General features: G+C 60.1%; 45 protein-coding genes and 1 tRNA gene (1 of these 46 running past the window's edge). 20 read left to right on the top strand and 26 right to left on the bottom strand.

Annotation, left to right across the window (positions count from 1 at the left end; all coding sequences use genetic code 11):
• Positions 1-132: 132 nt before the first annotated feature.
• From CD175_RS18950 to CD175_RS18935, 4 genes are all read right to left on the bottom strand, one after another.
• On the bottom strand, positions 133-1,107 hold the full coding sequence (locus CD175_RS18950) for a FecR domain-containing protein (protein WP_104450041.1): 975 nt from the start codon (positions 1,105-1,107) through the stop codon (positions 133-135).
• Positions 1,104-1,622, bottom strand: a complete 519-nt coding sequence (locus CD175_RS18945) for an RNA polymerase sigma factor (RefSeq protein WP_104450040.1) — start codon at positions 1,620-1,622, stop codon at positions 1,104-1,106. The genes CD175_RS18950 and CD175_RS18945 overlap by 4 nt, the downstream gene beginning before the upstream one ends.
• A 223-nt stretch (positions 1,623-1,845) precedes the next feature.
• The gene (locus tag CD175_RS18940; protein ID WP_007980367.1) at positions 1,846-2,553 is read right to left on the bottom strand and encodes a 3'-5' exonuclease; all 708 of its coding nucleotides are present in this window, start codon (positions 2,551-2,553) and stop codon (positions 1,846-1,848) included.
• A complete protein-coding gene (locus tag CD175_RS18935; RefSeq protein ID WP_104450039.1) occupies positions 2,550-4,490 on the bottom strand; it encodes a putative nucleotidyltransferase substrate binding domain-containing protein in 1,941 nt (646 codons plus the stop codon). Before CD175_RS18935 ends, CD175_RS18940 begins: the two co-directional genes overlap by 4 nt.
• Positions 4,491-4,743: 253 nt before the next feature.
• Here CD175_RS18935 and CD175_RS18930 point away from each other — a divergent pair, with 253 nt between their 5' ends.
• The gene (locus tag CD175_RS18930) at positions 4,744-5,202 is read left to right on the top strand and encodes a response regulator (protein ID WP_104450038.1); all 459 of its coding nucleotides are present in this window, start codon (positions 4,744-4,746) and stop codon (positions 5,200-5,202) included.
• A 376-nt stretch (positions 5,203-5,578) separates the two neighbouring features.
• Positions 5,579-6,478, top strand: coding sequence for an EamA family transporter (locus CD175_RS18925; protein ID WP_240629010.1), 900 nt, complete (start codon positions 5,579-5,581; stop codon positions 6,476-6,478).
• 74 nt (positions 6,479-6,552) lie between these two features.
• Here CD175_RS18925 and CD175_RS18920 read toward each other — a convergent pair whose 3' ends face one another.
• Entirely contained in the window at positions 6,553-8,730 is a 2,178-nt protein-coding gene (locus CD175_RS18920; RefSeq protein ID WP_104450036.1) for a malate synthase G, read from the bottom strand.
• Positions 8,731-9,276: 546 nt separating this feature from the next.
• On the opposite strand from CD175_RS18920, the gene CD175_RS18915 reads away from it, so the two are divergent.
• Positions 9,277-9,795: a glycine cleavage system transcriptional repressor gene (locus CD175_RS18915; RefSeq protein WP_095964119.1), complete on the top strand. Its 519-nt coding sequence runs from the start codon at positions 9,277-9,279 to the stop codon at positions 9,793-9,795.
• A 215-nt stretch (positions 9,796-10,010) separates the two neighbouring features.
• On the opposite strand, the gene rarD is transcribed toward CD175_RS18915, so the two are convergent.
• The 5 genes from rarD to CD175_RS18890 form a co-directional block, all read right to left on the bottom strand.
• A complete protein-coding gene (rarD, locus tag CD175_RS18910) occupies positions 10,011-10,898 on the bottom strand; it encodes an EamA family transporter RarD (protein WP_095964118.1) in 888 nt (295 codons plus the stop codon).
• Between the two features lie 217 nt (positions 10,899-11,115).
• Complete coding sequence (locus CD175_RS18905) at positions 11,116-12,090, bottom strand: serine/threonine protein kinase (RefSeq protein ID WP_102670838.1); 975 nt, start codon at positions 12,088-12,090, stop codon at positions 11,116-11,118.
• Positions 12,091-12,285: 195 nt separating this feature from the next.
• Positions 12,286-14,187 (bottom strand): PhoX family protein, encoded by a 1,902-nt coding sequence (locus CD175_RS18900; RefSeq protein ID WP_104450035.1) that lies wholly within the window; start codon positions 14,185-14,187, stop codon positions 12,286-12,288.
• 65 nt (positions 14,188-14,252) lie between these two features.
• Entirely contained in the window at positions 14,253-15,017 is a 765-nt protein-coding gene (locus CD175_RS18895; protein WP_104450034.1) for a TOBE domain-containing protein, read from the bottom strand.
• Positions 15,018-15,080: 63 nt separating this feature from the next.
• On the bottom strand, positions 15,081-15,821 hold the full coding sequence (locus tag CD175_RS18890; RefSeq protein ID WP_104450033.1) for a ComFC family protein: 741 nt from the start codon (positions 15,819-15,821) through the stop codon (positions 15,081-15,083).
• Between the two features lie 93 nt (positions 15,822-15,914).
• On the opposite strand from CD175_RS18890, the gene bioB reads away from it, so the two are divergent.
• From bioB to CD175_RS18855, 7 genes are all read left to right on the top strand, one after another.
• Positions 15,915-16,970, top strand: a complete 1,056-nt coding sequence (gene bioB / locus CD175_RS18885) for a biotin synthase BioB (RefSeq protein ID WP_104450032.1) — start codon at positions 15,915-15,917, stop codon at positions 16,968-16,970.
• A 166-nt stretch (positions 16,971-17,136) separates the two neighbouring features.
• Complete coding sequence (gene bioF / locus CD175_RS18880) at positions 17,137-18,315, top strand: 8-amino-7-oxononanoate synthase (RefSeq protein ID WP_104450031.1); 1,179 nt, start codon at positions 17,137-17,139, stop codon at positions 18,313-18,315.
• Positions 18,308-19,039, top strand: a complete 732-nt coding sequence (locus CD175_RS18875; protein WP_104450030.1) for an alpha/beta fold hydrolase — start codon at positions 18,308-18,310, stop codon at positions 19,037-19,039. The genes bioF and CD175_RS18875 overlap by 8 nt, the downstream gene beginning before the upstream one ends.
• Positions 19,032-19,844: a malonyl-ACP O-methyltransferase BioC gene (gene bioC, locus CD175_RS18870; protein ID WP_104450029.1), complete on the top strand. Its 813-nt coding sequence runs from the start codon at positions 19,032-19,034 to the stop codon at positions 19,842-19,844. Before CD175_RS18875 ends, bioC begins: the two co-directional genes overlap by 8 nt.
• Positions 19,841-20,521 (top strand): dethiobiotin synthase, encoded by a 681-nt coding sequence (gene bioD, locus CD175_RS18865; protein WP_104450028.1) that lies wholly within the window; start codon positions 19,841-19,843, stop codon positions 20,519-20,521. Before bioC ends, bioD begins: the two co-directional genes overlap by 4 nt.
• Positions 20,522-20,643: 122 nt before the next feature.
• Positions 20,644-20,940: a pyrroloquinoline quinone biosynthesis protein PqqE gene (locus tag CD175_RS18860; RefSeq protein WP_104450027.1), complete on the top strand. Its 297-nt coding sequence runs from the start codon at positions 20,644-20,646 to the stop codon at positions 20,938-20,940.
• A 278-nt stretch (positions 20,941-21,218) separates the two neighbouring features.
• Positions 21,219-23,024: a phenylacyl-CoA dehydrogenase gene (locus CD175_RS18855; RefSeq protein ID WP_015097094.1), complete on the top strand. Its 1,806-nt coding sequence runs from the start codon at positions 21,219-21,221 to the stop codon at positions 23,022-23,024.
• 79 nt (positions 23,025-23,103) lie between these two features.
• On the opposite strand, the gene CD175_RS18850 is transcribed toward CD175_RS18855, so the two are convergent.
• On the bottom strand, positions 23,104-24,891 hold the full coding sequence (locus CD175_RS18850; RefSeq protein ID WP_104450026.1) for a hypothetical protein: 1,788 nt from the start codon (positions 24,889-24,891) through the stop codon (positions 23,104-23,106).
• A gap of 1,160 nt (positions 24,892-26,051) precedes the next feature.
• Here CD175_RS18850 and CD175_RS18840 point away from each other — a divergent pair.
• The 4 genes from CD175_RS18840 to CD175_RS18825 all read left to right on the top strand — a co-directional run bounded on the left by CD175_RS18840 (position 26,052) and on the right by CD175_RS18825 (position 33,420).
• Positions 26,052-28,139, top strand: coding sequence for a cytochrome-c peroxidase (locus CD175_RS18840; RefSeq protein WP_240629009.1), 2,088 nt, complete (start codon positions 26,052-26,054; stop codon positions 28,137-28,139).
• 151 nt (positions 28,140-28,290) lie between these two features.
• Positions 28,291-29,583 carry a GGDEF domain-containing protein gene (locus CD175_RS18835; RefSeq protein WP_104450023.1) on the top strand — a complete coding sequence of 431 codons (1,293 nt, stop codon included), beginning with the start codon at positions 28,291-28,293 and terminating at the stop codon, positions 29,581-29,583.
• A gap of 85 nt (positions 29,584-29,668) precedes the next feature.
• Complete coding sequence (locus tag CD175_RS18830; RefSeq protein ID WP_104450022.1) at positions 29,669-31,465, top strand: acyl-CoA dehydrogenase C-terminal domain-containing protein; 1,797 nt, start codon at positions 29,669-29,671, stop codon at positions 31,463-31,465.
• Positions 31,466-31,641: 176 nt separating this feature from the next.
• Entirely contained in the window at positions 31,642-33,420 is a 1,779-nt protein-coding gene (locus tag CD175_RS18825) for an acyl-CoA dehydrogenase C-terminal domain-containing protein (RefSeq protein WP_104450021.1), read from the top strand.
• A 227-nt stretch (positions 33,421-33,647) separates the two neighbouring features.
• On the opposite strand, the gene CD175_RS18820 is transcribed toward CD175_RS18825, so the two are convergent.
• On the bottom strand, positions 33,648-34,577 hold the full coding sequence (locus CD175_RS18820; protein WP_104450020.1) for a LysR family transcriptional regulator: 930 nt from the start codon (positions 34,575-34,577) through the stop codon (positions 33,648-33,650).
• Positions 34,578-34,746: 169 nt separating this feature from the next.
• On the opposite strand from CD175_RS18820, the gene CD175_RS18815 reads away from it, so the two are divergent.
• Together CD175_RS18815 and CD175_RS18810 are read left to right on the top strand one after the other, a co-directional pair.
• Positions 34,747-36,030 carry an aspartate aminotransferase family protein gene (locus CD175_RS18815; protein WP_104450019.1) on the top strand — a complete coding sequence of 428 codons (1,284 nt, stop codon included), beginning with the start codon at positions 34,747-34,749 and terminating at the stop codon, positions 36,028-36,030.
• A gap of 205 nt (positions 36,031-36,235) precedes the next feature.
• Positions 36,236-36,394 (top strand): YqaE/Pmp3 family membrane protein, encoded by a 159-nt coding sequence (locus CD175_RS18810; protein ID WP_003228885.1) that lies wholly within the window; start codon positions 36,236-36,238, stop codon positions 36,392-36,394.
• Positions 36,395-36,496: 102 nt separating this feature from the next.
• Here CD175_RS18810 and CD175_RS18805 read toward each other — a convergent pair whose 3' ends face one another.
• The 10 genes from CD175_RS18805 to CD175_RS18760 form a co-directional block, all read right to left on the bottom strand.
• Positions 36,497-38,323, bottom strand: coding sequence for a S9 family peptidase (locus CD175_RS18805; RefSeq protein WP_104450018.1), 1,827 nt, complete (start codon positions 38,321-38,323; stop codon positions 36,497-36,499).
• Positions 38,289-39,461: a pyrroloquinoline quinone biosynthesis protein PqqE gene (gene pqqE / locus CD175_RS18800; RefSeq protein ID WP_104450017.1), complete on the bottom strand. Its 1,173-nt coding sequence runs from the start codon at positions 39,459-39,461 to the stop codon at positions 38,289-38,291. The genes CD175_RS18805 and pqqE overlap by 35 nt, the downstream gene beginning before the upstream one ends.
• On the bottom strand, positions 39,433-39,708 hold the full coding sequence (gene pqqD, locus CD175_RS18795; RefSeq protein WP_104450016.1) for a pyrroloquinoline quinone biosynthesis peptide chaperone PqqD: 276 nt from the start codon (positions 39,706-39,708) through the stop codon (positions 39,433-39,435). Before pqqD ends, pqqE begins: the two co-directional genes overlap by 29 nt.
• Positions 39,705-40,457, bottom strand: a complete 753-nt coding sequence (gene pqqC / locus CD175_RS18790) for a pyrroloquinoline-quinone synthase PqqC (RefSeq protein ID WP_104450015.1) — start codon at positions 40,455-40,457, stop codon at positions 39,705-39,707. Before pqqC ends, pqqD begins: the two co-directional genes overlap by 4 nt.
• Before the next feature lie 137 nt (positions 40,458-40,594).
• Complete coding sequence (pqqB, locus tag CD175_RS18785; protein WP_104450014.1) at positions 40,595-41,506, bottom strand: pyrroloquinoline quinone biosynthesis protein PqqB; 912 nt, start codon at positions 41,504-41,506, stop codon at positions 40,595-40,597.
• A gap of 81 nt (positions 41,507-41,587) precedes the next feature.
• Positions 41,588-41,662: a pyrroloquinoline quinone precursor peptide PqqA gene (pqqA, locus tag CD175_RS18780; RefSeq protein ID WP_003444522.1), complete on the bottom strand. Its 75-nt coding sequence runs from the start codon at positions 41,660-41,662 to the stop codon at positions 41,588-41,590.
• A gap of 157 nt (positions 41,663-41,819) precedes the next feature.
• The gene (gene pqqF / locus CD175_RS18775; RefSeq protein WP_104450013.1) at positions 41,820-44,249 is read right to left on the bottom strand and encodes a pyrroloquinoline quinone biosynthesis protein PqqF; all 2,430 of its coding nucleotides are present in this window, start codon (positions 44,247-44,249) and stop codon (positions 41,820-41,822) included.
• 38 nt (positions 44,250-44,287) lie between these two features.
• Positions 44,288-45,082, bottom strand: coding sequence for a carbon-nitrogen hydrolase family protein (locus tag CD175_RS18770; RefSeq protein ID WP_104450012.1), 795 nt, complete (start codon positions 45,080-45,082; stop codon positions 44,288-44,290).
• 12 nt (positions 45,083-45,094) lie between these two features.
• On the bottom strand, positions 45,095-46,777 hold the full coding sequence (locus tag CD175_RS18765; RefSeq protein ID WP_007980300.1) for a flavin monoamine oxidase family protein: 1,683 nt from the start codon (positions 46,775-46,777) through the stop codon (positions 45,095-45,097).
• 222 nt (positions 46,778-46,999) lie between these two features.
• Positions 47,000-47,461 carry an Lrp/AsnC family transcriptional regulator gene (locus CD175_RS18760; protein WP_007980298.1) on the bottom strand — a complete coding sequence of 154 codons (462 nt, stop codon included), beginning with the start codon at positions 47,459-47,461 and terminating at the stop codon, positions 47,000-47,002.
• A gap of 185 nt (positions 47,462-47,646) precedes the next feature.
• Here CD175_RS18760 and CD175_RS18755 point away from each other — a divergent pair, with 185 nt between their 5' ends.
• Both CD175_RS18755 and CD175_RS18750 read left to right on the top strand, forming a co-directional pair.
• The gene (locus tag CD175_RS18755; RefSeq protein WP_104450443.1) at positions 47,647-50,001 is read left to right on the top strand and encodes a glucose/quinate/shikimate family membrane-bound PQQ-dependent dehydrogenase; all 2,355 of its coding nucleotides are present in this window, start codon (positions 47,647-47,649) and stop codon (positions 49,999-50,001) included.
• Between the two features lie 184 nt (positions 50,002-50,185).
• On the top strand, positions 50,186-50,803 hold the full coding sequence (locus tag CD175_RS18750) for a zinc metalloprotease (protein ID WP_104450442.1): 618 nt from the start codon (positions 50,186-50,188) through the stop codon (positions 50,801-50,803).
• Between the two features lie 101 nt (positions 50,804-50,904).
• On the opposite strand, the gene CD175_RS18745 is transcribed toward CD175_RS18750, so the two are convergent.
• The gene (locus CD175_RS18745) at positions 50,905-51,213 is read right to left on the bottom strand and encodes a DUF3077 domain-containing protein (RefSeq protein WP_104450011.1); all 309 of its coding nucleotides are present in this window, start codon (positions 51,211-51,213) and stop codon (positions 50,905-50,907) included.
• Positions 51,214-51,793: 580 nt separating this feature from the next.
• On the opposite strand from CD175_RS18745, the gene CD175_RS18735 reads away from it, so the two are divergent.
• Complete coding sequence (locus tag CD175_RS18735) at positions 51,794-52,159, top strand: type II toxin-antitoxin system RelE/ParE family toxin (RefSeq protein WP_104450009.1); 366 nt, start codon at positions 51,794-51,796, stop codon at positions 52,157-52,159.
• Positions 52,152-52,457 carry an XRE family transcriptional regulator gene (locus tag CD175_RS18730; protein ID WP_008051594.1) on the top strand — a complete coding sequence of 102 codons (306 nt, stop codon included), beginning with the start codon at positions 52,152-52,154 and terminating at the stop codon, positions 52,455-52,457. Before CD175_RS18735 ends, CD175_RS18730 begins: the two co-directional genes overlap by 8 nt.
• Before the next feature lie 73 nt (positions 52,458-52,530).
• Here the strand turns inward: CD175_RS18730 and CD175_RS18725 are convergent.
• The 3 genes from CD175_RS18725 to rpoD all read right to left on the bottom strand — a co-directional run.
• A tRNA-Ile gene (locus CD175_RS18725) sits at positions 52,531-52,607 on the bottom strand.
• 15 nt (positions 52,608-52,622) lie between these two features.
• On the bottom strand, positions 52,623-56,369 hold the full coding sequence (locus CD175_RS18720) for an EAL domain-containing protein (RefSeq protein ID WP_104450008.1): 3,747 nt from the start codon (positions 56,367-56,369) through the stop codon (positions 52,623-52,625).
• 123 nt (positions 56,370-56,492) lie between these two features.
• Positions 56,493-57,671: the 3' portion of an RNA polymerase sigma factor RpoD gene (gene rpoD / locus CD175_RS18715; protein ID WP_104450007.1), read on the bottom strand. It continues 669 nt past the right edge of the window; the window shows 1,179 of its 1,848 coding nt (coding positions 670-1,848); its start codon lies beyond the right edge, outside the window — the gene reads right to left on this strand; its stop codon occupies positions 56,493-56,495.

Raw genomic sequence — 57,671 nt, 5'->3', positions numbered from 1 at the left:
AGATTCAATATTTGGCTTTTGTAGGAGCTGGCTTGCCAGCGATGCACTCAAAAGCACCGCGTTTATCCAGTGAGCGCGCGTTATCGTTAACGACCATCGCTGGCAAGCCAGCTCCTACAATGGATGCCTTGCTCAGGGCTTGGCGTCGGCCTTCGCTTTCACCTTCACCCACCATTGCGTGTGCTGTTCGATCTGCACGGGCAGGGTCGGCAGCAGGGCATTGAGCGCCAGGTCGGTGTCACGCAGCGGGAAGCTGCCAGTGATGCGCAGGTCGGCGACTTCCGGCGCAACGCCGACGTAACCGGTTCGATAGCGACCGATTTCATGCACCAGATCTTCCAGCCGCGTGTTGTCCACCACCAGCATGCCGCGGGTCCAGGCATCCGCGCCGAAGTTGACGGCCAGAACCGGACCCAGGCCGTTATTGCGGATTAACACCTGCTGGCCTTCGCGCAGAATCTGTTCATCCGGGCTGGACTCGGGGTGAACCGCCACCGCCGACTGCAACACACTCAGGCGTGTGCCTTCTTCTTCACGCTTGACCAGAAACCGCGTACCCAGCGCGCGCATGCTGCCTTCACGGGTTTCGACGATGAACGGCCGGGGATCGCCGTGACCGGTTTCAACCAGAATTTCGCCCTCCTGAAGCACGATGCGCCGCTGCTTCTCATCGAAGCGAACATCCAGGGCACTGTGGGTGTTGAGATTGACCAGCGTGCCATCGGCCAGGCGCAGGGTGCGCTGCTCGCCCACGGCGGTGCGCTGGTCGGCCAGCCAGTAATCGATCGGCAGGTAACGTGGCCCGGCAAATAGCGCTAGGCCGATCACGGCCACCACGCTTGCCACGCCCTTACCGAGCTTGCGCACTCGTCGGCGGATGCCTTCGCGCGATTGCAGCAGGGCAGTGCGGGCCGGGCCACTGGCTGCGCTGAAGCGGTGGTCGAGCATGCCCAACTGGCGCCAGGCGCGGGCGTGCTCTTCGTGGGCAGCGTGCCACTTGGCGAATTCTTCGCGCTCTACCGGGTTGGCGCCATCCATGGACAACTGCCAGGCAATCGCTGCGTCTAGCACGTTGGCCGATACCGGTTTGGAACTGAGCGGGTTCATGTCGGCTCACCGTACAGCGCGATGTAGCATTGGCGAATGCCCTGGGCCAGGTACTGGCGCACCCGCGGCACCGATACCCCCAGGCGCTCGGCGATTTCTGCGTGGCCAAGACCGTCGAGACGGTTGTAGAGGAACGCCGCCCGGGCCTTGGTGGAAAGCTGGCCGAGCAAACGGTCGATGTTTTTCAGGTCTTCGAGGATCATCTGCTGCTCTTGCGCCGACGGTTGTTCGGCTTCGGGAATCAGCATCAGCTCGGTGAGGTAAGCCTGCTCCAGCGCGGCGCGACGGAAATAATCGAACAGCAGGCCCTTGGCGATGGCCACCAGAAATGCCCGCGGTTCGCGTGGCGCCTTCAGTTCCTCGCGGCCCAGCAAGCGCACGAACGTGTCCTGGCTCAGGTCTTCGGCCCGCTGCGGGCAGGCGACGTTGCGTCGAAGCCAGGCCAATAGCCAACCGCGATGGTCGCGATATAACGCACTGACGAGCTCACTTTGAGGGCTTGGGACTGACGACACGCCGCATCACCGCTTGGGAAGTGTTAACTAACGAGAATTGTTCGCGATTGTGGCAGAGGCGCGGGAGGTCCGCAATCGGCGTTGGTCGGGTGGGAACTTGGCGAACCCTGTAGGAGCGAGCTTGCTCGCGAAAAACTATCTGACACCTCGGTCTTGCCAGAAAAACGCGTCACCGTTGACGATTTTCGCGAGCAAGCTCGCTCCTACAGGGATGGCGTGAGGATCAGAAGGACGGCGCTTGTTGCCGCCGCTTCCACTGACTCAGGCGCTGTTGCAAATTCAACGGGCTATGAATCTGCTGCTGCCGTGCGCGACTGAACAGGATCAGCGCCAGTTCAGCGGTGGCCAGGGCGTCGGCGCTGGCGTGGTGGCGTTCGAAGACTTCGAGCTTGAACCAGTCGATCCAGTCGTCCAGCCCGGCCTCGCGAAAGTGCGCCTGGGGGCATAGCAGCGGTGCAATGTCCGCCACGTCCAGAAACGGATGCTGCAACTTGAAACCCAGATGATCTTTCAGCGCACGGCCGAGCATGTGCTGGTCAAACGGCGCGTGGAAGGCCAGTACCGGACTGTCACCGAGGTACTCCATCAAGTCCACCAGCGCTTCTGCTGGATCGCTGCCCGCCGCAATGGCGCTGGGGCCAATGCCGTGGATCAGCACACTGGGGCCGAGTTTTACTTGCGGATACTGCAAGGTGCGTTCGAACTGCTGGCGAAAATCGATGGCCCCGTCCTCGATCGCTACCGCGCCAATCGACAGCACATGGTCCTTGTTGAGGTTCAGCCCGGTGGTTTCCAGATCGAGCACCACCCAGCGCTGTTCACGCAGGCTGCATTCGCCCAGGGCGGCAGCGGCCGGCAAGCGTTCCAGACGATGTTGCAGGTCGGCGGGCAGGGTGGGACTTGGCGGGCGCAGCCAGGAAAACAGGCTCATAACTGATACCGCAAGGTCAGGCTGCTCTGCAGGCGTTGGGCCTGACGCAGGGACTCACGCAGGATGCGCCGGTCCAGGTGATTGAGGCTGTCGGGATCGACCCGGTTTGAGTAGGGAAAATTCTCCCGGGTCTGTAATTGATGTTGCTGCATGCGGGTTTGCTGAATGAAGTGATAGGCCTCTTCATACGCGGCGCCGTCCAGGGGGTCGATGACCTCTTTGGCGACCAATTGGCGAAAACGCTCCAGCGTGTTATTGGCCTCGATACCATGGGCCAGGGCCAGCACCCGGGCGCCGTCGACAAATGGGGTCAGCCCCTGAACTTTCAAATCCAGGGTGGCCTTCTCGCCATTTTTGCGTGTCAGCACGAACTCGCGCAAACGCCCTACGGGCGGGCGATTGCGCAGCGCATTCTCGGCCATCATGCGCTGGAACAAACGGTTGTCGCCGACCTGATCGAGAATGCCCCGACGCAACTGCTCGCAGCCTTGCTCGCTGCCCCAGACCACGCGCAAATCGAAATAAATGCTCGAACCCAGCAGGTTCTCCGGGGTGGCCTCGCGGATGAACGCCGCAAAACGACGCGCCCATTCGGCCCGGGACAGGCACAGTTCGGGGTTGCCGGCCATGATATTGCCCTTGCACAAGGTGAAGCCGCATAACGCCAGGCTCTGGTTGATCTGCTGGGCGATGGGCAACAGCTTGCCGCGAATCTCGGCGGCATGGGCTGCATCCCTGGCTTCGAACAGAATGCCGTTGTCCTGATCGGTATGCAGGGTCTGCTCGCGACGGCCTTCACTGCCGAAGCACAGCCAACTGAATGGCACGCCAGGATCACCTTTTTCGGCGAGGGTCAGTTCGATCACCCGGCACACGGTGTGATCGTTGAGCAGGGTAATGATGTGGGTGATCTGCGTCGAAGACGCGCCATGGGCCAGCATGCGCTCGACCAGTTGGCCGATTTCGCCCCGCAGCGCCACCAGGTTTTCCACCTTCTGCGCGTTGCGGATGGTGCGCGCCAGATGCACCAGATCGACCCGTTGCAGAGAAAACAAATCGCGCTCGGAAACCACGCCGCACAAGCGTTGGTCCTTGACCAGGCAGACATGGGCGATGTGACGCTCGGTCATGGCAATCGCCGCGTCGAATGCACTGTGATCCGGCGACAGGAAAAACGGCGCCCGGGTCATGTGCCCTTCGATGGCTTCGTTGAAATCACTGCTGCCGTTGGCCACGGTCTGACGCAGGTCGCGCAGGGTGAAAATCCCCAGTGGCGCCTTGAGTTCATCGACCACCACGATGCTGCCGACCTGTTGTTCGTGCATCAACGTCACGGCTTCGCGCAAGGGTGTCTGCGGGGCGCATGACACCGGGTGGCGCATGGCCAATTCACCCAGTCGGGTATTGAGCGAATATTGGGTGCCGAGGGTTTCCACGGCTTTTTGCTGCACTTGCTGGTTGACCTGGTCCAGCAGGCTGCTGACGCAGCGCAGGGCGAAGTTGCGGAAGGTGTCCGATAGCGAAAACAGGCGGATGAACGCCGGCTTGTTCAGTTGCAGGCAAAAGGTGTCTTCGCCGGCGAGGTGCTCGGTACGGGTCGCCCGTTCACCCAGCAACGCCGCGAGGGGAAAACATTCGCCGGTAGTGATCTCGAAGACTGTTTCGGTGCCACCTTTTGCCGTATCCGGACGCTCACCCACGACCCGGCCCTGCTTGACGATATAGAAGTGCTCGACCGGGCCGTCGGTGGGTTTGATGATGCTCTCGCCGGGGGCGTAAAAACGCAGCTGACATTGCTCGACCAGATACGCCAGGTGCGCGTGCTCCATCTGGTTGAAAGGCGGGAAGCGCTGAAGGAATTGCAACGTGCCCTGGATGTTCTGCAACACCGCGGTTTTCCCTGCCTGTGTGAAGGCGTCCGCTTTACTCATAACCATTACCGCAGTCTTTTTTGAATTGTTGTAGTCGGATGACCCGGACATGGTCGACCCCTGTGGCCGGGGTGCCCATTGGACGTAAGTCTAGGTAGGTAATCAGCGTGAGGGAATGTCGGAAAATTCTTACGCGATTGAGAGAGAAATCTCTCTATCTTGCTATTGGAAAAGTATCCGACGAAGTGCACATTGATGGTCTGCTTAGCGATGTCTCACCACTGTGCTAGGGAATTGAATTGAACATGTAGAGAAAGCCATGTCCGACCACGATATTTTGAGCGACGCCGAGCGCGAAGCGCTGAGTGCCGTCATGCTGGAACCTGACCTGCCACTGCAACGGGTGTTGATCGTCGATGACGATAAAGACGCCCGGGAACTGCTGTCAGAGATCCTTGCGTTGGAGGGAATTCGCAGCAGGACAGCAGCCAGTGGCGAAGCGGCACTCAATATCCTGGTGGCTGAGGCAGAAATCAAAAAGCTCTCGATCGGATTATTGATCACCGACCTGCGGATGGGCCACGTAGATGGGTTGGATCTGATTCGTCAGGTACGCGAGTCGGTACGGGCGGCATTGCCGATCATCATAGTGTCGGGTGACGCCGACGTGAAAGATGCCATTGCTGCGATGCATTTGAATGTGGTGGACTTTCTGCTCAAACCGATCGATGCCAATCATTTGCTGGCACTGGTAAAGCGCGAATTGGGTATTAAATAACTGATCTCCTGTAATTGTTAATTACAGGTTCGATTTGTTTTTGTGGGTTTAACTTGTAATTAAGTTTGTCTAATTGATCTGCGAAAAAGCTACTCACAAATAGCTTGTTTTTTCTATCCATAATTCAGCTATCGTTCAGTTCCTGAAACCAATTTAGGCATTTGTTTGATGTCGAGCTTGGTTTAATAAAGTCTGTTGTAGCACTCTCCAGGTTGTCAGTTTGGCTCTCCGATTTTAGTGGCATGAGTATGTCGATGGTTATTGTGTGTTCAGGCTTCGGCTAGTTCCTGCAGATAAAATACTGGCAAGGGTCAGGGCATTGCTTTTCCTGGATTGTGTGGATGTATAACGCAATGAGGACGATATGATAAAAAGAATGGAGTTTCGCGATCTTGTGCTTGTTATCGGTGTGACAGTCATGTGGGGAAGCAATTTAACGGTAATTGATATCAGTCTTGACGGTATTGATCCGTTCATATTGACAGCGTTGCGCTTTACTTTCTGTGCATTACCACTAGTGTTCTTCATCCCGAAACCGAAAGGTGTGAGTACTTTTGTAACTATAGTCTACGGTTTGTTGTTTGGTGTCGGAATGTGCTGGCTGATGAACTATGGCATGTTTCTTGGCGTCAGTGCCGGAGTGACATCCTTGCTCTTGCAATTCAGTGCCTTTTTTACGGTTATCTGGGGCGTACTGCTGTTTGGCGAGAAAATGACGGTAATACAAGTGGCCGGCATTCTCATGGCGTTGGTGGGGCTGATGTTTATTACTCATGTAACGCATGGTGATGCCGAAAGCTTTGGGCTCTTCCTCGTACTGCTCGGCGCATTGTTCTGGAGTCTCTGCAATGTGCTGGTCAAGAAAAGCAAGGTGGTTGATATATTTTCCTTTGTCGTTTGGTCGAGTCTGTATGCAATACCTCCTCTATATCTGATGACTTACTGGGTCAAGGGGGCAGTCCCCTTCCAAACGTTGCTAACGGACATAACGGCTCCGGTGCTGCTATCTGTCCTGTTCCAAGCCTATGTGGCGACGGTATTCGGATATTGGGTGTGGAACCGAATGATTGAGAAGTATCCGGCGAGCCAGGTTGCACCGTTGTCAGTGATTGTTCCGATATCGGGTATTTTGACCTCGTGGTATGTACTCGACGAACCCATTGGTGGTGAAAAACTGTTTGCTCTCATCATCACGGTCCTTGGAATTGCCTTGTTCATGAATGCATCGAGAATAGGCCAGCACATCGCTGCCAATGCGTTGCGCTACAGGAGATAGCCCTGCATTTGCAGGAAGCAGAAACAAAAATCCCCCGGTTTTTCAACCGGGGGATTGCTGTGGAGTGAGCTGGATTACAACCCGTTCTTAGCTTTGAACTCGCGACGACGACGGTGCAGGACCGGCTCGGTGTAGCCGTTCGGCTGTTTGGTACCTTCGACCACCAGTTCGACCGCCGCCTGGAAGGCGATGTTGCTGTCGAAGTTCGGGGCCAGCGGACGGTACAGCGCGTCGCCGGCGTTCTGCCGGTCAACCACCGGCGCCATGCGCTTGAGGCTTTCCATGACCTGGTCTTCGGTGACGATGCCATGGCGCAGCCAGTTGGCGATGTGCTGGCTGGAAATACGCAGCGTGGCACGGTCTTCCATCAGGCCGACGTCATTGATGTCCGGCACTTTCGAACAACCGACGCCCTGGTCGATCCAACGCACCACGTAACCGAGAATGCCCTGGCTATTGTTGTCCAGTTCGTTCTTGATCTGTTCGGCGGTCCACTGCGGGTTCACCGCCAGCGGGATGGTCAGGATGTCGTCCACCGATGCATGGGCACGTTTGGCCAGTTCGGCCTGACGGGCGAACACGTCAACCTTGTGGTAGTGCAGCGCGTGCAGTGCAGCGGCAGTCGGCGAAGGCACCCAGGCGGTGTTGGCACCGGCCAGCGGGTGAGCGATTTTCTGTTCGAGCATCGCTGCCATCAGGTCCGGCATGGCCCACATGCCTTTACCGATCTGCGCGCGACCTTGCAGGCCGGTGCTCAGACCAATATCGACGTTGGAGTTCTCGTAGGCGCCGATCCATTTTTCCGCCTTCATGTCCGCCTTGCGCACCATCGGGCCGGCTTCCATGGAGGTGTGGATTTCATCGCCCGTGCGGTCGAGGAAACCGGTGTTGATGAACACCACACGCTCGCTCGCCGCCTTGATGCAGGCCTTGAGGTTGATCGTGGTACGACGCTCCTCGTCCATGATCCCGACTTTCAGGGTGTTGCGTGGCAGGCCCAGCACGTCTTCGATGCGACCGAACAACTCGTTGGTGAACGCGGCTTCTTCAGGGCCGTGCATCTTCGGCTTCACGATATAGACCGAGCCGGTGCGGCTGTTCTTGCGCGAGCTGTTGCCGTTGAGGTTGTGGATCGCCGACAGGCAGGTCACCAGGCCATCGAGAATGCCTTCTGGCACTTCGTTGCCATCTTTGTCGAGGATCGCGTCGATGGTCATCAGATGACCAACGTTGCGCACGAACAGCAACGAACGACCGTGCAGGCTAAGTTCACTGCCATCGACCGCGGTGTAGGTGCGGTCGGCGTTCATGGTACGGGTAAAGGTCTGTCCGCCCTTGGCGACGGCTTCCGACAGATCGCCCTTCATCAGGCCGAGCCAGTTGCGGTAGATCACTACTTTGTCATCAGCGTCGACGGCGGCAACCGAGTCTTCGCAGTCCATGATGGTGGTCAGTGCGGCTTCCATCAGGATGTCTTTGACGCCGGCCGCGTCGGTCTGGCCGACCGGGGTGCTGGCGTCGACCTGGATTTCGAAATGCAGGCCGTTGTTTTTCAGCAGGATCGCGGTCGGTGCAGCGGCATTGCCCTGGAAGCCGATCAGTTGAGCGTCGTTGCGCAGGCCGGTGTTGCTGCCGCCTTTAAGGGCGACCACCAGTTTGCCGTCGACGATCTTGTAGCCGGTGGAATCGACGTGAGAACCGGCCGCCAATGGCGCCGCGTCGTCGAGGAAGGCACGGGCGAAGGCGATGACCTTGTCACCGCGCACCTTGTTGTAGCCTTTGCCTTTTTCCGCACCGTTGGCTTCGCTGATGGCGTCGGTGCCGTAGAGCGCATCGTAAAGCGAGCCCCAGCGGGCGTTCGAGGCGTTGAGCGCAAAGCGGGCGTTCATGACCGGCACCACGAGCTGCGGGCCGGCCATGCGGGCGATTTCGTCATCGACGTTTTGCGTCGTTGCCTGGAAATCGGCCGCTTCTGGCAGCAGATAACCGATGTCTTGCAGGAAGGCTTTATAGGCCACGGCGTCGTGCGCCTGACCGGCACGCTGTTGGTGCCAGCCATCGATACGAGCCTGGAAATCATCGCGTTTGGCGAGTAGGGCTTTGTTCTTCGGCGCCAGGTCATGGATGACCTTGTCGGCACCGGCCCAGAACTTATCGGCGGTGAGGCCGGTACCGGGAATGGCTTCGTTGTTCACGAAGTCGAACAGGACTTTGGCGACCTGCAGGCCACCGACTTGAACGTGTTCAGTCATTGCTTGCCTCACTCTGCTCAGCTATTTCGCTTTTCAGCTCTTCAATTTAACAATGAAGCCTTTGGCCATTTAAACCACAAACCCCTCTGCCAGTACATGCCCATGACGGGCGGCTGGGTTGGGACCAATCAACGGCTTGGGGCCTTGCTGACAGGGCTTTCAGGGTTGCGAACGGGCCGGCGGCAGACATCGAACCAACGTTATGTAGTGCGCGCTGCGGCATACTACATGATGAATTGCGGATGTGAAAATTAGACTAATCACGTCGTTCTGCGACCTCATGACGCATTGCGGTCACGGCGCGGAACAGGATGTTCTCAAAAAACCAGTGGATTGTTCCAGTTAAATATCAAAACTTGTACACGATTTTATGAGTGGCATTAGATCGGCGGTGTACCGGATCGCCGGCAAGCCGGCTCCTACAGGGCCTGCGCGCATCTTGTAGGCGCTGGCTTGCCAGCGATGGCGCCACACGATTCAGCGCAGCATCAGCCCTTGCCTATACTTGGTTCTCTGCAACAAAAATCATGACCAGAGGGCTGCGCCATGGACCACCTCGTACTCACCGTTTTCGCCCCGGACAAGCCCGGGCAAGTCGAGCGCATTGCCCAATGCATTGCCGAGCACGGCGGCAACTGGCTGGAAAGCCGCATGTCGCGCATGGCCGGGCAATTCGCCGGGATTCTGCGGGTGGGGGTACCGGCCGAGGCCTATGACGAATTGGTCGATGCCCTGCAAGGCTTGTCCACCCAGGGCATTCGCGTATTGATCGCCGAAAGCAGCATCGAACAATCCTGCACCTGGAAGCCGATCGCGATGGAGCTGGTGGGCAATGATCGCCCGGGGATCGTGCGTGACATCACACGCTTGTTGAGCGAGCAGGGGGTGAGTCTGGAACGGTTGGTTACCGAAGTGCGCCCGGCACCGATGAGCAGCGAGCCGTTGTTCCATGCCGAAGCAATTCTTGCCGTTCCGCTGACGCTGTCGCTGGACGTCCTGCAATCGCGCCTGGAAACCCTGGCCGACGATCTGATGGTCGAATTGGTGCTGCGCAGTGAGCCCTGATCAGGTTATCCAAGTTAAACGTGCACCGGCCTGTGGATAACCTGTAGAGACACCCCGCCAGGCCACGTCGACCGGGGTTCTTCAGGATCTGATCAAAAAACCAGCAGTTTCAGCCACTTGCGCACAATCGCCGGGGATCACGCTGTGGATAACCTTGGGAAGGAATGATGCAGGCCACGGAACTCGTGGCCTGTAGAGGTTTGTATGTTTTTTGATCAGCTGCGGCGACGCAAACTGAGCCACGCATCCACGCTGTAAACCGCCAGACCGGCCCAGATGAACATGAACGCTACCAGGGTGCTGGACGACAGGTGCTCGCCAAACAGCAGGACCGCTTGTAGCAGCACCAATGTCGGCGCCAGGTACTGGAGAAAGCCCAGTGTCGTGTAGGGCAAATGCCGCGCAGCCGCGTTGAAGCAGACCAGCGGCACCAGCGTGACCGGCCCGGCCGCCACCAGCCACCAGGCTTCTGACGTGGTCCAGAACTCGGCCTGAGCGCTGTGGGCGGTCGGATTGAACAGCAACCAGGCAATGGCGATCGGCACCAGCATCCAGGTTTCCACTACCAGCCCCGGTAGTGCCTTGACCGGCGCCTGCTTGCGAATCAGCCCGTAGAAACCGAAGGTGAGTGCCAGCACCAGCGACACCCACGGCAGGCTGCCGACTTGCCAGACCTGTTGCGCCACACCCACAGCCGCCAGACCGACGGCAATCCACTGCATGCGCCGTAGCCGTTCGCCAAGGATCAGCATGCCCAGCAACACGTTCACCAAGGGGTTGATGTAATAACCGAGGCTGGCCTCCAGCATGCGGCCGTTGTTTACCGACCAGACGTAGGTCAGCCAGTTGGCCGCGATCAACGCACCGCTCAGGGCCAGGATCGCCAGGCGTCGCGGGTTCTCCCGCAGCTCGCGCCACCAGCCGGGATGCTTCCACACCATCAGCAACAAGGCGCCGAACAGCGCCGACCACAACACCCGGTGGATGATGATTTCCACGGCGGGCACGCTGGCGATGGCTTTGAAGTAGAGGGGGAAAAGTCCCCAGATGATATAGGCACTCAGACCCAGAATGTACCCGCGACGCGGGTTGGCGGCTTGCATGCAGAATCCTTGCTTAGGCAGCTAACAAAGAGGGGATTGTAAGGAGATTTGTCTGCGAATGTCCTGACTGAATAGGTAGGTCATTTGTGAACATCGGTACCTGTAGGAGCGAGCCTGCTCGCGATGGACGTCAACGATAACGCGTGCTGTCTGGATAAACGCGTTGCCCTTGCGTTCTTCGCGAGCAGGCTCGCTCCTACAGGGGGGGCAGGGTGGGTCAGAAGAGTTTTAGTGGCTCTTCCTGGAGCGCCGCCAGTTGTTCGCGCAGTGCCAACACCTGATCACCCCAGTAACGCTCGGTGCCGAACCACGGAAAGCTGCGGGGGAACGCCGGATCGTCCCAGCGACGGGCGAGCCACGCGCTGTAGTGCAACAGACGCAGGGCGCGCAAGGGTTCGATCAGCGCCAGTTCGCGCGGGTCGAAGTCGTGGAATTCGTTGTAGCCATCCATCAGTTCCGACAACTGGCTCAGGCAATCCTGGCGATCACCGGCGAGCATCATCCAGATGTCCTGTACCGCCGGGCCCATGCGGCAGTCGTCGAGGTCTACGATATGGAACATCTCGTCACGGCACATCATGTTGCCGGGGTGGCAGTCACCGTGCATGCGGATGTTCTGGTGCGGTGTGTTGCTGTAGGCATCCTCCACACGCTTGAGCAGATCGCGGGCCACCGATTCGTAGGCCGGCAGCAGGCTGCGGGGGATGAAGTTGCCGTCGAGCAACGTGGCCAGCGAGTCATGGCCGAAGTTTTTCACCGCCAGCGCTTCACGATGCTCGAACGGCCGGGTCGAGCCGACCGCGTGCAGGCGTCCGAGCAACTGGCCCAGGCGATACAGTTGATCGAGGTTGCCCGGCTCCGGTGCGCGGCCGCCGCGGCGGGGGAACAGGGTAAAACGGAAACCGTTGTGTTCGTGCAGGGTTTCACCGTTGTGGATCAACGGTGCCACGACCGGCACCTCGCAGTCGGCGAGTTCGGCGGTGAACTGGTGTTCTTCCAGAATCGCTTCGTTGCTCCAGCGTTGCGGCCGGTAGAACTTGGCGATCAGTGGCTCGGCGTCTTCGATACCGACTTGATAGACGCGGTTCTCGTAGCTGTTGAGCGCCAGGATGCGCGCGTCGCTGAGAAAGCCGATGCTTTCGACGGCATCGAGCACGAGGTCTGGCGTAAGGGTTTCAAACGGGTGGGCCATGCTGACTCCTGCGCGCAGCAGGCTGCTGCGTCCGGCCAGGCATGGTAGCGCAGACGGGCGCTCTTTAGGGGCAGGGTTGCGAGATGTGTTGTCCGGGCTGACGCCATCGCGAGCAGGCTCGCTCCCACAGGATTGGCGCGATTTCAAATTTGGCGCATGACCTGTGGGAGCGAGCCTGCTCGCGATGGCGATTAATCAGGCGCCGACGATCCCGCCATCTTCCCGGGTAATCGCCATCACCGAAGAGCGCGGCTTGCCGTTTGGCAAATGCTCGGGGAAGGTCGAACCACCGTTTTCACCCGGATGCTGGATCCCGACGAACAGGGTTTTCTGGTCAGGCGAGAAGCTGATCCCGGTCACCTCGCAGCCCACCGGTCCGACCATGAAGCGGCGAATTTCGCCGGTCGCCGGATCAGCGCAGAGCATCTGGTTATTGCCCATGCCGGCAAAGTCACCGGTGTTGCTCACATCGCCGTCGGTCAGGATCCACAAGCGTCCGGCCTTGTCGAAGCCCAAACCGTCCGGGCTGTTGAACATGTTCTGCGGCGTGATGTTCGACGAGCCGGCCTTTGGTGTCCCGGTATGTGCGGCCGGGTTGCCGGCCACCACAAACAGGTCCCAGGCAAAGGTGTGTGAGGCGTGATCGTCACGCTCGGTGCGCCAGCGTAGGATCTGGCCGTAGACGTTCTTCTCCCGCGGGTTCGGTCCGCCCACCGGTTGTCCGTCTTCGCCGCGCTTGGCGTTGTTGGTCAACGTGCAGTAGACCTGGCCGTCCTTGGGGCTGACCACGATCCATTCCGGGCGGTCCATGCGCGTGGCTTTCACCACACTGGCGGCGAGACGGGCGTGGATCAGCACCTCAGCCTGATCGGCAAAGCCGCTGCTGGCGTCGATACCGTTTTTGCCGTGGGTCAGTTCGATCCATTCACCTTGGCCTTTCGGGTGATCGGCGTTGCCGTCCCCGGCATCGAAACGCGCCACATAGAGGGTGCCGTGATCGAGAATGTCGCGGTTGGCCTTGGGGTTCTTGTGGTCAATCTTGTCGCGGCTGACGAATTTGTAGATGAACTCGCCGCGCTCATCGTCGCCCATGTACACCACGGCATGGCCATCGGCGGTTTCGGCCAGGGCGGCGTTTTCGTGTTTGAAGCGGCCCAGGGCGGTGCGTTTGACCGGCGTCGACTGCGGATCGAACGGGTCGATCTCCACCACCCAGCCGTGACGGTTGAGTTCGTTGGGGTTCTTGGCCAGGTCGAAGCGCTCGTCGTGTGGGTGCCAGTTGATTTCTTTGCTGGTCACCACCGCGCCGTAGCGTTTTTGCGCCGGGTCGAACTTCTGCTCGGCGTTGCTGCTGCCGAAGCAGTCGGTGAAGTTCTCTTCACAGGTCAGATAGGTGCCCCACGGCGTCTTGCCGTTGGCGCAGTTCTGGAAGGTGCCGAGAACGTTCTTGCCGTGGGGATCGGCGCTGGTTTTCAGCAGGGCATGACCGGCGGCCGGGCCGCTCAGGGTGATCGGCGCATTGCCATGAATGCGGCGGTTGTAGCGCGAGCCCTGGACGAATTGCCATTGGCCGTTTTTACGCTGCACTTCAATCACCGACACACCTTCGCAGGCCAGCGCCTTGCGCACGTCTTCCGCCGATTGCGGCATGCCGCCGTGGGCGTAGAGATAGCGGTAGTTGGTGTATTCGTTGTTGATCGCCATCAGCGCCCGGTCTTTTTCGCCCGGGAATTCGAACAGGCTCATGCCATCGTTGTTGTCGCCGAACTGGGCTTCCTGATGCTCGGCGCTGCCGTTGCCGCTCGGGTCGAACGCCGGGCCGTCCTTGTGCAGGGGCTGGCCCCAGCTGATCAGCACCGAGGACTTGTAGCCCGGTGGCAGGGTGATGGAGTCGCTGGTGGCGGCGGCAATGCTGTCAAAGCCCAGCAACTGGCTGTTACCGGCGCTGACGCTGGCAGCCATCACACTGCGGCTCAGCAGGTTGCCGCCGAGGAACATCGCCGCGCCGCACAGGGCACCTGCGCTGATGAAGCTGCGACGACTGAGGCCGACCATGGTTTCGAGGTCGGTGGACTGGTTTTCTTCTAATAGGCTCATTTCAGGCTCCCTGCGGTTTTGCAGACACCTTAATGGTGAGTAATGAACCTTTTGTTGCAGTTTGCTTAAAGCGGCGTACCCAGCAGAACCCTGGATGGCGAAAACTCCACGCGCACGGGTTTGCCGCAGGTCAGCCCCAATGCCTGCAGATGCGTTGGTTCGTCCAGCGCACACAGGGTCAGGCCGTTAGGCAGGGTGATGCGCACCTCGCTGGGGCCATCGTCGGCGTCGAGAATCTTTTCGATGGTGCCTTTCAGGCAATTGTTTCCCGGCGTTTCGGCTGAATCGATCTCCAGCACATCGAGCCAGCCGGCCTTGATCAAGGCCACGACTTCGGTGCCGATTTGCAGTTCCAGGCGCTCGGTGCTGTCGTGGGTGATTTGCGCATCGACGATCAAGCCTTCGGCGACTTCTAGACGAATCAGGTCGTTGCGTCCCTGGGACTCGATCGCCATCACCTTGCCGTGTAACTGATTGCGCGCGCTAGTGCGCAGCATCAAGCGCCCGAGCAGGTCGAGGTCGCTGGCATCTTCAGCGGCTTCCAGCACTTGGGCCTGCAAGGCTTGCAGCTTCTGGTACAGCCGCAGCACCCGCTCGCCTTCTTTGGAGAGACGGGCACCGCCGCCGCCCTTGCCGCCGACAATCCGCTCCACCAACGGCTTCTGCGCCAGGTTGTTCAGCTCATCGATGGCATCCCAGGCAGCCTTGTAGCTCAGCCCCGCACTTTTTGCCGCACGGGTGATCGAGCCTTGCTCGGCGATGTGCTGCAGCAGGGCGATGCGCTGCGGACGGCGGACAATGTGCTGGGACAACAAGGTGGGCAAAGACATGGCAAGTCGCTTTGGGTGGTGGCGATGGGGAGGACGTTGGCGGCTTGGGACGCGCGAGTCAAGTCAGGGTGTCTCGCCGGGTTTGGGCGTGCGGGCCAGGCAATAGACGTCGACCCGCGCTGCACCGGCGTCTATCAACAGCCAGGCCAGGGCCTGGGCCGTGGCACCGGTGGTAAGGACGTCGTCGATCAGGGCCAGGTGCCGGCCTTTGACGGTGGCACCGGGTATCAGGGTGAAAGCGTTGCGCAAGTTCTTGCGGCGCGCTTGGGCATTCAAGGCCTGTTGGGCATCGGTGTCCTGGGTTCGCAGCAGCAACCGTTCGTCGCATGGAATGTCCAGAGCGTCACTCAACCAGCGGGCCAGCATCGCCGCCTGATTGAACCCGCGCTGGCGCAGGCGCCGGTTGGCCAGCGGTACCGGAATCAGCGCATGGGGTCGCTGCAGATCGTCTTCGAAGCGATGTTGCAGGTATTGAGCGAGAAGTTCGGCGAGCAAGCGGCCAAACGGCCACTTTGCGTTGTGTTTGAAACGGGTGATCAGACTGTCAACCGGAAAGTTGTAGGTCCAGGGGGCAATCACGTGTTCGAAGGCCGGTGGCTGCTTCAGGCAATGGCCGCAGGTCAGGCCTGCGGCCGGGAGCGGCAGGGCGCAGGTTCGGCAGTGATCGCCCAGCCAGGGCAACTCGGTTTCGCAGGCCGTGCAGACAGGGGCGATGCCGTCGGCGGGTTCATCGCACAAAAGACATGATTGTTTGTTTTTTGACCAGATGTAAACCAGTCCTTTGTTCTGTGGTTGACAGCGCATCGCTCTTCCTTAAATATGCCGAAACATCTGTGAGGCGGCTGTGACATTCCATGACCCAGCCGTATGCCAAAGCATAATTCAAAGGAAACACCCATGAGCGCCAGCACCTCTGCAACCCTGCGTCATGACTGGTCTTTGGCCGAAGTCAAAGCACTCTTCGTTCAGCCATTCAATGACCTGTTGTTCCAGGCGCAGACGGTGCACCGCGCACATTTCGACGCCAACCGCGTCCAGGTGTCGACCCTGCTGTCGATCAAAACCGGCGCCTGCCCGGAAGATTGCAAATATTGTCCGCAGTCCGGTCACTACAACACCGGCCTGGAAAAAGAAAAACTGATGGAAGTGCAGAAGGTCCTCGAAGAGGCCGCTCGCGCCAAGGCCATCGGTTCGACCCGCTTCTGCATGGGGGCGGCGTGGAAGCACCCGTCGGCCAAGGACATGCCGTATGTTCTGAAGATGGTTGAAGGCGTGAAAGCCCTGGGCCTGGAAACCTGCATGACCCTCGGCCGCCTGGATCAGGAGCAGACCGAGGCGCTGGCCAAGGCCGGCCTCGACTACTACAACCACAACCTCGATACATCGCCGGAGTTCTACGGCAGCATCATCACCACCCGCACCTACAGCGAGCGCCTGCAAACCCTGGCCTACGTGCGTGAGTCGGGGATGAAGATCTGCTCTGGCGGCATCCTCGGCATGGGCGAGTCGCTGGACGACCGCGCCAACCTGCTGATCCAGCTGGCCAACCTGCCGGAGCATCCGGAGTCGGTGCCGATCAACATGCTGGTGAAAGTCGCCGGTACGCCGCTGGAAAATGCCGACGACGTCGACCCGTTCGATTTCATCCGGATGCTCGCGGTCGCGCGCATCCTGATGCCGCAATCCCACGTGCGCCTGTCCGCCGGCCGCGAAGCCATGAACGAGCAGATGCAGGCGCTGGCGTTCTTCGCCGGTGCCAACTCGATTTTCTACGGCGAGAAACTGCTGACCACCGCCAACCCGCAGGCCGACAAGGACATGCAACTGTTCGGGCGCCTTGGGATCCTGCCGGAAGCCCGCGAAGAGCATGCCGATGAAGTGCATCAGGCGGCGATCGAGCAGGCGCTGGTGGAGCAGAAGAGCAGCGAGCAGTTCTATAACGCCGCGGTTTGAGTCCTTCACCGTCTTCTTTGGTTGGAATGCAAAACACTTGTAGGAGCTGGCTTGCCAGCGATAGCGGTCTGTCAGCTGATGGCTATGTCGAACCTGATGCCCTCATCGCTGGCAAGCCAGCTCCTACAGGTTCGGTGTCTACCTTGATTGTTTGTCCGAGGCCTGCATGTCTTTCGATCTCGCCGCACGCCTTGCTGCCCGTCGTGCCGAAAATCTCTACCGCCAGCGTCCGCTGCTCGAAAGCCCGCAGGGGCCGCAAGTGGTGGTTGATGGCCAGCCGTTGCTGGCGTTCTGTAACAATGACTACCTGGGGCTGGCCAATCATCCACAAGTGATCGAAGCCTGGCGTGCCGGCGCTTTGAAGTGGGGGGTGGGCGGCGGTGCCTCACATCTGGTCATCGGCCATAGCGCCCCGCACCATGCCCTGGAAGAAGCCTTGGCCGACCTGACCGGTCGCCCACGCGCGCTGCTGTTCACCACCGGTTACATGGCCAACCTCGGTGCGGTCACGGCGCTGGTGGGGCAGGGTGATACGGTGCTCGAAGACCGGCTCAATCATGCGTCGTTGCTCGACGCGGGGCTGTTGTCCGGCGCGCGGTTCAATCGTTATCTGCACAACGACGCGGTGAGCCTGGCCAAACGCCTGGAAAAAGCCACCGGCAATACCCTGGTGGTCACCGACGGCGTGTTCAGCATGGACGGCGATATCGCCGACTTGCCGGCACTGGCCCGAGAGGCCAAGGCCAAAGGCGCCTGGTTGATGGTCGACGATGCCCATGGTTTCGGACCGTTGGGCGCCAATGGTGGCGGCAGCGTCGAGCATTTCGGTTTGAGCCAGGAGGACGTTCCGGTGCTGGTCGGCACCCTCGGCAAAGCCTTCGGTACGGCGGGCGCCTTTGTGGCCGGCAGCGAAGAGCTGATCGAAAGTCTGATCCAGTTTGCCCGGCCTTACATCTACACCACCAGCCAGCCACCGGCGCTGGCCTGCGCCACGTTGAAAAGCCTGGAACTGCTGCGCAGCGAACACTGGCGCCGCGAGCATTTGCAGACACTGATCCGCCAGTTCCGCCAGGGTGCCGAACAGATCGGCCTGGAACTCATGGACAGCTTCACACCGATTCAGCCGATCATGGTCGGCGATGCCGGGCGCGCGGTGCGTCTTTCGCAAATGCTGCGCGAGCGCGGGTTGATGGTGACCGCGATTCGCCCGCCGACCGTGCCCGCTGGCAGCGCCCGACTGCGGGTTACGCTGACAGCTGCCCACAGCGAGGCCCAGGTGCAGCTATTGTTAAACGGACTGGCCGATTGTTTTCAACGACTGCAGCCGGAGCCAAGCCATGCGTGATCGTTTGATTCTACTGCCCGGCTGGGGCCTCGGCGTTTCACCGCTGGAGCCTTTGGCTGCGGCTTTGCGCGGCCTGGACGAACACTTGCGCGTCGAGATCGAGCCGTTGCCCGACCTGGAGTCGAGCGATCTTCAAGAGTGGCTCGATGAGCTTGATGCGACGTTGCCGCAAGACGCCTGGCTGGGCGGCTGGTCATTGGGTGGCATGCTCGCCTGCGAACTGGCGGCCCGGCGTGGCGATCGCTGCTGCGGCGTGTTCACGCTGGCCAGCAACGCGTCTTTTGTCGCGCATGAACACTGGTCGGCCGCCATGTCCGGGGAAACTTTCGATGCGTTTCTGGCGGGATGTGCAACCGATCCGCGCGCGACCTTGAAACGCTTTTCACTGCTCTGTGCCCAAGGCGCCGGAGACCCGCGCGGATTGTCGCGGCTGTTGCTCGCAGGCGCACCGAACATGGCCGCGCCAGTGCTGCTGAGCGGTCTGCAAGTACTTGCGCAACTGGATACACGGCATGCAATGCAATCGTTCCGCGGTCCACAACTGCATCTGTTCGCCGGCCTCGACGGGTTGGTGCCGGCGGAGGCGGCGGGCGATTTACTGGCGTTGCTGCCGGATATAGAGATCGGTCTGATTGAGCAGGCCGGCCACGCGTTTCTTCTGGAAGATCCCCACGGTGTGGCGGGGGCGATCCAGGCCTTTTTGCATGAGTCCGGCGATGACTGATTTATCCCTTCCCAATCTGCCCGGCGGCTTGCCCGACAAACGCCAGGTCGCTGCTTCTTTCTCCCGCGCGGCGCAAAGCTACGACAGCGTGGCCGAGTTGCAGCGTGATGTCGGCAGCCAATTACTCAGGCGCTTGCCGCAGGATTTTGTACCGCAGCGTTGGCTGGACCTGGGCTGCGGCACCGGGCATTTCAGTCGTGCCTTGGGTGAGCGGTTTGCGGGCAGTCACGGTGTAGCGCTGGACATCGCCGAGGGCATGCTCAACCACGCCCGGCCGTTGGGCGGTGCCACGCATTTCGTGGCCGGCGATGCCGAGCGTTTGCCACTGCAGGACTCGACCTGCGACCTGATCTTCTCGAGCCTGGCGGTGCAGTGGTGTGCGGACTTCGACTCGGTGCTCAGTGAAGCTTATCGAGTGCTGAAACCGGGTGGCATTTTTGCGTTTGCTAGTCTTTGTACAGGGACGTTGTTTGAACTGCGCGACAGCTGGCGACAGGTCGATGGCATGGTGCACGTCAACCGCTTCCGGGAGTTTGGTGTTTATCAGCAGTTGTGTGCGGCCAGCGGCTTGAGGATGGTCAGTCTGCAAAACCTTGCGCATGTGCTGCATTACCCGGATGTGCGCAGCCTGACCCATGAGCTCAAGGCGCTGGGTGCGCACAATCTAAATCCCGGTCGACCGGGAGGTTTGACCGGCCGGGCGCGGATTCTGGGTTTGATTGAGGCTTATGAGCAGTTTCGTCAGGCCCGAGGCCTGCCGGCGACTTATCAAGTGGTGTACGCCATTTTGGAGAAACCCTTATGAGCGCAGCCTATTTCATCACCGGCACGGATACGGATGTCGGTAAAACCACGGTCGCTGCGGGGCTGCTGCATGCGGCGCGCTCGGCGGGGTTGAGCACGGCGGCGGGCAAGCCGGTCGCTTCCGGGTGCGATGTGACGCCCAAAGGCCTGCGCAACGCCGATGCACTGGCTTTGATGGCGGAGTGTTCGCTGCCGCTGACCTATGCACAGGTCAATCCGGTGGCCTTCGAACCGGCCATTGCTCCCCATCTGGCGGCACGGGAGGCGGGCGTGGCGTTGACGGTGCAGTCGTTGCTGGCGCCGATGCGGCAGATTCTGGGCCTGCAGGCGGACTTCACCCTGATCGAAGGCGCTGGCGGCTGGCGCGTACCCTTGGAGGATCAGGACAATCTGTCGGACCTCGCCATCGCGTTGAAGCTGCCGGTGATCCTGGTGGTCGGCGTGCGCCTGGGGTGTATCAGCCATGCCTTGTTGACCGCCGAAGCGATCGCCCGGGACGGTTTGCAACTGGCGGGATGGGTGGCCAACATCATCGACCCGAAGACCTCGCGACTGGAGGAAAACCTCGCCACCCTGGCCGAGCGCCTTCCGGCGCCGTGCCTGGGGCGTGTGCCCAAACTCAAGGCCGTGACGGCAGAAGCCGTGGCCGAGCACTTACAACTGGATCTGCTGGACTGACGCTTGGCAATGCGGGCTTTGCCTATGGCAAGGCACTGTGCCATTAGTGTTTTTGACGGGTATTTTGCCGGCCACTCTGCTTCAATGGTTGTTGTTGATCCTTTGAAAGGACGAGTTCTCCCATGGAAATCTCAGGAAACACCGCTTTTTATGCCGGTCTGAGCACCCTTCAGACAGGGCAGAACCGAGTCGATCACGCCGCCGGGCAGATCGCCAACACCACCCTCGAGCGTTCGCTCACCAGCCAGTCCTCCGAGGCGCAGGTCGATCGTCTGCGATCGGTTGATCGCAGCCAGCAATCAGACCTGGCCAGCAACGTGGTCGAAATGGCCCAAGGCAAGATTCAGGCGGAGCTGGGCGTGAAAGTCGCCAAGGCCGCCGATGAAGTGCTCGGAACATTGATCGATACCTACGCCTGATTCCTTGCCGAATCCGCACCTTCCAGCGCCGCGCCTGTTCGCGGCGTTTTTGTGCGTAAGTCTTTCTTGCTCAACTAATCTTTTCAGGGTGACGGGCTGCTTCGGCAGCGCGGCGACGGTGTCGTGTGCCTGACTGTTCAATCCTGCGATGACGAACGGCAAAAGATCGACGCTTGACAAGATTTGGGCGTAAACGTATGTTTCAAACAACTGTTTGATCGCAACAACAAATCAATGCGGTCGTTCATTCCCGGTTACATCAGCAGAGGTTTATCGCTATGCCTGACTACAAGGCCCCCTTGCGTGATATTCGCTTCGTTCGTGACGAACTACTCGGCTACGAAGCGCACTATCAGAGCCTTCCGGCTTGTGCCGACGCAACTCCGGACATGGTTGACGCCATTCTTGAGGAAGGCGCCAAGTTTTGTGAGCAGGTACTGGCTCCGCTGAACCGTGTGGGCGACCTCGAAGGTTGCACCTGGAGCGAGTCCGGCGTTAAGACGCCGACTGGCTTCAAGGAAGCCTACAAGCAATTCGTTGAAGGCGGCTGGCCGAGCCTGGCTCACGACGTCGAGCACGGCGGCCAAGGCCTGCCGGAATCCCTGGGCCTGGCCATCAGTGAAATGGTCGGCGAGTCCAACTGGTCGTGGGGCATGTACCCGGGCCTGTCGCACGGTGCGATGAACACCATCTCCGAGCACGGCACCCCTGAGCAGCAAGAGGCTTACCTGACCAAGCTGGTTTCCGGCGAATGGACCGGCACCATGTGCCTGACCGAACCGCACTGCGGCACCGACCTGGGCATGCTGCGCACCAAGGCCGAGCCTCAGGCCGACGGTTCCTACAAAGTCTCCGGCACCAAGATCTTCATCTCGGCCGGTGAACACGACATGGCCGACAACATCGTCCACATCGTACTGGCCCGCCTGCCGGATGCACCGGCTGGCACCAAAGGCATCTCCCTGTTCATCGTGCCGAAGTTCCTGCCGAACGCCGATGGCTCGGTTGGCACGCGTAACGCCGTGTCTTGCGGTTCCCTGGAACACAAGATGGGCATCCACGGCAACGCTACCTGCGTGATGAACTTCGACGGCGCCACCGGTTTCCTGATCGGCCCGGCGAACAAAGGCCTGAACTGCATGTTCACCTTCATGAACACCGCTCGCCTGGGTACCGCGCTGCAAGGCCTGGCCCACGCCGAAGTCGGTTTCCAGGGCGGCCTGAAATACGCTCGCGACCGTCTGCAAATGCGCTCGCTGACTGGTCCGAAAGCGCCGGACAAAGCCGCTGACCCGATCATCGTGCACCCTGACGTACGTCGCATGCTGTTGACCATGAAGGCGTTCGCCGAGGGCAACCGCGCGATGGTTTACTTCACCGCCAAGCAGGTCGATATCGTCAAGTACGGCGTGGACGAAGAAGAGAAGAAGAAAGCCGACGCACTGCTGGCTTTCATGACGCCAATCGCCAAAGCCTTCATGACCGAAGTCGGTTTTGAGTCGGCCAACCACGGCGTGCAGATCTACGGCGGCCACGGCTTCATCGCCGAGTGGGGCATGGAGCAGAACGTTCGCGACAGCCGCATCTCGATGCTGTACGAAGGCACCACCGGCATCCAAGCACTCGACCTGCTGGGCCGTAAAGTGCTGATGACCCAAGGCGAGGCTCTGAAAGGCTTCACCAAGATCGTCCACAAGTTCTGCCAGACCAACGAAGGCAACGAAGCGGTTCAAGAGTTCGTCGCGCCGCTGGCTGCACTGAACAAGGAATGGGGCGAGCTGACCATGAAGGTCGGTATGGCCGCCATGAAGGATCGCGAAGAAGTCGGCGCGGCCTCCGTGGACTACCTGATGTACTCCGGTTACGCCTGCCTGGCCTACTTCTGGGCTGACATGGCACGCCTGGCTGCTGAGAAACTGGCGGCCGGCACTTCCGAAGAGGCGTTCTACACCGCCAAGCTGCAGACTGCGCGCTTCTACTTCCAGCGCATCCTGCCGCGTACCCGCACTCACGTCGCAACCATGCTGTCGGGCGCCAACAACCTGATGGACATGAAAGAAGAGAACTTCGACCTGGGCTACTAAGTCCTGACGCAGTCCTTTAAAAGCAACCGCCGCATCCTCCGGGAGCGGCGGTTTTTTTTGCGCTCTGGTCAGGCCTTGATCACCATGGGGTCGGATTCAGGGGGCCGACGCCAGTCGGGGTGGTCGCGCCTTCGCCGTTACGTATGAACGGCAGATGCCAGAAGTCGTTAGGCACCACCGGATCGCCAGGCTTGACGCCTTCCGGAAAGATGAACTCGAACACCGGCGCCACATACTGTCCGGCAACCAGTCCATTGGCGACGGTCAGCCGGCCCGCATTCTGGATGCAACTGTCCACGCCGGCCTGGGATAAGGCTTGCTGCGGAACGCAAAGTGACCGTGCAACGACGCGCAAGGTACGTGTCGGCTGGCTAAGCAGCCCAGCAGGCGCTTTGGTCGCACGCAATCTGGCGCGTTGTGGCTGAGGTCCCGTGTTCTGTGTGGTAATGCCCCCCGAGGCTCCCAGGCAACTGACCGCAAGGCCCAGCGCAGGGTTGCATTCACCCGTCATCTCATAGGGGGTAATCCAGCGATTGGTTTGCACGCCCGTCGATGGATTGACATCTATCAGGTAAATGTCGACCGGGGTCTTGATGTCGGTGGTCGAGGCTTCAAGGAAAATCCGGTCCTGCGTCTCCTGGGCTACTCCGTTGATGGCCGTTGCGGCCGGGTCGGCCGTGCCGATGCCAAATTCCCCGATAGCCAGGTAGCTGGGCTGCGAACCCGGTTGAGTGTAGATCCCGACATTCGCCTCGATCGTGTGTGCAGAGATGAAGTCCGGGAGGCCCGTTGTTGCTGACTTGAACAGAGTACCGGACCAACTGATGAAGTCGCCGACTTCGAAGGGGGCCTGTTGGTTCGGGTCGGGGTCCGTCGCCGTGCGTGTCGCATCGCTGAATCTCTTCATGACGTACTGGCTGCAATAGACCTGACCCACCGCAGGGCCCGAGAGCTCCCCGCTGGCCGGAGGCGTGACGCCGGCCTGGCTGAAGTTACGGCAGTTGTTGGTCGTGGTCGGGGTGACCACTTTTGGCCGGTTTTTCTGCGGGCAGAGCGCATCGTCTCCGGAGATCGTGCGCGGCACGCACATCGGGTAGCCGGTGGCCGCATGGATGGTCGGGTTGGCATCATCGACGGAGAAGCGTGGGTCGGGGCTTTGGGCGCGACCAAAACGTCCGTTCGGGTCGTTGATCTGAATGATCGTGGGTTGCGTCGGGTTCCCGCTGTCAACTTCGAGGTTGCCGTTGGTGTAGTCGATCCGGGTGATGACACCGCTCCCGGCGTTGACTGATTGCTGGGAGACAAAGATCAGCCCGGCAATCTGCTTGTTGGAGACGGTATTGCCTACCACATGGATCTCGAACGAGGGATAGGCCGCCGGAGATTTTCCGAGCGCCAGGGTTCCACCCCTGACGAATTCGGCCCAGGTCAGGGTGTTGGCCGGCATCTGCATAACGGTGTTGCAAGGGACAATAATCGTGACGCCGTTCAGCTGAACGGTCCCCCCAAAGCGGCCCGGGTCGCTGGTATTGGGGCAATTCGTATTGGTGGTGTCCAGGGTCATGTTCTGGATAAAGCCGGTAACGTCAAACCCATGAATCGCAGTCGGGTTTGTAAAAATCGGATCGGGCAGTGTGGGTGTCGTGAACGGCGAGGGTAAACCCGGGGGCTTTGCAGTCCCGCCACCACCTCCACCGCCACCGCCGCCACCCGCGCCGTTTTTGGCAAATGCATCTCCACCACCACCCATGACCAGCGCGATGGCGACGGCACCGGCGAGCAGAACATGGCGACTGAAGATGCCGTTGAATCGTTTGTGAGGCAGCAGCGGTATCGCGAGCGTTTTTTCGAACAAAGATAAGCTCATGGCTCACTCCAGAATCTTGCAGGACCAATTGCCGGCCAATCGAGATCACAGATCTGCTGATGCGCTTGATCCTGCGCAAGAGAAACGCAAAGCCGTGAGTGTCGAACGGGGGGCTCGATCCAGCGGAGTCAGTGTCTGTGTAAGTCGACACTTGCCGTTCGGATGCTTTCACCTGCGTGCGTCGGCCGGTTACGGACGCAATCGCGAGAGACATTTCCTTGAGCCTGAGGGGCACATAGCAGTAGTCGTGCCTGATTGACACAATCGCTTGCTAGCCAGCAAACATGCGGGCTGCGCTGAAGTTGGTGATATACACATAGTTGTATGTTATGTGGTTAACACCAAAGTGGGTGGGGATATATACCCAAGTTTGGAGTGTTGTGAAAACTTTAGGTAAGTGTGTCTCCATTAGTTGTGGTTGAGAAGTGTTGCCTATTAAATACTACTAAAGTCGCAGGTGTGCAAGAGGGTGTGTTGAAGGAGTGGTGAGAAAGTAGTCTTGTGTGGGAGGTATAAATAAAAAGACAATAGCTGGCGCAGTGCAACTTGCGCACGAGGGGGTTTTGTATGTCTTGCTGAGATTTTTATTGGCTGGCGATGCGGAATTGCAGGGGGTTTTTAACGTGCCTTTTACATCGCGGTGGTTGGAGGAGCAAATACTCTGCCAACTTCAAAAAAACGCGCCTGGTGACGTTGTGCCCTTTAAAATCTGGCTTTAGAGGTCGTTGTTGATCACCTGTTACTGGCTGTCCGGGGAATGTCACCCAATAATGGGTAAAGTTTAACCAGAACTGAGGAATAGTGCGCAGTTGCTGTTATTACTAGGGTTTCTTGATTCGCTTAAATTAAAAAAATATTGAAATTTTCCTGTTGAAATGTTTTGTTACGTCTAGAGTTTCGTGAAGCGCTACCCAGTGGTGCGAAATATCATTGTTTAAAAATACCTGGGTCACGAGAGTGCCTTGCCAGTTAGGTCTCGCCTTGCTCATGTCACTTAAAGTTGATGTGGTTATTCGAGCGAGCAGCAGGATTCATGGCAATTAGTTCATCTCGCAACAGGGTAATCGCGGAGCCTGACTACTCCGTACTGAATCGGGAACGTCGTCATGTTTAAGTATTTGAGCATCTTGCGAACCACCTGTTTGGCCCAGGCGATGGCGATGACTCTCTTCGCCACCGGCCTGCCTGTCATGAATGTTTTGGCCGCGGACCCGGTAGCGGTCGATCCGCCCGTGCCGGACGTGCCCACTCTGCAATCGCTGCGTGGTCTGCTCCCGCCCGACCCCTCGGGAACCGAAGGTGGACGCAAAGTCGACCTGATGACCGACTACGTGCTCAATCGCCCGGCAGCAGTGCTTCTGGGCAAGGCACTGTTCTGGGACATGGAGGTCGGCAGTGACGGTTCCACGGCTTGCGCGTCATGTCACTTCCACGCAGGTGCCGATCACCGTACCACCAACCAGATCAACCCGGGCCAGGCGAACACCAACGCGAATGTCTCGTCGATCTTCAACAAACCGTTCACCGCCTCGGACATTCCGGGTGACGTGCCAAGCTACACCACCAAATCAGGAGGCAAGGGCGGTCCGAACTACCTGCTGAAGAAAAGCGACTTCCCAACCCATGTGCTGGCAGATCCCCTGGATCGCAATTCGGCAATTCTCTACTCGACTGACGATGTGATCGGCTCGCAAGGCGTGTTCGACGCCAACTTCGTCAAGCCCCATCAGGCGCGTTTCGACAAGTGCATTCAGCAACCGGACGGCATCTTCCAGGTGGGCGGGATCAATGTTCGCCGCAGCACCGGACGCAACGCACCCACGGTGATCAACGCCGCGTTCAACGTGCGCAACTTCTGGGATGGCCGGGCCAATAACGTCTTCAACGGCTTCTCGCCGTTCGGCAATCGCGACCCTGATGCCGGGATTTTCGTGACCAGCGATCGCAGTGGCGTGGCGACCAAAGTCAGGCTGGCGCTCAAGGATGCTTCCGCCGCCTCGCAAGCGGTTGGGCCGCCTGGCAGTCCGGTGGAAATGTCCTGCGGTGGGCGTACCTTCGCCGACATCGGCCGGCGCATGCTCGACACCTTGATGCTCAAGCAGCAGCGGATTTCATCCACTGATTCGGTGCTCGGGCCGGTATCCGGTGCCCGCCGGCCGACTTACCGTGAACTGATCAAGAACGCGTTCCAGCCGCGCTTGTGGAATGCCACGCAGCAGGTCTCGCTGGGTGGCGCGCCATACACCCAGATGGAGGCGAACTTCCCGCTGTTCTTCGGGTTGGCGATTCAGCTGTATGAGTCCACGCTGATCTCGGACCAGGCACCGCTGGATGCCTATTTGCAGGGCGATCACACCGCCATGAACAGCCAGCAGGTTCAGGGCATGAACCTGTTCCTGGGCAAAGGCAAGTGCATCAGTTGCCACGGCGGCGCGGAATTGACCAACGCCGGCAGCCGCTTGCTGTTCCATCCTCGGGAACGTATCGAACGGATGGTCATGGCCGACAACCTGACCACACTCTATGACAACGGCTTCTACAACACCGGGGTGCGCCCGACCTCGGAAGACCTGGCACTCGGTGGCTCGGATGCGTGGGGCAATCCGTTGTCTTTCACCCGTCAGTACAACACCGTACTGAAGGGCGGCACGATCCCTGATCCGCTGGACGTCGACGTGTGCACCTTCGAAGCGCGTTTGAGCCCGGCCATCCCTTGTGATGCGACGCTCAAGCCCAATGTCGATTTCCGCGACGCGGTCGATGGCGCCTTCAAGACACCGACCCTGCGCAATATCGCGTTGACCGGCCCGTACTTCCACAACGGCAGTCGCGCAACGCTGCAGCAGGTCATGGAGTTCTACAACCGTGGTGGCGATCGGCGTGGCGAGGATGCCAGCAACACCAGTGGCTTCCAGCACCCGGCGGTCAATCAGCACAACGGCTCGAACCTCGACCCGGACATGACCCGGCTGAACCTCACCCCGGATGAAGTGGAGGCGCTGGTCAAGTTCATGGAGGTCGGCTTGACCGATCCTCGGGTGGCGTGGGAAAGGGCGCCGTTCGATCACCCTTCGCTGGTCCTGCCTCAGGGCGAAAAGGGTGATGAAAACTCCGTCGGGCAAAAACCGGCCAGTCCGAAGATCACAACGAGGCAGGCGCAGGACGCCGACATCCAGCTCAGACCGGTCGGTGCCGAAGGTCGCACACGTCTGGAAGGTCCGCTGCAACCGTTCAACAACGACCTGTAACCGTATTTCCCCTTGCACCACTGGCATCTGATGGATGCCAGTGGTGCCCTTTTACAAATACCTCAGTATTTCACTCAGTAAATCGGGGGCTCTGCCGTTACAGTAGTGGGCACATTGCCATCTATTGATCTGACGGGTCGGAGCTTTACCCTTGCCGCGCTCATCTGCTGTACGTTTCAGTCATTTCCTGCCGTCATTGCTGCTGTTGCTGGCGGGGCTTGCGGCTGCGTACATCAAGGATCTGAACGTCTTTTTCACCTCGCTGTTCAACGTGCTGCCCACCCTGGTGTTGTTGCTCGGTGGCGCCTATTGCGCGGTGTACCGACGTCAGCGTGAACTGTTTCTGATGGTCACGGTGTACATCGCCTACTTCCTGCTCGACACCCAGACCGACTATTACCGCGACAACGGCAAGGTGCGTGACGATGCCGCCGTGGTCTTTCACCTGTGTTGCCTGCTGCTGCCATTGTTGTATGGGGTATTCGCGGCGTGGCAGGAACGCACCCATCTGTTCCAGGACATGGTGGCGCGATTCGCCGTATTGCTGGCGGTCGGCAGCGTGGCGCTGGGGCTTGAGCAAAGTTATCCACATGCGCTGCTGATCTGGTTGTCGGAGATTCGCTGGCCCGCCTTGCATGGCGCCTGGATGAGTCTGATCCAGTTGTCCTATCCGGTGTTCATTGCCGCGTTTGTGCTGCTGACCTGGCAATACTGGCGCAACCCGCGACCGCTGCATGCCGCGCAACTGGTGGGATTGCTCGGGTTGTTCTGGATGTTGCCGAAGACCTTCATCCTGCCGTTCACGCTGAACATCATGTGCAGCCAGGTGATGCTGATGATCGCCGCCGCCGTTGCCCACGAAGCCTATCAAATGGCCTTCCGCGACGAACTGACCGGACTGCCGGGCCGCCGTGCGCTGAATGAGCGCATGCAACGGCTGGGGCGCAACTACGTGTTGGCCATGAGCGACGTCGACCACTTCAAGAAATTCAACGATACCCACGGCCACGATGTCGGTGACCAGGTACTGCGGCTGGTGGCCAGCAAACTGTCGAAAATCGGCGGTGGGGGTAAGGCGTATCGCTATGGCGGTGAGGAATTTGCCCTGGTGTTTGCAGGCAAGACCCTCGAAGAATGCATGCCGCACCTGGAAGTCATCCGCGAGTCTATCGCCACGTACAACATTCAGCTGCGTAATCAGGAAAACCGCCCGCAGGACGACAATCAGGGGCGCCAGCGGCGTGCCGGTTCCGGTGCGTCGAGTGTATCGGTCACGGTCAGTATCGGCGTTGCCGAACGGATCGATCAACGCACCCCGGAAGAGGTGCTCAAATCCGCTGACCAGGCGCTCTACAGCGCCAAGGGCGCCGGGCGTAACTGCGTGATGGCGTTCGGGCAGAACCGCCGCGGCGCCGTGCGCATGGACGCCGCTATGGTTGAGTGATGATCGCGCATTCAGCGACTGGACATTGATTGTGGCGTAGTGTCGGCGGCAGTAGGTTGGAAAAAACTGCCGACGGAGAATGACCATGCCCGAGTACAAAGCTCCCTTGCGCGACATGCGCTTTCTGATCGACCACGTCTTCGACTTTCACAGTAACTACGCTGCGCTGGGGGCCACCGATGCCAGCCCGGACATGGTCAATGCGATCCTCGAAGAAGGCGCAAAGTTCTGCGAAAACGTACTGTCGCCGCTCAACCGCAGCGGCGATCAAGAAGGCTGCCATTTCGACAACGGCGTGGTCACCACGCCCGCGGGCTTCAAGCAGGCCTTCGCCCAATATGTCGAGGGCGGCTGGCATGGCCTGGCGGCGGACCCGGTTTACGGCGGCCAAGGGTTGCCGATCTCTCTGGGCCTGGTCATCAGCGAGATGGTGGGTTCCAGCAATACCTCGTGGGGCATGTACCCCGGCCTGACCCACGGTGCGATGTCGGCGATTCACGCCCACGGCACCGAGGAGCAGAAGCAGACCTATTTGAAGAAACTCACCGCTGGCCAATGGACCGGCACCATGTGCCTGACAGAAGCTCATTGCGGCACCGACCTGGGCATCATCAAGACCCGTGCCGTGCCAGCGGCCGATGGCAGCTATGCAATCTCCGGCAGCAAGATCTTCATCTCTGCGGGCGAGCACGACATGAGCGCCAACATCGTTCACCTGGTGCTCGCCAAATTGCCGAATGCACCGGCCGGAACCAAGGGCATTTCGCTGTTTATCGTGCCCAAGTTCCTGCCCGATGCGGCGGGAGAAGCGGGCGAGCGCAACGGCGTGTCCTGCGGCTCGATCGAACACAAGATGGGCATCAAGGCCTCGGCCACCTGCGTACTGAACTTCGACGCGGCCAAGGGCTTTTTGATCGGCGAGCCGAACAAGGGCCTCAACTGCATGTTCACCATGATGAACCACGCGCGGTTGGGCACGGGCATGCAAGGTCTGTGTCTGGGCGAGGCGAGCTTCCAGGGCGCGATCAAATACGCCAACGACCGATTGCAGATGCGCTCGCTGACTGGTCCGAAAGCCCCGGAAAAAGCCGCCGACCCGATCATCGTGCACCCTGATGTGCGGCGGATGTTACTGACCATGAAAGCCTTCAACGAAGGCAACCGCGCGCTGACCTACTTCACCGCACAGTTGCTCGACGTTGCACACTTGAGCCCGGACGAAACGGCGCGCCAGGATGCCGAAGACCTGCTGGCGTTCCTCACGCCAATATGCAAAGCCTTCATGACCGACACCGGCCTGGAAGTGACCAACCATGGCATGCAAGTGTTTGGCGGCCACGGGTTCATTCGTGAATGGGGTATGGAGCAACTAGTACGCGACTGCCGCATTGCGCCGATCTACGAAGGCACCAACGGGATTCAGGCACTGGACTTGCTCGGGCGCAAGGTACTCGGCAGTCAGGGCAAGCTGCTGCGCGGGTTCACCAGGATCGTCCACAAGTTCTGTGCGGCGAACGCCGAACATCCACAACTGGCCGGGTATGTGGCGCAGCTCAATCAACTGAACCAGCAGTGGGGTGAGTTGACCACCAGGGTCGGCATGGCGGCGATGAAAAACCCGGACGAAGTCGGTGCCGCGTCGGTGGATTACCTGATGTACAGCGGTTACATCATCCTCGGCTACCTGTGGTTGCGCATGGCGCTGGTGGCTCAGGCGCAGCTCGATACTGGCAGCGGTGATGCCGGCTTCTGCAGGGGCAAACTGGCGACCAGCGAGTTTTACTTCAAGCGTCTGTTGCCACGCACCGCCGCTCATCGGGCGGCCATCGAAGCGGGGAGCGATTGTCTGATGCAACTGCCGGCCGAGATGTTTGCGCTTTAGCCATGTAAATCAGTTACAAAGAAGCTCGCCTTGTGCGGGCTTTTTTGTTGATGACCAAAAATAACAAAACAGTCATGAGCTGACCCTATGTGTCTCAAAAGTTGTTGATGTACACTCCGACCCAACGAAAAACACTCTTTCTGTGAATCACCTGTATAGATCTTGCGAGGTTTGCCATGGCTGACTACAAAGCGCCCCTGCGCGATATGCGCTTCGTCCTCAATGAAGTTTTCGAGGTCGCCAAACTCTGGGCCGAACTGCCTGCGCTGGCCGAGACCGTCGATGCGGAAACGGTCGAAGCCATCCTGGAAGAAGCCGGCAAAGTCACCAGCAAAAGCATTGCACCGCTGAGCCGTGCTGCGGACGAGGAAGGTTGCCATTGGGCCGACGGTGCCGTCACCACGCCGGCAGGTTTCCCGCAGGCCTATCAGACCTACGCGGAAGGCGGTTGGGTCGGTGTCGGTGGCGATCCGTCCTACGGCGGCATGGGCATGCCCAAAGCCGTTTCGGCCCAGGTCGAAGAAATGGTCAACTCCGCCAGCCTGTCGTTCGGTCTGTATCCGATGCTGACCGCCGGTGCCTGCCTGTCGATCAACGCCCACGCCAGCGAAGAGCTGAAAGCCGCGTACCTGCCGAACATGTACGCCGGCATCTGGGCCGGTTCCATGTGCCTGACCGAGCCACACGCCGGTACTGACCTGGGGATCATTCGCACCAAGGCCGAGCCTCAGGCCGACGGTTCCTACAAGGTCAGCGGCACCAAGATCTTCATCACCGGTGGCGAACACGACCTCACCGAAAACATCATCCACCTGGTGCTGGCCAAGTTGCCGGATGCACCGGCGGGCCCGAAAGGCATTTCGCTGTTCCTGGTGCCGAAGTTCATGGTCAATGCCGATGGCAGCCTGGGCGCGCGCAACCCGGCGAACTGCGGGTCGATCGAACACAAGATGGGCATCCAGGCGTCCGCGACCTGCGTGATGAACTTCGATGAGGCCGTGGGTTACCTGGTCGGCGAGCCGAACAAAGGCCTGGCGGCGATGTTCACAATGATGAACTACGAGCGTCTGGGTGTCGGTATCCAGGGCCTGGCCACGGGCGAGCGCTCGTACCAGAACGCCGTGGAATACGCCCGTGACCGTCTGCAAAGCCGTTCGCCGACTGGCGCTCAGAACAAGGACAAAGTGGCTGACCCGATCATCGTCCACCCGGACGTGCGTCGCATGCTGCTGACCATGAAAGCCTCGAACGAGGGTGGCCGTGCATTCTCCACCTACGTGGCCATGCAACTGGACACCGCCAAGTTCAGCGAAGATGCCGCCACCCGCAAGCGTGCAGAAGACCTGGTGGCCTTGCTGACCCCGGTGGCGAAGGCGTTCCTGACCGATCTCGGTCTGGAAACCACCATTCACGGCCAGCAGGTGTTCGGCGGCCACGGTTACATCCGCGAGTGGGGCCAGGAGCAACTGGTGCGTGACGTGCGCATCACTCAGATCTACGAAGGCACCAACGGCATTCAGGCGCTGGACCTGGTCGGGCGCAAGATCGTCGGCAGCGGCGGGGCGTTCTACAACCTGTTCGCCGACGAGATTCGTCACTTCACCGCAACGGCCAGCGCTGACCTGGCGGAGTTCACCAAGCCGCTCAACGACGCCGTCACCACCCTCGACGAACTGACCGCGTGGTTGCTGGATCGGGCGAAGAGCAATCCGAACGAAATCGGCGCGGCATCGGTCGAGTATCTGCAGGTCTTCGGCTACGTGGCGTATGCCTACATGTGGGCCCTGATGGCCAAGGCCGCTTTGGGCAAGGAAGCGCAAGACGATTTCTACGCCAGCAAACTGGGCACCGCACGGTTCTATTTCACCCGTCTGTTGCCGCGGATTCACTCGTTGAGCGCGTCGGTCAAGGCCGGTAGCGAATCGTTGTTCCTGCTGGATGCAGGACAATTCTGATGAAGTAATGGTTTGTAAGCATTCTCTTACATAACGTGCTGCTGTTCTCCCATAGATGCAAATTGGATCCACAGCTAATCTACTTCTCATGGACGTAGCGCAGGAAGCGCAAAGCAACAACAGGGACACGTAGGATTCTGCCAGGACGGCGGAGTGAAATGGATGTCAGGGAAACAGTCTGCAAAGCCCCGCTTCGGCGGGGTTTTCTTTTGCCCGAAGAAAAGTTTCTAGCTCAGCCCGTCCAGAGCCTTCGGGCTGTTCAAACGTTCAGCCGGGCCATTTATCACCTCTTCCAGCAATGTCCGCAGCAAGGCCAGCGAGGCCTGCTGCCGTTGCACATCCCGACACACCAACCCGACTTTCAGTGGTACTCGTGGTTCGCTCAGGGGTTTCCACAGCAGTTCGTGGTTGCCATGGGTCTTTTGCGAGCGTCCGGGCAGCACCGTCGCCAGGCGTGTATGCGGCAGGCTGTCGAGGATGCCGGCCATGTTGTTCAGTTCGGCTTGCACCTGTGGGCGACGTCCGAGGTTCGCCAGTTGGGTTTGCCAGATCTGCCGGATCTGAAATTCCTCGCCCAGCAGCAACATCGGCAGCTCGGCGGCCTGACTCATGGACACCTTCTTGAATTCACGCAGCGGGTGCTCTGCCGGGATGACCAGGGTCAGTTCATCTTCGTACAGCATCACGCCATGCAAACCAGGCTGGCGGGGCGGCAGGTAGCTGATGCCGATATCCAGAGAACCGTTGAGCAGTCGCCGCTCGATTTCCAGTCCGGTCAGTTCGTAGATCTGCACGACAAGATGCGGCTGCGCCTTGCGCACGCGTTCGAGCATCTGTGGAACGAGGCTGGTATGCACCGTCTGCAATACACCGATGGCCAAGGTGCGCAGCGCCTGACCCTTGAAGTTGCCGAGCGCCTCCCGTGCCCGTTGCAGGCCATCGAGCAAAGGCAGGGCGTGGTTGTACAGCGTGTGGGCCGCGAGGGTCGGCAACAGGCGTTTGCTGTTGCGTTCGAACAGGCTCACATCGAGGTTTTGCTCGAGGTGGCGGATTTGCTGGGACAGCGCCGGCTGGGAGATCGACAGGCGCTCGGCGGCCCGGCCCACATGGCCTTCTTCATAGACCGCGACGAAATAACGCAGTTGCTTGAAATCCATAAGTATTACTTATCGAAAATGCTGGGAAATCGAAATGGCTGAATGCCTTGCCTGAGCCTAGTCTAACCGCATTCACAGGGCTTACAGGGCCACAGAGCACGATGAATACCCTTTGCTTCGATGGTGTTGACATAGGTAAGGCAAAAAACCTCATCAGAGGTTTTTTCGGATGAATCTGTTCAGTCTGCGCCGTAGTCCTCCCAGTCTTGATGATCTGGTCATGGACGCCTCCCTGCCTTCCAAAGACAACAGTCTTTCCAGCGAGTACTTGATGCCCGGTGTCGAGCGGCCGAAACAGGTGTTTGTGCGTGGCCAGGGTTCATGGTTGTGGGACAGCGATGACCGTGCGTACCTGGATTTCTCCCAGGGCGGTGGGGCCAACAGCCTTGGTCACAGCCCTTCGGTACTGGTCAACGCCATCACTGCCCAGGCTCAAGCGCTGATCAATCCGGGTTTCGGCCTGCATAACCGCGGCATGCTCAGACTTGCCGAACGTCTGTGTGCCAGCACCGGCAGTGATCAGGCCTACCTGCTCAATACCGGCAGCGAAGCCTGTGAGGCGGCGATAAAGCTGGCGCGCAAATGGGGTCAGCAGCATCGCGGCGGTGCGTCGCGAATCATTGTGGCCAACAACGGTAACCATGGCCGTAGCCTGGCGACGATGTCGGCGTCGGACAGTTCGACATTGGCCAACCGATTCGAGCCGCAACTGCCGGGCTTCAGCCATGTCCCGTTCAATGACCTTCCGGCATTGCATGCGGCCGTGGATGAACGGACCGTTGCGATCATGCTCGAACCGATCCAGAGCGAAGCCGGTGTGATCCCGGCCACTGCGCATTACCTCAAGGGCGTCGAACGCTTGTGCCGTGAACTCGGCATATTGCTGATCTTCGACGAAGTGCAAACCGGCATCGGCCGTTGTGGCACCTTGCTCGCGGAACAGTCCTGCGGGGTCACGGCGGATATCGTCGTGCTCGGCAAAGGCTTGGGCGGCGGGGTGCCATTGGCCGCGCTGCTGGCGCGGGGCAAGGCCTGCTGTTTCGAACCCGGCGAGATGACCGGTACCCATCATGGCAATGCACTGATGACCACGGCGGGCCTTTCGGTGCTCGATACGGTGCAGGACAAGGCTTTCCTCAAGCACGTCGCAGAAGCCGGTCAGCACCTGCATGAAGGCTTGGGGCGTTTGGCCCATCGTTATGGTCATGGCGAGTTGCGCGGACAAGGGCTGCTGTGGGGGCTGACGCTGTCGGACGATTCCGCTGAGGCGGTCGTCAAGGCCGCGCTCTACGAAGGCCTGTTGCTCAACGCCCCGCAACCCGACTGCCTGCGCTTTACCCCTGCGCTGAATGTCAGCAACGCCAACATCGATGAAATGCTCCTGCGCCTGGCGCGCGCCTTCTCCCGAGTACGCACCGCACAATTGCAGTGCCGCAAAGGGATTGCCGTCTGATCCGACGCGCGCTGCACACATTCCCGAACCGTCTCGCGGTAATACGCACGCCTCACGCCCGACATTTTTGGTGTGGGGCGTTTTTTTGTCTGCGAAATTCAACGAAGGGGCGGAGCTTGGCAATAGAGGGACTGAACCCTGACAAACGGCACAGGTCGATTAGCTGTAGGGCTCGAACGAGTCCACCCCAATCAGGAGCTGCCCCATGGACTTTATTCGCATCATCATCGCCATCCTGTTGCCGCCGCTGGGTGTGTTTTTGCAAGTAGGATTCGGCGGGGCGTTCTGGCTGAATATTCTGCTGACGTTGTGCGGTTACATTCCGGGGATCGTGCATGCGGTTTACATCATCGCCAAGCGCTGAATCTGCGGCGCTGGATAGATCGCTATCGCTGGCAAGCCAGCTCCTACAGGAGATCAGTGTTCTGTAGGCGCTGGCTTGCCAGCGATTTGAGCACCACCGATTTCAGCTGGCGTGCTCCATCACCCGCCGATAAAACAACCACTCCTGCTCCAGCGCATGGGCCTGATTGCCGGCCTTGCGAAAGCCATGGCGTTCGTCGACGTAGTAATGCGCTTCGACCAGGATGCCGTTGTCCCGCAGCGCCGAGACCATGTCGCGGGTCTGTTGCGGGACGACCACGGCATCCAGTTCTCCCTGAAAGAAGATCATCGGCACGCGGATATTGCTGGCATGCAGCAGCGGTGTGCGGGCGGCGTAACGTTCGGCGTCCAGCAGAGGATCGCCGATCAACCAGTCCAGATAGTCGCTTTCGAATTTGTGGGTCGCGCGCCCCAGTGCTACCGGGTCGCTGACCCCATACAGACTGGCTCCGGCACAGAACACGTTGTGAAACGCCAGGGCGCAAAGCGTTGTGTAGCCGCCGGCGCTGCCGCCGCGAATGAAGGCCTTGTCGCCGTCGATCAGGCTGCGTTCGTTGAGGTAGCTGACCACGGCGCAAGCGTCTTCGACATCCACATCACCCCAGCTCAAATGAAGCGCCTGACGATAGGCCCGACCATAACCGCTGCTGCCGCGATAGTTGAGGTCGGCCACGGCGAAGCCCCGCTGTGTCCAGAACTGGATGCGCGGATCGAGCATCGGGTAGCAGGCCGACGTCGGGCCGCCATGGATGAACACCACCAGTGGCGGTTTCGCCGCGCCGGTCATTGCCGGGTAGAAGAAACCGTGGGCTTCGCCTGAGCCACTGGGGTAGCGCAAGGTCTGCGGGCGGCTGATCCGTTCGGGAGGAAGCGGTGCGATGCCGCCGGCCAGCACCTTCACTTGCCGGCTCAGACGATCGATGGCGATGACGGCGGTTGAGCTGACGGGCGACGCTGCAATGCAATAAATGAACTGCTCATCCACGGCGAGATGGCGGAAGCGGCTGTAGTCACCGGTGAAGTCGGTGCAGGAGTCGCCGCCTATGCCTAGTCGGCCAAACCCGCCCTCGGTCCAACTGGCCAGATAACTGTGGTCGCCCATCGGCAACCAGGTACTGCCGCCGAGTTGCCAGGGCGCCGGGCCATGGTCGGCGCTGGCACTTGGCAATGGGCTCATGCCTTTCCCGGATTCCACCCATGGCTGCCAGTAACCGGCGCGATCCGTCAGGCAGTACAAGCGACCGTCGGCATCAAACCGTGGCTGTTGCACAGACTCTTGAGCGCCGTCGCCCGCCACACAACGAGCCTTGGCAAACCCGTCGTTGGCGAGACGCTCGGCAACCATCAAGCGGGTCGCTGTCCATGGCTGATCCGGGCGACTCCATTCGATCCAGGCGAGACGCCGGGCACCAGGGCTCAGCGTCGGTGCTGCGTAGAAATCAGCACCTTCGGCCAGCAGGTGGCGTGTGCCATCCAACAGATCGATCGCCACCAGTCGGTGTTGGTCGCGATGCTCCTCGACCGCCAGCACCTGCCCGTAGGCGAACTGCAGATCGCCATAACGGCACGCACCGGACGTCAACCTTTCGGGCGCATCGCCCTGCAGTGTTTGCCGATACAACTGCTGGTCGGCCTCGTTGACGAAAACGATGCCGTCGTCCGTCAGACAAAACGCTCCACCGCCATATTCGTACACCCGACTGCGCACGCTGAATCCCGGCGGCGTCAGGCATTTCGCTGTGCCCTCACGCCAATGCCAGATCCGGCACGCCGCGTCTTCGGGGCGGTACTCGTTCCAGAACAGGCCGTTTGGCCCGACCTGCAGTTCGGCAAAATCGATACCGGCAGCCACGGCTTTGGCCGCGCTGAAAGGTTCAGCTTTTGGCGATGAGGCGTGAGTTTCGTTCATTGCGAAAGGCCAGTTGGTCGATGGTCTGGGTCGCGTGTTCGGCTTCTTCGCGAGCCTTGAGGATCACGCCGTGTTGTGGCGACTTGCTGCACACCGGGTCGGCGTTGCTGGCATCACCGGTGAGCATGAACGCCTGGCAGCGGCAGCCGCCGAAGTCTTTTTCTTTCTCGTCACAGGAGCGGCACGGCTCGGGCATCCAGTCGTAACCGCGAAAGCGATTGAAGCCGAACGAGTCGTACCAGATGTGCTGCATGCTGTGGTCGCGCACGTTGGGAAACTGCACCGGTAGCTGTCGGGCGCCGTGACAGGGCAGGGCGGTTCCGTCCGGTGTGACCGTCAGAAAAATACTGCCCCAGCCGTTCATGCAGGCTTTCGGGCGTTCTTCGTAATAGTCCGGGGTGACGAAAATCAGCTTGCACGGATGCCCTTCGGCTTCCAGTTTGGCGCGGTATTCATTGGTGATGCGTTCGGCGCGCACCAGTTGCTCCTGGGTCGGCAACAGCCCGACGCGATTGAGTTGCGCCCAGCCGTAGAACTGGCACGTGGCGAGCTCGACGAAGTCCGCTTCCAGGGCGATGCACAGCTCGATGATGCGGTCGATCTGGTCGATGTTGTGCCGATGGGTGACGAAGTTCAGCACCATCGGATATCCATGGGCTTTCACCGCCCGGGCCATTTCCAGTTTCTGCGCAAAGGCCTTTTTCGAACCGGCCAGCAGGTTGTTCACCTGCTCGTCGCTGGCCTGGAAACTGATCTGGATGTGATCGAGGCCGGCCTTCTTGAAGTCGCTGATTTTCTGCTCGGTGAGGCCGATGCCGGAGGTGATCAGGTTGGTGTAGAAACCCAGTTGGCGGGCTTCGGTAATCAGCTCGGCGAGGTCCTGGCGCACCAGCGGTTCACCGCCGGAAAAGCCCAGTTGCGCCGCACCCATTTCCCGCGCTTCACGGAACACCTTGATCCACTGTGCGGTGCTCAGCTCTTTGCCCTGTTCGGCGAAATCCAGCGGATTGGAGCAGTACGGGCATTGCAGCGGGCAGCGATAGGTCAGCTCGGCGAGCAGCCACAGCGGCAAGCCGACTTCCGGTTTGGGCGGCACTTGCACTGATGAATCAGGCAAGTTCGATCCAGTGCTGCGCACGGGCCACCTCCATGAATTGCTCGATGTCGTCACCGAGCTCGGGTACGCCGGGGAACTGTTGCTCGAGTTCGGCGATGATTGCCGCGACATTCCGTTCACCGTCAATCAAGCCACCGATCAGTGCGGCGCTTTCATTGAGCTTGATCATGCCTTCCGGGTACAGCAGCACGTGGCCTTTCTGCGCTGGTTCGTATTGGAAACGGTAGCCGGGACGCCAGGTCGGGGTCTTGCTGCGATCGAAACTCATAAGGTGATTCCTTTGTGCCAGACCCGTTCCCCGGTCACGCTGTGATACGGCGGGCGTTTCAGTTCGTAGGCCATGCTCATGGCATCGAGCATGCTCCAAAGAATGTCCAGTTTGAACTGGAGAATTTCCAGCATGCGCTCCTGGCCTTCCCGGGTGGTGTAGTGCTGCAACGTGATCGCCAGACCGTGCTCGACATCACGCCGTGCCTGGCCCAGGCGCGTGCGGAAATACGCGTAGCCGGCCGGGTCGATCCATGGGTAATGCTGCGGCCAACTGTCCAGGCGCGATTGGTGGATTTGCGGGGCGAACAGTTCGGTCAGCGAGCTGCTGGAGGCCTCCTGCCAGCTGGCGCGGCGGGCAAAGTTGACGTAGGCGTCCACGGCGAAGCGCACGCCGGGCAGCACCAGTTCCTGGGAGCGCAACTGGTCCGGGTCGAGGCCGACGGCCTGGCCCAGTCGCAGCCAGGCTTCGATGCCGCCGTCCTCACCGGGCGCGCCGTCGTGGTCGAGCAGGCGCTGAATCCACTCGCGGCGGATCTCGCGGTCAGGGCAGTTCGCCAGAATGGCCGCGTCTTTCAGGGGAATGTTCACCTGATAGTAGAAACGGTTGGCGACCCAGCCCTGGATCTGCTCGCGGGTCGCCCGGCCTTCGTACATCGCCACGTGGTAGGGGTGATGGATGTGGTAGTAGGCGCCCTTGGCGCGCAGGGCCGCTTCGAATTCGGCGGGGGACATCGGGGTGTCGGTCATCGGGGTTCTCCGGGAAACAACCTGGATATGTGTTGCTGCTGCCGGCCTCATCGCGAGCAGGCTCGCTCCCACAGGGGGATGTGGTCAACTGTGGGAGCGAGCCTGCTCGCGATAGACCGCGCAGCGGTCTCTGCTACTCACAAAACAATACTCATGCCGTCATACGCCACTTCAACCTGGCGTCGATCCAGCTCCGCGCGCTCGGGCGAATCTTCATCGAGAATCGGATTGGTGTTGTTGATGTGGATAAGCACCTTGCGCTGCGTGGGCAGTTGCTCCAGCACTTCGAGCATGCCGCCGGGGCCGTTTTGCGCCAGATGGCCCATTTCCCGACCGGTGCGGGTACCTACGCCACGACGCTGCATTTCATCGTCATCCCACAGCGTGCCGTCGACCAGCAAACAATCGCTGCCGGCCATGATCTCCAGCAGCGCTGCATCCACCTTGCCCAGGCCCGGTGCGTAGAACAGTTTGCCGCCAGTGTTGAGGTCCTCGACGATCAGGCCGATGTTGTCGCCCGGATGCGGGTCGAAGCGGTGCGGCGAGTACGGCGGCGCGGCACTGCGCAAAGGCAGCGGGGTGAAGCGCAGGTTCGGGCAGGCGGGAATGGTGAAGCTTTGATCGAGTTCGATGCGGTTCCAGTTCAGCCCGCCGTTCCAGTGGGTCAGCATGTTGAACAGCGGAAATCCGCTGCTCAGGTCTTCGTGAACCATGTCGGTGCACCAGACCTGATGCGGGCAACCCTCACGCAGCATGAGCAGGCCGGTGGTGTGATCGATCTGGCTGTCCATCAGGATGATCGCGCCGATCCCGGTATCGCGCAGGGCGCGGCCCGGCTGCATCGGGGCGAAGCCCTGGAGTTGGGCGCGGATGTCCGGTGAGGTGTTGCACAGCACCCAGTTCACGCCGTCATCGGAAATCGCGATGGACGACTGCGTCCGCGCCTTGGCCCGTAGGCTGCCGTCGCGAAAGCCTGCGCAGTTCACGCAGTTGCAGTTCCACTGGGGGAAGCCGCCGCCGGCGGCGGAACCTAGAATCTGGACAAACATGGACGCTCCATCATTTCAACGCTGAAAATAAAACGCCTCGGATAACCGAGGCGTTGTGCTGCACATCTGCCAAAGCAGAGATTAGCGGCTTGCGAAGTACATGGTGACTTCAAAGCCGATACGCAGGTCGGTGTAGGCAGGTTTGGTCCAGGCCATCAATTGAACTCCTTCAGGTAGGTGGGACAGCGCTATCTATAGGTTTAGTCCACCTCAGGTCAGAGATGTTCCAAATAGTTAGGTTGCTATGTTACTCAAAATTTCAAAGAGATTGCCCGTGAAACTTTGAGAAAGCTCCTTACCGCCCCGGTAATGATCATTTTGCCGCTTGCCATGGCGTACCTGGGCTGGTGGAACTGGCCAGGCAGCGCCAGCCGCCCTCGGCCTGATTCAGGCGTCGGGCCGCCGCCAGTAGAGCGACCCGGTCGATTTGCAAAATGGCCTCGGGCAATTGCGTCAGATAATCCGACGAGCGGCCGCCCAGCTTGCCCTGCCAAAGCAATTCCGCAGCCTGGGCAGTGGGCAATGCAGCCTGGGAAAATTGCTCGGCCAAGGTCTGGCGCCCGGCGATGAACGCGTTGTCATCGAGGGTATTGATCAGCATTGGCAAGCCGCTGAGAAACTGCTCGATGTGTTGCAGCAGATCTGCCGGCGCTACGTTCGGTGATTGCACACCGAACAGTAATCCGGTTGTCCCGTGAATCTGGCGTAGGGCGCTGAACACCGCATAACCCAGTTGCAACTCCACGCGCAGGCGCTGGTAGAAAGGCGTCTGACAGAAGTGCGCAAGTAGACGCCACGCGGCTTCGTCGGCCAGCTCCCCGGTCGCGGCAGGGCAAAACAGCAGCAGCGCGTGCTCGCTGGAACCGCTGTCGACGGCACTCCACAGACGTTGTGACGAGAGGGTTGGTGGCGGGGTCAGTTGATTGTCCGGCGTGCCGTGTACACGGCTCAAGGCCAGGCCCATGGCCGCTTGAGTCTGGGCGGACATGCCAATCGCCAGGCCATCCCAGCGTGCACTCGACCAGAGTTGCTGCGTATCGTCCGTGTTCGCGGTGTGCGCAAGGCAGTGATCGGGCAATGCCTTGAGCAGCTGTCGAATGGGCATCAGCGCGACGCTCGCCGGCGTGGCTTGTGAGACTGCAGCGTCAGGTTGTGTCAGTTCTTTCAGCGCATGCTCCAGGACGGTGGGCATCGGCTCCTGCAGTCCGGTCATTTTCAGCAGCCATTCGTTGCCCGAGGCACTGAAGGAAACATCCACACCGGCCTGACGCGCGTCTTCGCGCAGCGCATGCAGGTTGTTTTCCAGGCGTGATTGAAGGGCGCTGGCGGGACTCGAGTCCAGACGCCAGCGCAGATAAATCGCACCTTCCGCGCTGTTGTCCGGCAATGCCTGGCTGAATTGCATCGGCGAACGTTCACGACGGCTGCGCGAGCGATCCTGGGCAAAGGTACGCAGGCCGCGGTGGGCGCTGGTCTGGCCACGAATCAGTCCGGCGTTGGACGCGGGTGCTTCGGTGCGCAGGAACGGGTTGGGGGCGGGCAACTGCCATGGGCCGCTGAAGTTATCCACAGCGCCGATTTGAGTGAGGATTTGCTTGAGCGCTGTAACGCCTTGGCCAGATAACCCGACTTCGTGTTGTTCGCTGTCCAGCCGGGCCAATTGCAAGGCACTGCTGACCTGTTGCTGGCGCTGGTGCAGGGTGGCGTATTCTTCGCGCAACGGGGTCCAGTCCTGCTGGGCAAAAAAGCTCAGCCAGTCCATAAGGCGTTCGTGAATCCCTGTCGGCAACCCATTGGCCGGCAACGTGAGCTCGATATGCAGCAAGGCTTGCCCGGCGAATTGGTACAGCGGCTGGGCCTTCAGGTGAACGGCCAGCCCGCGCTCGCGCAGGTCCGCCGACAAGCCACCGGGTTTTGCCGAATTCAGCCAGTGGCACAAAAATGCCAGCGCCTCGGCGCAAGACTCGGGCAGCGATTCGAGGGCGAACAGCCAATTCAGTCGCCGTTCTTCAGCCTGTTGATAACTTCTTTCTGACGTCGACATCAGTGGCACAGGAGCGTGTTGCTCAATGCTTTCTCCCTTGGCGATGACGTTACCAAACGCTTCAGCCAGGGTCCTTAGCTCTTCGAGGCTTTGCGGTCCGGCCAGGCTCAACGTCATCTGCCCAGTCTGGTAAAACCGCTGATAAAAATCCTGCAGGGCCTGCTGAAACTCGGGCTGCTCTACAGGCAGGGTGGCGCGATTGCCGGCATGAAAACCACGAAGCGGATGTGCTTCTGAGAGTCCGTCGAACAGCGCAAATTGCTGCTGCGCTGTCGCATCCTGCGACCAGGCGACAAACTCCGCCTGCAGTACTTCCCGTTCCTGCTGCTGATCGTCCGGATTCATACGCGGATGGGCGAGCATGTCTGACAGACGCTCCAGCCCACCGGCAAATGCCTGGGGTGGCAGTTCGAAAAAGTAGTCTGTGGTGCGCTCGCTGGTTCGCGCGTTTATCTGGCCGCCATGACTCTGGACGTAGGCCATCAACCCTTGTCGGGCAGGAAAACGCTCAGTCCCCAGAAACAGCAGATGCTCAAGAAAGTGCGCCATGCCGGGCCACGCCAGCGGCACATCGTGGCTGCCCGCGGCGACCCGCAACGCTGCTGCGCAACGCTTCAGATTCGGAGCATGACGCAGCGTCACCCGCAAGCCGTTGGCCAGGGTTTCAGTGTGGGGGCGAGGGTGATTCAGCGCGGGCATGGGCACTTCCAGAACAGTGAAGTGCCAATGCTAGCGGATTAGGGCTTGTTCAGCTCGCCGTAAAGCTCGGGACGACGATCGATCAGGTAGCGATTGGCGGCACGGGAATCGACCATCAACTGTCGATCCAGCTCACCGACAATCAGCGACTCATCCAGTCCCGCCTGAGCGATACGGCTGCCATCCGGCGCGGCAATGCTGCTCTGGCCGCAATAATGGATGTCGCCTTCATGGCCACAGTAGTTGGCGTAAGCCACATAGCATTGGTTTTCGAAGGCGCGGGAACGCACGGTGACATCGGCGACGAAATCGAACGGAATCATGTTCGCGGTCGGCACCAGAATCAGCTCGGCGCCGCCCAGGGCCAGGCGTCGGGCATTTTCCGGAAACTCCAGGTCGTAGCAGATCAGGAAACCGAGCTTCCAGCCGTTGAGCTCAACGATGGGTAACTCATCGGAACCTGCACTGAACATCGAGTGATCGAGGTCGCCGAATAAGTGGGTCTTGCGGTAGTTACACAGGCGCTCGCCGTTAGAGTCAATCAACTGCACGGCGTTGTAGATCTGCCCGTCCTCGGTGCGCTCGGGGTAGCCATACAAGATGGCAATCCCGGTTGCCTTGGCAATGCGCGCGATCTGCTGCGCCGACTCACCGTTGTACACCTCCGCCAACACGCTGACGGCATCGACGCCGATGTTGTAGCCGGTCAGGAACATCTCCGGCAGCACCAGAAGGTCCGCGCCTTTTGCCTCCAGCGCCAGTTGTTGCAGGCGTTGCAGGTTGCCGGCGACATCCAGCGGCAACGGTGGACATTGGTAAAGGGCTACGCGCATTTCGGATTCCTCTTACTCGGGCAGGGCGATCGGTCCGATCTCGTTGAACACATCTCCTGGACCCGGATTCTCGGCGTGAGTTGCACCGCCGAAGTGTTTCATGATGCCCCACACCGCGTTGAGCGAGGTCTGAACCGCGCCTTCAACCCAGGCTGGCGTCCACGAGACGTCGTCGCCAGCGATGAAGATCCCGCGCTGTTCTGCCGGCATATCGTCCTGCATGAAGTGCGCGTACATGCGCTGGTTGTAGCGGTAGTGACCGGGCAGTGCGCCTTTGAACGCGCCGAGGAAATGCGGGTCGGCTTCCCAGGACACAGTGATCGGATCGCCGATGATCCGTGCGGCGATGTCGACTTTCGGGTAGATCTTCTTCAGTGCATCCAGCGCCAGTTTCACGCGTTTTTCCACCGGATGCGGGAGCATTTTCAGCGCGTCGCTCATCCACGAGTACGACAGGCAAATCACCCCTGGCTTGTCGTCGCCGTTGTCGAACAGGTACGTGCCACGGGTCAGGCGGTCGGTCAAGGTCATGCTCATCAGGTCGCGGCCGGTTTCCGGATCCTTGTCCTTCCAGAACGGGCGGTCGACCATCACGAAGGTTTTCGACGATTGCATGTAGCGGGTGCGGTCCAGGGCCATCCACATCTTTTGCGAAAACAGGGTTTCGTCGCATTCGATCTGGGTGGTCAGCAGCCAGCTCTGGCACGTGGTCAACACGGCGGCGTATTCGCGGGTGTCGCCCCAGTTGTCGGTGACGGCGAAGCGGCCGCCCGGTGCGTGGGCAATTTTCTTCACGCCGGTGCGCGGCGCGCCGCTGTGCAGAGAGCTGAGGCTGGTGCCGGCCGGCCAGTGTGCGCAACGCTCCGGCACATGGCGCCAGATGCCTTGTGGCACTTGTTCCACGCCACCGACCACCAGATGCTGGTGATCGTCGCAGTTGGTCATCACCACGCGGAAGATTTCCAGCATCGAATTCGGGAAGTCAGAGTCCCAGCCGCCGGTGCCGAAACCGACCTGGCCGAACACTTCGCGGTGATGGAACGACAGCTTGGCAAACGCCTTGGAGGTGGCGACGAAGTCGTAGAAGGTGCGGTCGTCCCACAACGGCACCAGGGTGTTCCACAGTTCCTTGAGGCGTGGCACGTCGCGGTCGCGAATGGCTTGCTGGATATCGGAGAACTGCGAGCCGGCTTCCAGGGCATCGGCCCACGCGTCAGCCACTTCCTGGAACAGCGCAGGAAGGTCCGACAGCTTCTGTGCGTAATGGGTCTGACCTTCGAGATCGATCACCGTGCTGCCCGACGCAGGCGTCAGCGGGTTGGGAAACGGTTTGGTTTCCAGGCCGAGCTTGTCGACGTAGTGATAGAACGCGGTGGACGACACCGGGAAGCGCATGCCACCCAGCTCGGCCACGATGCCTTCGGCGCCGTTGAATGCCTGGGAGCGCAGACGGCCACCCATTTTCGAGGCTTCGTAGACGACCGGTTTCAGCCCCAGCTTCATCAGCTCATACGCGGCCACCAGACCGGCAATCCCACCGCCGACAATCGCCACTTCAGCACCGTGATTGTGCTCGGGAATGCTGCCCAGGCCAGCCGGGTGTTCGATCCAGTCGTCGAAGGCGAAGGGAAAGTCCGGGCCGAAAATGGTGATTGGTTTTTTACCGTCTGCAGGATGGCGATTGTTCTTGTTCATGGCTGACCTTGCTGGCGACCCGACGCGGAATGCGCATCTGAGTATAGGAAAAGATGCCAGCCATTCTAGAGAGCACAGAGCACGTTAATAAGACGCAAAGTGTCGTCGTTTTGCCATTTTATTGGTCGATATGACGATATCGATGTACACACTGTCCACTGTGGGAGCGAGCTTGCTCGCGATAGCGCCAGTTCAGTCACCGATGAACCCAACCCTGAAAAGTCAAACCGGCTGCCCCCGATCAATCTTGCTGCTCAAGATGATCGACGTCGTGGTCTTCTCCACCCCATCCACACTGCCAATCTGATCCAGCAACTGATCCAGCTGCTCCGGCGAATCGGTGCGCAACCACGCCACATAATCAAATTCGCCACTCACCGCACACAACTGCTGTACCTGCGCCATCGCGCTCAGGCGGCGCAACACCTCCTTGCCGGAACGCGGTTGCACCGTGATCCCGACATACGCCTGCAACCCGCCATCCACCACCCGCTGCCCGAGGCGCACGCCGTAGCCGGTGATCACTTTGGCCTTTTCCAGCCGCGCCAGGCGCGAGGTGACGGTGGTGCGGGCGATGCCCAGTTGCCGGGCGAGCATGGCCACGCTCTCACGGGCGTTGATCTGCAGGGCTGCAATCAACTGGCGGTCGATTTCGTCGAGAACGGGCGGGCGAGTGTCAGGCAAAGGGTTATCTCCAGCGGCATGGATCGGTGCGCAAGCATGTTACAGGCAGATTCTGTAGGACGCTCGCGACGGATCCCTGATCTGGCTTCAGTACCGTTCATGACATTTGTGCATGCGACAAATTGCCATAAGTAACCAGTTAGTACATTATTCCACCCTTGTCAGAAATGGGGAAAATGTCCGACATGAACAATTCTGGGGTTGCCGCCGGCAGCAAATGGTTGCTGGCGGGGCTGGGTGTGTTGATTGCACTGATCGGGCTCGGCCTGGCGGGTGGCGGTGGCTATCTGATTGCGCTGGGCGGCAGTGGGTATTTCCTGCTGATGGGCCTGGCGATGCTGGTGTCCGGCCTGTTGATTGCCCGTCGCAAGCCGCTGGGCGCCTGGCTGTATGGTGTGGCGCTGGTCTTCACCGCGATCTGGGCGGTATGGGATGCCGGTCTTGAATACTGGCCGCTGGTCTCGCGGGTGCTGACCTTCGCCGTGATCGGGCTAGTCGTCGCGCTGATCTATCCGACCCTGGTCCGCGCTTCGGGCGCGACCGGCGGGCGTGGCGCCTACGGTCTGGCCGGCATTCTGGGCGTGGGCGTCGTTGCGACGATGGCCTACATGTTCATCCCGACCCACGTGGTCAAAAACACCACTGTACCTGCGGTAACGCCGGTCACTCCGGGCACCGAACAGAAAGACTGGGCGCACTGGGGCAACACCACCGCCGGCAACCGCTTTGCTGCGCTGGACCAGATCAACAAAGGCAACATCGACAAGTTGCAGGTCGCCTGGACCTTCCGCACCGGCGATATCCCGCAAAGCACCGGTGCCGGCGCCGAAGACCAGAACACCCCGCTGCAGATCGGTGACACGGTCTATACCTGCACCGCCTACGGCAAAGTCTTCGCCCTGGATGCCGACACCGGCGCCCAGCGCTGGAAGTTCGACCCGCAAGGCACCGCGCCCAACTGGCAGCGCTGCCGTGGCCTGGGTTATTCCGAAACCCCGGCGTCTCCGGACAATCAGCCAACCGCCTGTACGAAACGTCTGTTTCTGCCAACCGGCGATGCCCGTCTGATCGCCATCAATGCCGACACCGGCAAGCCCTGCGAAGAGTTCGGCAACAAGGGCACCGTCGACCTGACCACCGACATGGGCGAAGTGAAGCCCGGTTACTACCAGCAAACCTCGACCCCGCTGGTCGCAGGGGACGTGGTGATCGTCGGTGGCCGCGTGGCCGACAACTACTCCACCGGCGAACCGCCGGGCGTGGTGCGTGCCTACGACGTGCGCAGCGGCGAACTGGTGTGGGCGTGGGATCCGGGCAATCCGAACACCAGCAAACGTCCGCCCGCCGGTGAGACTTATACCCGTGGCACGCCGAACGTGTGGTCGGCCATGTCCTACGACGCCAAACTCGGTCTGGTCTACCTGCCGACCGGCAACGCAACGCCAGACTTCTTCGGCGGTCAACGCACCGAGTTCGACGACAAGTGGAGCTCCTCCATCGTCGCCATCGACGTGAAAACCGGTCAGGTGCGCTGGCACTTCCAGACCACTCACCACGACCTGTGGGACTTCGACCTGCCGGCACAGCCGCTGCTGTACGACGTGCCGGACGACAAGGGCGGCACCCAGCCAGCCCTGGCGCAAGTCACCAAGCAGGGCGAGATCTTCCTGCTCAACCGCGAAACCGGCGTGCCGATTGCCCGCGTCGAAGAGCGCCCGGTGCCGCAAGGCAAGGTTCCCGGCGAACGCTATTCGCCAACCCAACCGTTCTCGGTCGACATGCCATCAATCGGCAACAAGACCCTGACCGAATCCGACATGTGGGGCGCCACGCCATTTGACCAGTTGATGTGCCGCATCCAGTTCAAAGGCATGCGCCACGAGGGCGTCTACACCCCGCCGGGCATGGACCGCGCCCTGCAATTCCCGGGTTCGTTGGGCGGCATGAACTGGGGCAGTGTCTCGGTCGATCCGAACACCAACTACATGTTCGTCAACGACATGCGCCTGGGCCTGGCCAACTACATGATCCCGCGCGACAAGATCAAAGCCGGGGCCAGCGGCATCGAAATGGGCGTGGTACCGCAGGAAGGCACGCCGTTCGGCGCCATGCGCGAGCGCTTCCTCTCGGCGGTCGGCATTCCTTGCCAGAAACCACCGTTCGGCACCATGTCGGCCATCGACCTCAAGACCCACAAACTGATGTGGCAAGTCCCGGTCGGCACCGTACAGGACACCGGCCCGCTGGGCATCCGCATGCACCTGCCGATCCCGATCGGCATGCCGACCCTCGGAGCATCGCTCGCCACCCAGTCGGGCCTGCTGTTCTTCGCCGGCACACAGGACTTCTACCTGCGCGCCTTCGACACCGGCAACGGCAATGAAATCTGGAAGTCGCGCTTGCCGGTGGGCAGCCAGTCCGGGCCGATGACCTACGTTTCGCCCAAGACTGGCAAGCAGTACATCCTGTTGACGGTGGGCGGTGCGCGTCAGTCGACGGATCGTGGGGACTATGTGATTGCCTACGCTTTGCCCAAATAAGGTGATGTAGGAGCGAGCCTGCTCGCGATGGACGTTAACGATAACGCGTGCTGTCTGAATGGACGCGGCGTGTTCAAGTCCATCGCGAGCAAGCTCGCTCCTACATGATTGTGCGGGGCGACAGGATGGACAGCGACCGTCACTCGTAGTCGAATGCGAGAACGAAGGATCCGAGGCAATGGACATGACGACGAACCTGCCTGCCGCTGTACGCGACCGCGCATTGCAGATCGCCCATCACGAAATGGGGCACTACGTGGTGGCCCGCGCCCTGGGCTTTGAAACGGGCGGCGTGACCCTGACAGTGACCAGGGATTTGCGACACCAGGGCGGGGCCTCCATCACGCTGGTGCGGCCCATTTCGTCGATAGATGCCATGAAGGAACATCTGGAAGCCCGGATGATGGTGCTCCTGGCGGGCGCCATGGCGCAGACACTCCCTTCAAAACCTTCAGCCGCAAAACGCGTCGATAAACCCAAAGCCACCGCCATCCTCAAAGGCGAGCAGGGGGCGGAGCAGGACTACGCAAAAATCAGGGAGCTTCAGCATCTGCTGCGCAACATCGTCTACCCCGATACCGATCCGGCGTCGAGCGAGCGCATAACGGCGCAGCTTAAAGCGATGAATGATCGGGTGTGGGGCCGGACGCAAAAAATCATCGAGGACCAGGCCGAGACAATTGCCGAATTGGCTGGGGCGCTGGTGGACGGGATGGTTCTTGTAGAGCAATGGGGGCGGGCGGCGGATACGTATGAGGTGGTGTTCACCGGGCCGATGCTGGAGCGACTGCGGGCCGTGTAAGCCATACCTTCGTGATGTGTTTGGACTGAAGAGTCCGGTCCTATCAGTCCCCAAAAGGGAACGCTCGGTCCCTTTTGGGGAATTTTCAGGCTCTGTTTGTTTTATTGATCTGCTTGCGCTCTCGTTTGAGCAGGTCTGCGCGTCAGCACCTTCACCACATCATCAATCACCGCTTTGCTCATCGTCGTCAGGTAGTGCGCGGCCCAGGCGTGGCGGTCGGAGTCTTGGGCGTAGGCGGCATCGACGGTCAGGGACTTGGCGAGGTAGAGCAGATCGGAGGCTTGGGCCAGAGCGTCGGCGATGGGGACGTTGCGGCAGACGTGGAACAGTGGTTGGTCCGAGAGATACATGAAGGGGGTGAAGCCGATGGTTTTCAGTTCTGAATGATCAGATGGATTTGCTTTTGTCATGATTTAACTCCTTGGCTTAAAGAGCTGCCTCGTTCGTTTCCAAGCGAATGGGTGGCAGCTGTGCGCAGGTTGGAAACCGGGAGCCAAGGAAACCGGCACGTCCGAAGACGTCCCACGCACAGCTGCCATAACTCTGAATCGCAGGCGTAAAAACGTCTGGAGTCGTGATGGGACTGTTGCGCTTGACTTGACTAGACGGGTTTCCAAGCCCGATCGCTGATTGGTCAGCGACGTCCGGAGACTATCCCGTCAAAGAAAAGCGCAACAAGGCGGCAAATTGCCCAACAGCAAGATTCGGAGTTTGCCTACAAGGTCCTAAGGCGTCATCCGATATTTCGACACCCCCAGTAAACGAAGACAGGCGCGACGAGCGATTTTCCAGGCCGGTGCATCCTTTGAGTCGTTGCGCCAAACGCCTGGTTCCCGCGTTGTCATGAGGGCACTGAAGCAATAGGCGAAACGGCAAATCCCCGGCCAGTAACCGTCGTTAACAATTGACTGGGGAATCGGGGTGGTTGGGCACCTCTGAAGCTCATACATTTATTCCTTTGAGGTTATATTCCTTTGGTGGCATATTTGTATGAAATGGGACGTCGAATACACGGATGAATTTGAGGCCTGGTGGGATCGCCTGAACGAGGCCGAGCAGGACTCGGTTCAGGCCACGGTGATGTTGCTGGGCGAGGATGGTCCACACTTGGGTTTCCCATATACCAGCGATATCAAGGGTTCACGGCATGGCAACCTCCGTGAGTTAAGGGGGCAGCATGCTGGCAGGCCGTACCGTGTGCTGTACGCGTTTGATCCACGGCGCAGCGCGATCCTGCTGATTGGCGGTGATAAAACCGGCCAGGAGCGTTGGTATGCGGAACACGTGCCACTGGCCGAGCGTCTCTACGACGAGCACTTGGAAACATTGATGAAAGAGGGCTATGACAATGGCTAAAAAATTTGCTGATTTGGTGGCACGTCGCTCTCCAGAGTCTCAAGCGCGTGTCGAGGCCTTGCATCAGAAGCTACGGGCTCAAATGCCGTTGCACGAGTTGCGCCAGGCGCAAGCGTTGAGTCAGGACACACTGGCCAGGACACTGCATGTCAACCAGGCGGCGATCTCCAAGATGGAGCGGCGAACGGACATGTACATCAGTACTTTGCGCAACTACATCCGCGCCATGGGTGGCGAGCTGGAAATCATCGCCACTTTCCCCGAGGGCCAGGTGAAGATCGAGAACTTTGCCAATTGAGACGATAAAAACGCCTCTGCAAAAACCGATCAGCCAGACACGCAAAAGCCGCGCAATGCGCGGCTTTCTTGTTTGGTGGGCCCACACGGACTTGAACCGTGGACCAAAGGATTATGAGTCCTCTGCTCTAACCAACTGAGCTATAGGCCCTCAGTAGGTCGCGGATTATAGCGACGGTTTCGCGGCTGTGCTATCCGAAAAAGCCATTACGGTTGTACGAAGAAACGTCGCGGCGAATTCGTCGGGGGGCAAGGGCAGGCTGACGATGTAGCCCTGGATCTGTTCGCAGCCCTCGGCGGCGAGGAATTGCTGTTGCGCCTGGGTCTCGACGCCTTCGGCAATCACGGTGAATTGCATGCTGCGCCCGAGGGCGATGATGGCGCGTACGATCGCCGCATCGTGGGGGTCGTCCGGCAGGCCGCGGACGAAGGACTGGTCGATCTTGAGGATGTCCAGCGGCAGGCGCTTGAGGTAGCTCAGGGACGAGTAGCCGGTGCCGAAGTCATCGATGGCCAGTTGCACGCCCAGATGTTTGAGTTGATGCAGCACCGCCAGCGCTTCTTCGGCCTGGCTCATGATGAAGTTTTCGGTAATTTCCAGTTGCAGGAATCCGGGGTTGAGGCCGTTGTCCTTGAGTAACTGTTCGATGCGGCCCAGCAGGTTGGGCTGGCGCAATTGGGCGCCGGCAAGGTTGACCGACAGCGGGCCGGGGCTTTCGTACAGCCGGTGCCATTCGGCCATCTGCCGGCAGGCGGTTTCCAGGACCCAGTCGCCGATTTGCAGGATCATGCCGTTTTCTTCAGCCAGCGGGATGAAGTGTTCCCGCGGCACGTCGCCAAAGGTCGGGTGGCGCCAGCGGATCAGGGCTTCGGCGCCGACCAGGCTGTAGTCGTCGAGGCTGATTTTCGGTTGGTAGCACAGGTGCAATTCGTTGCGCTCGATGGCGCGGCGCAGTTCGTGTTCCAGCGCCACGCGTTCGCTGGCCTGGGCGGTGAGGTCGCGGGTGTAGCTTTCGACGCGGTTGCGGCCCTTGGCCTTGGAGCGGTACATCGCCGCGTCGGCGTTCTTGATCAGCGTGGCAACATCGCAGCCATCCTTGGGATAGAGGCTGGTGCCGATGCTGGAGCTGATGAAAAACTCGTGTTCGCCGGCCTGGAACGGCGCGGCGAAACAATTGAGCAATTTGGTGGCGATGTTGTCGGCATCACTGGATTGTTGCAGGCCCGGCAGCAGGATAATGAACTCGTCACCACCCAGGCGTGCCACGGTATCGATGTCCCGCAACTGCTCCTTGAGACGTACGGCAATGCCCTTGAGCAGCAGGTCGCCCACCGGGTGGCCGAGGCTGTCGTTGATGTGCTTGAAGCGGTCAAGGTCAAGGAACAGCACGGCGCCCTGGCCGCCGTTCTCCTGCTGGTTGTTGAGTGCCATCAGCAAGCGGTTTTCGAACAGCGTGCGGTTCGGCAGGCCGGTCAGCGGGTCGTGGTGCGCCTGGTAGTCGAGCTTGGCCTGGGCATGCTTGAGGCTGGAGATGTCGGCGAATACCGCGACAAAGTGGGTGATGAACTTGTCACGGTTGCGCACGGCGCTGATGGTCAGCCAGCTCGGGTACAGCTCGCCATTTTTGCGCCGATTGGAAATCTCGCCCTGCCAATGACCTTCGGCAGTCAATTGATGCCACATGGCCGCGTAGAACGCGCTGTCATGCAAGCCCGAAGCGAGCAGCCGTGGCGTGTGGCCCAGCGCTTCGCTTTCGCTGTAACCGGTGATTTCGGTGAAGGCACGGTTGACCGCACTGATGTGCTGTTGGGTATCGGTGATCAGAACGCCTTCGGCGGTGCTTTCGAACACGGTCGCGGCTTGTTGCAGTTTTTCCTGCATCAGGTGCCGCTCGGTGATGTCCCGGGCGATGGTCAGCATGCAGTCGTCATCGCCGATCGGCAGCGGACGGCTGGACACTTCACAGAGGCGGATCTGCCCGTCGCTGCGGCGGATATGGCAACTGAAGTCGCGGACAAAACCGTCCCGATGCAGCAGGTCGAGCATTTGTTTGCGTTCATTGAGATTGACCCAGATCCCCAGGTCCAGCACCGAGCGATCCACCGACATGGCGCTGTTGAATCCGGTGATGCGACTGAAACCCTCGTTGACCTCCATCAGCAAGCCGTCGCTTTGCCGCGACAGCAGCAGGCCGTCGGGGGACGCATGGAAAGCCTTGGCGAACTTCTCTTCGGATGTTTGCAGTTGTTGCTGGGTTTCCTTGAGCTGGGTGATGTCCCGCACCACGACCACCAGCGCCGGTGTCATGTCGAGGTCGAACGGTTCGGCGGAGATCAGCCCGGTGAACACCTGGCCGTTGCTGCGACGAAAGGGCATTTCCAGGTTGCGGATGCTGCCGGCCTGCAAGCGTTGCAACAGACCCGGACCAACGCCGGGAATCCCCCAGATGTTCAGGTCGGTGGCGGTCAGTCCAATGACGTCCTCGGCCTTGAGGCCGATCTGTTCTTCGAACGCTTCGTTGACCTCCAGCAGGCAACCGTCGCTCAGGCGGGCGATCACCAGAATGTCAGGGCATTGCTGGAACACGGAAGCGAATTTCTGTTCCGACAGGCGCAGCGCTTCTTCGGTGCGCTTGGCGTCGGTGATGTCGATCATCAACCCGCGCATCACCGGCTCATGCCCATGCTCGATCAGGCTGACGATGTCGCGCACCCACAGGCAGCGCCCGTCGGCGGTAATCACCCGGTAATCGAGGCGGTGATCGCGTCCGGCCAGCACTTCGTGATCGCAGAAAGTCTGGGCACGAATCAGGTCGGCGGGGTGAATGATGTTGCGCCAGAAGCCCGGAATCAGCCAATGGGAGAGGGGATAGCCAAGAAGATCTTCGGCGTGGGGCGACACATAGCTGTAGGTGTAGTCGGTGACCCTTGCCTCCCAGGCGATGGCCGACAGGCTCTCTACCAGGCCGCGATAGTGGTACTCGCTGCTGCGCAGTTCCTGTTCAAGATCGACCCGGCGGGCGATTTCCGAACTCAAGCGGCGGTTGATGCGGATAACCGCCGCCAGCACCAGGGTCAGCAGCAGCAACCCGGGCAGGCCATACACCAGCAGGTCATTCCAGAAAGTTCGATGATCAATGACGTTGCCGACCCAATGCTCCTGAATGGCGCTGATTTCGGCGGGGCTCATGTCCGCCAGGACTTTGTCGAGAATGCCGACGAGGATTGCGTTGTCGCGGGGTACTGCCATGGCCAGTTGATAGCGATAGGGGGTTTCACCGCTGACATACAACCCGTCGAGCTTGAGCTGACGCAGGCTCCAGACGCTGGACGCCAGATCGCCCACCACCGCATCCACTGCTCCGGTGGCCAGCGCCTGTAACGTCGAACTGACATTGGGCATCGCCACCAGGTTCAGGTCGGGATTGTGGGTGCGCAGCAGTTCGTGGGGGGCGTAGTTTTCCACCACGGCGATTTTCAGGCCATACAGGTCTTGCAGGTTGTGTGGCTGGGCGCCCCTGACATGGGCCAGGATGACGATCGGAAAATCCAGATAGGGGCGGGTGAACGACAGGTATTTCTGGCGTTCAGGGGTCGACATGATGCCCGGCAGCAGGTCGATTTTGCTCTTTTTGGCTTGTTCCAGGACGGCGGTCCAGCTCACCGGCTCGATGGGCGTGAGCCGGGTTTTCAGCCTTTGGCGAATAACCTCGATGTAATCCGCGGCAAGGCCCTGGTAGCGGCCCTCATCGTCGCGAAACTCGAAGGGCGGCCACGATGCATCGACACCCAGGCGCAAGTCCGGGTGAGCCGCCAGCCAGCTACGTTCATCCTCAGTTAGAGTCAGCGCGCCAGCCGTTGCGGTCCAGGTCATGAGCGACAGCAAAAAAAGCACGGTCGGCAGTCTGGGCATAACGGTCTCGTTATGGCTCTGGGGAATGTTTCGAGTGTAGACGGGCTACAGGGCGGAGGGGAGGTGTGGAGATATTAATCTGCCATAAAACAAAACCCCCGGCCTGGGCCGGGGGTTTTGTGATTACTCGTCGAGGAAGGAGCGTAGATGCTCGCTTCTCGTCGGGTGGCGCAGCTTGCGCAACGCCTTGGCTTCGATCTGACGAATCCGCTCACGGGTCACGTCAAACTGCTTACCAACCTCTTCGAGGGTGTGGTCGGTATTCATGTCGATACCGAAACGCATGCGCAGTACCTTGGCTTCACGGGCAGTGAGGCCGGACAGCACTTCGCGAGTCGCTTCTTTCAGGCTCTCAACGGTTGCAACATCGATTGGCGACTGCATGGTCGAGTCTTCGATGAAGTCACCCAGATGGGAGTCTTCGTCATCACCGATCGGCGTTTCCATGGAGATCGGCTCTTTAGCGATCTTCAATACCTTGCGGATCTTGTCCTCAGGCATTTCCATGCGTTCGCCCAGCTCTTCCGGGGTCGGTTCGCGACCCATTTCCTGCAGCATCTGCCGGGAAATGCGGTTGAGCTTGTTGATCGTCTCGATCATGTGCACCGGAATACGGATGGTGCGGGCCTGGTCGGCGATCGAGCGAGTGATCGCCTGACGGATCCACCAGGTGGCATAAGTCGAGAACTTGTAGCCGCGACGGTATTCGAACTTGTCTACCGCTTTCATCAAGCCGATGTTGCCTTCCTGGATCAGATCGAGGAATTGCAGGCCACGGTTGGTGTACTTCTTGGCGATCGAGATCACCAGACGCAAGTTGGCTTCAACCATCTCTTTCTTCGCGCGGCGGGCCTTGGCCTCACCGATCGACATGCGACGGTTGATGTCCTTGATCTCGGCGATGGTCAAACCGGTTTCGGTTTCCAGCGCGGTCAGCTTCTGCTGGCAACGGACGATGTCCGGCTGCAGGCGGCCAATGGCTTCAGCGTATTTGCTTTTGCCTTTGGCCAGGGCGTCACTCCAGCTTTCGTCGACTTCGTTGCCCGGGAACTGGCGCAGGAAGTCTGCACGCGGCATGCGCGCATCACGAACGCAGAGCTGCATGATTGCACGCTCTTGCTGACGCAGGCGATCCAGGGCACTGCGAACACGCTCGACCAAGGCTTCGAATTGCTTCGGTACCAGTTTGATCGGCATGAACAGGTCGGCCAGGGCCAGCAACTCGGCAATCGCTGCCTTGTTGTGACGACCGTGCTTTTTCAGCGCCTTGCGGGTGATTTCCATCTGATCGGCCACAGCGCC

Source organism: Pseudomonas laurylsulfatiphila (assembly GCF_002934665.1).
In the GTDB taxonomy this organism is placed as follows: domain Bacteria; phylum Pseudomonadota; class Gammaproteobacteria; order Pseudomonadales; family Pseudomonadaceae; genus Aquipseudomonas; species Aquipseudomonas laurylsulfatiphila.
Note: the sequence above shows the minus strand (reverse complement) of the source record. Positions and strands in the feature narration are given on the sequence as shown.

Excerpts from the sequence above, each read along its gene's own strand:
- CD175_RS18950 (WP_104450041.1), bottom strand. The coding sequence starts at position 1,107 with ATGAACCCGCTCAGTTCCAAACCGGTATCGGCCAACGTGCTAGACGCA.
- CD175_RS18940 (WP_007980367.1), bottom strand. The coding sequence starts at position 2,553 with ATGAGCCTGTTTTCCTGGCTGCGCCCGCCAAGTCCCACCCTGCCCGCC.
- CD175_RS18935 (WP_104450039.1), bottom strand. The coding sequence starts at position 4,490 with ATGGTTATGAGTAAAGCGGACGCCTTCACACAGGCAGGGAAAACCGCG.
- CD175_RS18930 (WP_104450038.1), top strand. The coding sequence starts at position 4,744 with ATGTCCGACCACGATATTTTGAGCGACGCCGAGCGCGAAGCGCTGAGT.
- CD175_RS18925 (WP_240629010.1), top strand. The coding sequence starts at position 5,579 with ATGGAGTTTCGCGATCTTGTGCTTGTTATCGGTGTGACAGTCATGTGG.
- CD175_RS18920 (WP_104450036.1), bottom strand. The coding sequence starts at position 8,730 with ATGACTGAACACGTTCAAGTCGGTGGCCTGCAGGTCGCCAAAGTCCTG.
- CD175_RS18915 (WP_095964119.1), top strand. The coding sequence starts at position 9,277 with ATGGACCACCTCGTACTCACCGTTTTCGCCCCGGACAAGCCCGGGCAA.
- rarD (WP_095964118.1), bottom strand. The coding sequence starts at position 10,898 with ATGCAAGCCGCCAACCCGCGTCGCGGGTACATTCTGGGTCTGAGTGCC.
- CD175_RS18905 (WP_102670838.1), bottom strand. The coding sequence starts at position 12,090 with ATGGCCCACCCGTTTGAAACCCTTACGCCAGACCTCGTGCTCGATGCC.
- CD175_RS18900 (WP_104450035.1), bottom strand. The coding sequence starts at position 14,187 with ATGAGCCTATTAGAAGAAAACCAGTCCACCGACCTCGAAACCATGGTC.
- CD175_RS18895 (WP_104450034.1), bottom strand. The coding sequence starts at position 15,017 with ATGTCTTTGCCCACCTTGTTGTCCCAGCACATTGTCCGCCGTCCGCAG.
- CD175_RS18890 (WP_104450033.1), bottom strand. The coding sequence starts at position 15,821 with ATGCGCTGTCAACCACAGAACAAAGGACTGGTTTACATCTGGTCAAAA.
- bioB (WP_104450032.1), top strand. The coding sequence starts at position 15,915 with ATGAGCGCCAGCACCTCTGCAACCCTGCGTCATGACTGGTCTTTGGCC.
- bioF (WP_104450031.1), top strand. The coding sequence starts at position 17,137 with ATGTCTTTCGATCTCGCCGCACGCCTTGCTGCCCGTCGTGCCGAAAAT.
- CD175_RS18875 (WP_104450030.1), top strand. The coding sequence starts at position 18,308 with ATGCGTGATCGTTTGATTCTACTGCCCGGCTGGGGCCTCGGCGTTTCA.
- bioC (WP_104450029.1), top strand. The coding sequence starts at position 19,032 with ATGACTGATTTATCCCTTCCCAATCTGCCCGGCGGCTTGCCCGACAAA.
- bioD (WP_104450028.1), top strand. The coding sequence starts at position 19,841 with ATGAGCGCAGCCTATTTCATCACCGGCACGGATACGGATGTCGGTAAA.
- CD175_RS18860 (WP_104450027.1), top strand. The coding sequence starts at position 20,644 with ATGGAAATCTCAGGAAACACCGCTTTTTATGCCGGTCTGAGCACCCTT.
- CD175_RS18855 (WP_015097094.1), top strand. The coding sequence starts at position 21,219 with ATGCCTGACTACAAGGCCCCCTTGCGTGATATTCGCTTCGTTCGTGAC.
- CD175_RS18850 (WP_104450026.1), bottom strand. The coding sequence starts at position 24,891 with ATGAGCTTATCTTTGTTCGAAAAAACGCTCGCGATACCGCTGCTGCCT.
- CD175_RS18840 (WP_240629009.1), top strand. The coding sequence starts at position 26,052 with ATGACTCTCTTCGCCACCGGCCTGCCTGTCATGAATGTTTTGGCCGCG.
- CD175_RS18830 (WP_104450022.1), top strand. The coding sequence starts at position 29,669 with ATGCCCGAGTACAAAGCTCCCTTGCGCGACATGCGCTTTCTGATCGAC.
- CD175_RS18825 (WP_104450021.1), top strand. The coding sequence starts at position 31,642 with ATGGCTGACTACAAAGCGCCCCTGCGCGATATGCGCTTCGTCCTCAAT.
- CD175_RS18820 (WP_104450020.1), bottom strand. The coding sequence starts at position 34,577 with ATGGATTTCAAGCAACTGCGTTATTTCGTCGCGGTCTATGAAGAAGGC.
- CD175_RS18815 (WP_104450019.1), top strand. The coding sequence starts at position 34,747 with ATGAATCTGTTCAGTCTGCGCCGTAGTCCTCCCAGTCTTGATGATCTG.
- CD175_RS18810 (WP_003228885.1), top strand. The coding sequence starts at position 36,236 with ATGGACTTTATTCGCATCATCATCGCCATCCTGTTGCCGCCGCTGGGT.
- CD175_RS18805 (WP_104450018.1), bottom strand. The coding sequence starts at position 38,323 with ATGAACGAAACTCACGCCTCATCGCCAAAAGCTGAACCTTTCAGCGCG.
- pqqD (WP_104450016.1), bottom strand. The coding sequence starts at position 39,708 with ATGAGTTTCGATCGCAGCAAGACCCCGACCTGGCGTCCCGGCTACCGT.
- pqqC (WP_104450015.1), bottom strand. The coding sequence starts at position 40,457 with ATGACCGACACCCCGATGTCCCCCGCCGAATTCGAAGCGGCCCTGCGC.
- pqqB (WP_104450014.1), bottom strand. The coding sequence starts at position 41,506 with ATGTTTGTCCAGATTCTAGGTTCCGCCGCCGGCGGCGGCTTCCCCCAG.
- pqqF (WP_104450013.1), bottom strand. The coding sequence starts at position 44,249 with ATGCCCGCGCTGAATCACCCTCGCCCCCACACTGAAACCCTGGCCAAC.
- CD175_RS18770 (WP_104450012.1), bottom strand. The coding sequence starts at position 45,082 with ATGCGCGTAGCCCTTTACCAATGTCCACCGTTGCCGCTGGATGTCGCC.
- CD175_RS18765 (WP_007980300.1), bottom strand. The coding sequence starts at position 46,777 with ATGAACAAGAACAATCGCCATCCTGCAGACGGTAAAAAACCAATCACC.
- CD175_RS18755 (WP_104450443.1), top strand. The coding sequence starts at position 47,647 with ATGAACAATTCTGGGGTTGCCGCCGGCAGCAAATGGTTGCTGGCGGGG.
- CD175_RS18750 (WP_104450442.1), top strand. The coding sequence starts at position 50,186 with ATGACGACGAACCTGCCTGCCGCTGTACGCGACCGCGCATTGCAGATC.
- CD175_RS18745 (WP_104450011.1), bottom strand. The coding sequence starts at position 51,213 with ATGACAAAAGCAAATCCATCTGATCATTCAGAACTGAAAACCATCGGC.
- CD175_RS18735 (WP_104450009.1), top strand. The coding sequence starts at position 51,794 with ATGAAATGGGACGTCGAATACACGGATGAATTTGAGGCCTGGTGGGAT.
- CD175_RS18730 (WP_008051594.1), top strand. The coding sequence starts at position 52,152 with ATGGCTAAAAAATTTGCTGATTTGGTGGCACGTCGCTCTCCAGAGTCT.
- CD175_RS18720 (WP_104450008.1), bottom strand. The coding sequence starts at position 56,369 with ATGCCCAGACTGCCGACCGTGCTTTTTTTGCTGTCGCTCATGACCTGG.